We start from the raw sequence: 50,784 nt of genomic DNA, 5'->3' as shown, positions 1-50,784 counted from the left end.
AAAAAATAATTCACGTATAAAAAGTACAAACCTTGATCGAAAATATCAACACATCAACAAAAACAATAAATAATTAATTAAAAAACAATAAAAATGATAAATTGAATTATTATTTTTAATACATTTGCAAAAACACTAAAGGTTACACCATGTAATAAGTCTATATATTTATGGTTGTACCCATTAATTAAAAAAACATATAAAGATGAAAAAATTAATTCTATCTATTGGAATTGCCTTTTTGGCATTTTCAACACACACAAACGCACAAGTTGGTATCGGAACATCTAACCCAGCCTCCACACTGGATATTTCTGCAAAAAACAGTACAGGTACATCAACCAATGTAGACGGACTCTTGATCCCTCGTGTAGACAGGCAAAGAGCGCAAAGCATGGCTTCAGTACCAACATCTACTTTAATCTATATTAATAATATTGCAACGGGTACACAAACTGGCACTGCTGTTAACATAGACACAATCGGATATTATTATTATAATGGATCTGCCTGGGTTAAACTTAATCCTCCTGCTCCGACTATAAACAATATTTATAATGCAGATGGTACCCTTACAGCGAACAGAACTGTAACACAGGGGAACAATACACTCGCTTTTAAAGCCAGCTCAGTGAATGCATTTTCTGTAAATAATGCATTTTCCGTAGATGCAGCAAATAACAGAGTAGGAATTGGAACTACAACACCACAATCTGTATTCTTTGTTCAAAACACAGCAGGAAGTGTTATTAATACCATTGTTGCCGGTTTAGAGAATTGTGGAGGTCCATGTGGCCAGGGAACCTCTAGAAACTTAGTTCTATATAATGCTAATACAACCAATACTGACAATTTCTCATCTATTGATTTTGTTCCAAGTGGAAATTCAAACAATCCATCAGGAGCATCAATCACTGGCACAGATAGGGATCTGAATAATCATTATTCAGGATTGAACTTTTATACCCGAAATTCTGCTGACTACGCTCCTAGGCTTACTATTAAATCTTCAGGAAAAGTCGGAATAGGTACAACAAGTCCTACCGGCAAACTTACCGTATCCGGAAGTGGAGGAAATTCGACGCCTATTTTATCGTTAGTTAATACCAATGTATCGGGAAATCCTGTTTTAAACATCTATCCCGGCTATACTTCAAACGGGAGCATCATTACAGAAGGAAATCAGTATGCCGTTGTGTTTGATCAAGACCCAGGTACCTCAACAAGCGGATCAACCCAATCCTTATATGATTTTCATGGCCAAATCAGATCTGTTTCTTCAAGCAATTTATCAGATCGTAGACTAAAAGAAAATATTGAAGACTTAAACCAATATGGCCTTGCTCAGGTATTGAAGATACAACCTAGAAAGTACATCCTTAAAGAATATGGCACACCGGATATTGGTGTAATTGCCCAAGAATTAAAAACCATCGTTCCGGAATTGGTATCCGGTGATGAAAGTAAAGGACTTCTTTCGGTAGATTATTCTAAAATTTCCTTAGTAGTTGTGAATGCTATAAAAGAGCAACAAAATCAAATAAAAGAACTCCAGAATGAAATTAAGCTTTTAAAAGCTACTTTATATGCCAATGTAAAAAAATAATTATTTATAAAAATACTGGAAAGCTTATTATCAAAGCCATTCTCTAAATTTAAATTCATATAATAAGCCAGCTGTAGCGCTGGCTTTATTTATCTTTATAACATGAAAAATTTATTTCAAAACCTTTTCAGTTTCCAAACTTCTGTTCAATAATAACTCAAAAGCCTCTCCCATTTCATCTGATGCTCTGGTAATGGCATTTTCAAGCATATTTCGAATCTGTTTTTCGGTAACACCAGCTTCCGTCCAGCTTTTTCCTGAAGTATGAGAATTTAGAATAAATGGCATGATTCTATCAATAGCACATGCAAAAACTGCATCAGGTGTTTTTTCGTCTTCGAATTCAAGCCATAGATTAAAAAATTCTGTACGCAAAGGTTCATCAAGAATTCCAAATATTTTCTGAGCTGATACTTTTTCCCTCTCAAACTTTCCAACCATTGCTTTCTCATCAAAAAGAAAGGTATCTCCTGCTTCGATTTCCACCAGATCATGAATGGAAAGCATTCTGATTACCCTCAACAAATCAATGTCAGCACGGTTTTTAGCATAAGGATAAAGAATTTGTGCCAAAATAATAATTTGCCAGGAATGCTCTGCGGTATTTTCTCTTCTGGTATCATCGGCATTATAATTTCTTCTTTGCACATTTTTCAGGGCATCCACTGCCAGAATAAAATCGATCTCTTTCTGTATCTTCATCTTACTTTTCTTTATTATATTGTTCTTTTGGGTATTTCTTTATTTTGGTAGACCATCTATTATTGATCTTTTCCTCTATCATTACTTTTACTTCATTCTCAGCCGTAAAATCCTCTTGCTTTTCATAAACTTTGTCCAATTCTTGATTAGCAATTACTTTATATCCTGTTGTATAAAGTATACAGCATCCTGATTTTCCATGAGTAACCAATCGTTTATGCTCAGAATCGATTTCAAAAAGGTCCAGAAAATTGGACGCAAGATCTGTAAGTTCTTTACTTTTTACAAATCCCATTTTAGTATTGTTGAAAAGATATACATCATAAGAAGCACCACTGTAATTTCCATTATTTCCGTTTCTTATAGCAATATCTTCCAATCCGTCAAAATTAAAGTCACCAAAGATGGCCGGGCTCTGTTCCCTGGTTACCTGAAACATTTGCCCCGGTTTAGGTTTCTGCCCCTTATCAAAATAAAAAATCAGATTTCCGGAAGTAAAAGTTTGAACTCTAGTATTTTTATTATCAAACAACTCCACAGTCCCTTTGTCTTTACATTGATCATCAAAACAATTCTCAACACTAATAATGATATCATAATTTTTTGATGCATCCTTAACTTCAAACTGATGTTGTGCGAAACTTAAAGGTCCAAATAATAATGTAAAAACAGATAGGTATTTGTAGTAATTCAAAATTTTCATGGTAATAGTGATGGGTTCAAATTGTTTATAAAAGTCCCAAACAAAAATACGAATCATAACATTGATCTCAAAATATAAGTGATAAGTAATGATTAATGTTGTTTTAAATATATAATCGCGAAAACTGAATGTCCAAAAAATTGAAACTGGATGTCAAAAAAAATCATTTAAGGTGTATTTTTCTTTCAATTGCTCCTGCAATATAATGCATTTTATCATTTAAACACTGTTTAAATACTCTTTAAAAAATCTTTCTCAATAACCATACGGTTATCCGTAATTAAAATAAAAACCTTTATCGTACCTATGCATAACAATTTTGTAGGCAGTCATTTAACATAAAAAAATAAATCCCAAATCATTTGATTTATTTTATATTTTTAAAAGAGTTTTTAAAACAATAATTAACATTAAAAACATTTTATTATGAAAAAAGTTATTTTATTAGCAGCCTTCGGGGTTACAAGTATTTTGAGTGCTACTGAAGTTAATTCAAAAAGCGATACAAAATCAAAGTATTATCCCGTTACTATTACTTCAAGTTGTGGTTACACTCAAACTTTCGAAGTAGGCCCAACTGACAGTATTGACTGTGTAGTTGTAGAGTCTAATCAGATGGAAGAAGAATGTGCAGCACCATTTACAAATCCAATTTTAGCAGGAATGCCTTAACAATTTAAACTTCAAAATGCGTAGATACTTTTCACTCTTATTGATACTATATTCTTTTTTTGTATTCTCTCAAAAAAAAGAGAAATCTTTTTCTGAACTTGAAGTACAATATGAATATTCGTTTATTAGAGATACAACCGATATAGATCCCACTCATAGACTAAAAGAACTTATGATTTTAGATCTAAATTCTAATTCTTCTATTTATTTCAGTCAACAATATAAAGCTGTTAGAGATATATTTAATCAAGCTGCAATTGATTCACAGAATAGTATTGTTAATATCAAAATGGCGGATTTACCTAAGTATAAAATAGGATACTCAGTATATAAAACAGGTTCAAAAATATATGTGACGGCTGCAATAAATAAGGATTTCTTTACATTTGAAAATGAATATCTAAATTGGGAAATTAATTATCCTGAGGTTAAAACTATTCTTGGATATAAGTGTAATAAAGCCACTACTAAATTTAATAATAGAGTTTATACAGCATGGTATACAAAAGAAATTCCAATATCTGAAGGACCTTATAGATTTAAAGGGTTAACAGGTCTTATATTGGAGATCAATGATAAAAAGAATTTTCAAACTTTCAAAGCTATAGGAATCGAAAAAAAACAAATCGAGATAAAACCCTTGCAGAAGGGTATTCCTGTCACGAGAGAGCAATATTTAAAAAAGAAAGAAGAATTTAAAAGTAATCCGTATCCTGAAAGGAAAAATATCTCACAAGAAGTAAGAAATCAAATGATTGAAGCCTTTAAAAAAGACAACAATTCGATCGAAAACTAAAAGAAGCACCTAAAAAGGTGCTTCTTTACTTTATACATCCAACGAAAATCGCATATAATTTTAACGACATCTAATAAAATCAAGTACCATACTTTTAGGAGTATGTAAAAATACTTCCATCTGAGTTAATTGAGGACAGATTATAGCTTGGATTAATTGGGATAGTATAGCCCATATTAAAAGTACAAATGCTATATAAAACAGAATTGTCTTAACTTTTTTCATAGAGCAAAATTATAAATCATATTACTTTTCAGTCTCTTCCTTCAACAAATTTTTAATCTAAAATGTTATTAGACGCCTTACTGGATGAATAAAGTATTTTACAAAATCGCTTTCAGAGCTGATTTCTTCCATGTTTTCAAAGATGCTTACTACTTCAATATAAATCATAATATAAAGCATCAGATCACCAAATAACCAGCTTATTTGTTTTCCAAATGTGGCATTACTATCATATACATAAGGATGTTTAAATAGTATTTAAATTAGGTTTAAATGGTAGTAAAATGGTAGCAAATGACATTCAGTTTCACAACTTACTAAAGTGACATTTTGGGTAAAATCCTTTTATTTATCGGCTTTTTTTGGCTTTTTTAGTGTTGTTTAGTTTTAGACATTCAGTATTAAGCCCTATATCAACACTAATAATGATATCATAATTTTTTGATGCATCCTTAACTTCAAACTGATGTTGTGCGAAACTTAAAGGTCCAAATAATAGTGTAAAAACAGATAGGTATTTGCAGTAATTCAAAATTTTCATGGTAATGGTGGTGAGTTCAAATTGTTTATAAAAGTCCCAAACAAAAATACGAATCATAACACTGATCTCAAAATATAAGTGATAAGTAATGATTAATGTTGTTTTAAACACCATTCAATCTCTCCATTTTTTTCAAATTTTTGACCTGAAATGTATTTTTTTTTAGATTTTTAATTTAAAATTCATTTTCAATAAAATTTAGATAAAAATTATATAATTGATTATCAATATATTAAATGTTTTATTTTAAAAATTTCACTACTTTGTATTGCATAATACCATTTTAATTATATATCTTTGTAATGTAAAATTAGAATAGGCTCAACTAGCTAGGGGCATTTTTCTAAAAAATAGTACTTATAACTAATTAACAAAACTTATCAAAGATGAATACTGAAAATACCAAAGCGCAAATGCGAAAAGGAATTCTGGAATTCTGTATTTTAAGTCTCATCAATCATCGCGAAATGTATGTTTCCGACCTTATCGATGAACTAAAAAAAGGAAAACTGGATGTAGTGGAAGGCACCCTCTACCCTCTTCTTACTCGACTTAAAAATGGAGAGTTTCTCTCTTACAGATGGGAAGAATCTACCGGGGGACCACCCAGAAAATATTATCAGATCACAGAAAAAGGAAAACTTTTCCTGGATGAACTTCAAAATACTTGGAACGAGCTAACAGCCTCAGTAAACCAAATCACTCAACAATATTAAAAAACAAAGCTATGAACAAGACACTCTCAATAGGACTCGCAGGTTTTTCTTTTACAATAGAAGAACACGCATATATAAAGCTCAGCGATTACCTGAACGCACTAAGAAGTTCATTGGATGCTTCTGAAGCGGATGAAGTAATGCATGACATAGAAATAAGAATGGTGGAGATCTTCAGAGATTCTCTCGGAAAACGCGAAGTGATCAACGATACAGATGTAGAAAAAGTAATCGCACAGATTGGAACTCCTGAGAAAATTGAAGAACAGGAAGAAGCTTATTTTTCAGAAAAAAATACAAGTAAAAATACCAATACAAACGGAAATTATACAGACAAAAAACAATTATTCCGCGACCCTGAAAAACAAAAAATTGCAGGTGTTTGTGCAGGTTTAGCTCATTATGTAGGAATGGATATTACCGCTATGAGAATTATCTGGGTAGTTGTTTTCTTAGTGATGATTCCTGCAGCAGGAAGCGCATTAGTAATTCTACTGCTTTATCTGATCCTTTGGCTGGTACTCCCAAAAGCACAAACCGCTTCAGATTTCCTGAAGATGCAGGGAAAGCCTATGAACTTCGACAATCTTAAGAATGAGTCTAATAAATTGGTACAGTTTGCCAACGAATCTACTCAGAGAGTCGGAGAAATCTACAACGAAAACAAACCTTACATCAATAATGCAGGAAGCGGAATCTGGAATGTTTTCAAATATATTATAGGAGGATTATCAGTATTAATGGCTGTATTGAGTATTATAGGAGTATTTGTACTATTTGGCCTTTTCGGAATGGATACAGATTTCCCAGGAGCTAATCAGATCAGATTCTATATGGATGATAATGGTCTGGACAAAGTTCTGGCAGCCATCATGATTATAGGAAGTTTAATTCCTGCTATCCTTTTCAGCTTATTAAGTATTAAAATATTCTCTCCAAAAACAAAACTGAGAAATCTTGGATGGGTAGTGGGTGGATTATTTCTGCTGCTTATCGGATTAGGAGTTTACTTTGGAATAAGTATGGCTAAAAAGAATCTGATCTATAAAGGAAGTAAAGAAGATATAGAAAATGTATCCATCAATACTAATTCAGACACAGTTTATGTGGATGTGAAGCAAATAACAATTCCACAAAACTTTAAGGCTTACGATGATGATATCTATTCTGATAAAAGATTTGTATATGAAGAAGATTATATCTCAGTAGATGTAACCAGAAAGGCAGATGTGAAAACTCCTTACCTGATCATCAAAAAAGAAGGAAACGGATACAACTTCCCTATCCAGCTTACTGTTCCTGTAGAGGTTGTAAACAATAAAGTAATACTTCCAAACTATTTTAAATATCCTTATGAACACCGATTCAGAGATTACAGAGTAGATTATGAACTGGTAGTACCTCAAAATACAGTGGTGATCCCATTAAAGAAAACAGGAATCAGCTTCGATGGAGATTTAAATGGTGACGGTATTGATGACAATGATCAGGATGATGATAACCATGATGCCATCAGAATTGAAAAAAATAAAATTACCGTAAATGGATCAAGCATTCAGTACAATTCTGATGATAAAGACAGTATCATTATCAACGGTAAAAAGGTTCCTAATAACCAGGCTAAGAAAGTAATTGATTCTGTGGCTGACAACATCAAGAAAATAAATAAAGATGTAGACATCAAAATCAAAGACGGAAAAAACGAAATATCCATACAAACTAAATAATTAACTTCAGAGAGTGGTAGAAGGTGTGAGTGGAAGGCAACCGTTTGAAACTCACACCCTTCTTCTCTCAGAAAAGTGAAAAAAATTATATTATTTAGTTCGCTATGTAAAAAAAAAGTTTTAATTTCGTAGCACATAAAAAAACATAATAACCAATCAACCAAAAACACTATTGTTATGATCCAATTTGCCCTAGAATTTGTAATGAAAATCGTAGATTTAATTAACGGTTTGTTTTAAGAGCGATAATATTTCAATATATTTGTAAAAGTATAACCAGATTGGTTATACTTTTTGTTTTTAATTCAAGAATTTATGAAAAAGCTGATAGGCAAATTAATGTTAAAGTTGTTAGGATGGAAAGTCGTTCTGCAAGGTGATGTCAATACTCTGAACAGATGTATCCTTGTAGTGGCACCACATACCCATAATATGGAATACATTCTAGGAAACTTTGCTTATTGGTCTTTACAAAAACCATTAAAAATCATTATTAAAGACGCTCATACTAAAGCTTGGTATGGAGGCATTGTAAAAGGATTAGGTGGTATTGGTATTGATAGAAGCCAGAAAAATGACCTGGTAAATTTCGTTGCCAATCAATTTTCAAAAGAAGACTTTAGCCTTGTTATTACTCCCGAAGGTACAAGAAGCTGGGTTCCTAAATGGAGAAAAGGCTTTTACCATATGGCTTTGGCCGCAAAAGTTCCAATTGTATTAGCAGCAGGTGATTTCAAAAGAAATATTGTTTACTTGGGGTATACAATTCCTTACGAAAGAATAGCTTCGGTTCCTTTTGCTGAAATTATGCAGGAGATTCAGGATTATTATGTAAAAAATGATATTGTTCCTAAAGTTCCGGCTAACTGGAACCCTAATATTATGGGAACAGGAGAATAATAAAAAATAATCCCCAATCATCATTTATCAATCATCTCTTATCTATTATAAAAATGAAAGGTCAAACAAAAGAAGAAATATTAGCATTTATCAATAACTGGGGTGATGTAACCCTCGCTAAAACCCTTGAGATAAAATTTATCGATATTGATCTCGAAAACGAAACCCTTACCGCTACCATGCCGGTATTACCAAGAACACATCAACCTTTTGGAATCATGCACGGCGGTGCTAGCTGTGTGTTGGCAGAAACCTTGGGTTCAAGCCTGTCTAATATTTTTATTGACGGCGAAAAATACTATGGTGTAGGAACCAATATCAATTCAAACCATTTAAGAAGTAAAAAAGACGGGATCGTAACCGCTACCGCACGTTTTATCAGAAAAGGAAAAACAATGCATGTTTCTGAGATTGAGATTCGAGATGAAAAAGGCATCCTTATCAATCATACCACGATGACAAATAACATTATCAATAGATAATAAAACAGTAAAATATAAATCCAAGGCTCAAAAATTGAGCCTTTTCATTTTTATAGATTTAATTCCGGCCATTCGTTCAAAATTTATTTTAAAAAAGACATTGTAAATTTTGACATTTTTAAGACTAGTCATACCTTTGCCGGAAGGAAAATCAACGTGGGAATTTCCTATACTATTTCCGAGCGGTGATTTTCAAAATCCATCCACAGCTAATGATTTACTTCAAACTTCCTTATAACGAACAATTATATTCCACAGACCAAAATCAAAACATAGAGTCCGTAAGTTTTTATTCTTTTGATAACCAACAACAGATTAATTTTACAGGGAGTATTTTGGAAACATCAGAACAAAATCTACAAATAGATTTGATGAACATGGATCTTCTGAAAGATGAAAGCCATTTCAGTGTGGAAACAAAGAATGAATATGTTTCTACTCTTCATCATGTTATTGAAGTAATCAAGGAAAATAATCTACCTAAACTGGTTTATTCCAGAAGGAAAATTTTCAAAGATTTTAATAAAATTGATCTCAAAGAAAGTTTCAATAATGTATGTTCAACTTATCCGAATGCCTTCAGGTATATTTTTAATGACGGTCAGAATGCCTGGATGGGAGCTTTTTCGGAAGTATTGGGAAAGTTTAATAAATCTACCCATGAATTTGAAACCATGGCCTTAGCCGGGACTCTTCCGGTATCTGAAGAATGGTCGGAAAAAGAAATTGAAGAACAAAAACCTGTTACCACTTATATTCAGGATATTCTTAAGAATTATTCGGATACTGTACAACAATCGGAAACCTATGATCACGTTTCCGGGAATATCAAGCACCTGCGTACTGATTTTAAAACCAATATAGAACCGGAAATGCTGGATAGATTAATTCAGGACCTGCACCCCACTCCGGCAGTTTGTGGCATTCCTAAAGATTTCTGTAAAGAAAATATCCAGAGATATGAAAAATATCCTCGTGAATTGTATGCCGGTTATATTAAAGTTGAAACTCAGGAAAGCATTTTGTATTTCGTCAATCTGAGATGTGCCAGACTTTATAAAGATTCTGTTCATGTTTTTGTAGGAGGTGGCATTACTGCTCAAAGTACCCCTGAAAAAGAATGGATAGAAACAGAGCTGAAATCTGAAGCTATTTTGAAGAATCTGGTAATATCAAATTAATTTGAGTCTTTACTTTTTAATTATTTTGTTTAAAGTGCCTTTACCAGTTTTTAATAAAGCAAATAACATAAAAATCTACTTATCAAACAAAAAACCTCTTTCACAATATGAAAGAGGTTTTTTGTGTATGTAAATATTCAATTATTTATTGTTGCTTTACACCGATTCTGCTCCAAGCATCCATTACAAAAAGCAGGATAAGACCAATGACTCCCGCAGCTGCTGAAAATACAAATTTCAGATTATCTTCATCTGATAAGATATCTTTCTGCTGCCAGTCTATAGCATAAAGATTGATAGCTGTAAATGCAATGAACAGTATTAAAAATACTTTATAAAACTTCTTCATAATTTTTAAAAATTAACATAATTCAGCACCAATTGGGCAAAATTTGCGGTGAATAATTTAATTGAAATTGCCAAAAGGATAATACCGAAAACTTTTTGGAGAATCATCAAAGTAGCATCTCCTATTTTTCGCTCCAACCATTTTGCAGATTTCAGCACCAAATATACGAAAATTGTATTAAGAATAATTCCACAAATAATATTAATATCGTGGAATTCAGCTCTAAGAGATAAAGCAGTTGTTAAAGTTCCGGCACCTGCAACCAGCGGAAATGCGATGGGTACAATAGATGCGGCTTTTGCTTCTGTCGTTTTATTGATTTCAATTCCCAGAATCATTTCTAAAGCAATGACAAAAATCACAAAAGCTCCGGCAATCGCGAAAGAGTTAACATCTACTCCAATCAGCTTTAGGATTTTATTTCCTACGAATAAAAAAACAATCATGATTCCTCCCGCAGTGATTGCCGCTTTACCAGCTTCAATCTGTCCAAACTTCTGTTGAAGGCTTACTATAACAGGAACTGAGCCGATGATGTCGATAACGGCAAAAAGAACCATAAAACTGGTAACAATCTCTTTAAAAGAGAAACCATCAAAAATTTCCATCTCTTTGTAATTAAAAATTTCGCAAAAATATGAAAATAAACTGACTATTTGCTAATTTGTGAATATAAATTAACAATTGCTTTCAAAAGTTCGTCTAAACCTTCAGAAGATTTCACAGGTGCATATTTCTCTATTTGTATTTTCTGCTGCAATGTACCATATTCTTCTGCAACAGAAGAACCTTTGTAACGATCAAGAAAAGCTTTAAATTCCGTAGTAGAGCCTTGAGAATACTCATTCCTTACATCCTGATCCATCTCTTCCAAGGTTGCAAAAAACTTTTCATACTCACCGTTATCTTTCAGATTTTCAAGGTAACTGAAATAATCATCAATATCCGTTTTCAGCATTTTTCGAAGTTCTTTTTCCGTTTCTGCCACAGAACCTAATGATTTAGACGGTACAGTTTCCCTAACTAATGTTCGCTTTTTTTGCCAAGTCTTAAATATCAGATATGCAACAAATAAGGCTAAAAGAATAGCAATATTAATGAGAAGAATATTCCAATGGAATTTACTTTTTTCTTTTACTTTAAAGGAAGTTGTCTTTAAAACCGGTGTATTTACCGTTTCCAAAAGATTATTGGTATACTCGTTCACTTTTTCAACCGTAGAGCGTGATTCCATAGCATCCTCATGGGAAAGAGCATCCACCGACAGCATCTTCTGGCCAAGGTCCGTATATTCGCTCTTTTCAGGGTTAAAAAATGCAAACTTTTCTGTTTTTATAGAAATAACTCCCGTTTTCTTAGGAATCACAACATAGTTAGCCAAAATTTCTCCCTTCATCCCTGTAGTTCCCGGTGAAACTCTGGATGTAATTTTAGGAGCAAAAACTTCATAATCCGGAGATGATGCAATTTTTGGAAGTTCCATATCCGGCAGGTTTCCTTCCCCGGATACCTTGACAATAACATTCAGTGGTTTTTGTGTCTCAGCATTTTCTTTGGCAGGACTGTAAACACTTACTTTAAAGTTTCCAACGGCATTTTTGAAGCAATTAGGAGCTCCTTCCGGAAGCTTTTTAACGTTTAATTTTATTTTATTGGAAACAATTTTACTTTTATTTGAGTAAGAACTAACAGACGCTGATACTGATGGAACCTCAACATAGCCTGCTTCGTTCGGAAACACCATAAACATCGCCAAAACCTGAGATGCCATATTACCATATCCCGACGGATCTATTTCAGACTTATTAAAATTAATCGCATGTACATTGATATTATCCTGTTGTGGGAGACGAATATTTTTCACCTTCCTAAGATTATCCATGTTTCTGGAGTATACTTTTAGAACGGCAATAGTCGGCTGATCCTGATAAACCTCCTTATCCTCAATCTCCATATTCAGATAGATCTCATTAGAGGTATTTCCGGCCAAAGATTTTTTCTCAATAACATCTCTAACAGATACGTCGAAAGGTTCCGTTTTATAAATTTTATTATTAACGGTAACCAATACGGAACCAATCTTTATTTTCCCTTTTTTCTTTGGTTCAAGGGCAATTCTGGATATTTTCTGAATGATCTGAGTATTGGTTGCAGGATCTATAAAAGTATTGGTAAAAGATCCACTTCCTATAATATTGAATTTCGAAAGGTCCGGTAATTGAAATTTTGTTTGTTGTTCAAGATCACTTCCGTTAAGTTCCAGAACAATCGTAAGATTTACAATATCCTTACCACCATATTCGGATTTATCAGCATCCATAGAAAGATTTACCTGTCCGTAAGAAATTACGGAGGCCAATGTAAGAAATATGTAAATCAATTTGTACTGCATCACCAATCTTTCTCGTTGCTTTCAGGCATCGAATAAGAATTTTTGTTTAAAATCCTTCTGGCGGTTTCTTTTTCTTTTTCGTTTATTTTATCTAAGATTGCATTTTCAAGATTCTTAGGCATCTTGCCTTCATTATTTGGGTTTTGCTGAGGGTTATTACCCTGGTCACTTTTTCCTTCATTCTGCTGGCCATTTCCCTGATTCTGCTTCTGGTCTTTTTTGTCACCTTTCTGATCTTCACTTTTGTTCTGATCATTTCCGCCACCTCCTTTTCCTGAATTATTTTGCTGGTTTTTCTGTTGTTTTTCTTTTTCTTTCAGTTTGGCAATCTCGTAATTCTTTCGGGTTACTTCACTGTATGGATCTTGTTTCAGAGCCTTTTTATAAAAATCTGCCGCTTTTTCCGGCTGATTCATCTGCATATAGGTATTCCCTAAATTATGAAGTGCTGCTGCTTTATCAGGAAGTGTTTGTGAAAGTTGTTGGGCTTTTTCAAACTCAGCTTTAGCCTCTTCATATTTTTTACTTTTATACAACGCATTCCCAAGGTTGTAATGAGCAGTAAAATCTTTGTCATTTGATTTTGCTGCTTCCATGTATTTTGAGGATGCTCCATCATAATCTTTACCGTCAAATTTTTGATTGCCTTCATGAACTAAAGTTCTATAGTTTTCCTGCCCAAACAAAATGCCTGAGAAAGAGAAAGCAACAATAAACGACAAAAATCCGATTTTAGTATTCATCACTTGCAAAATTATTCCTTTATATGTTAATAAACAGAGTTTTATTTGTTAAAATTGGGTTAAAGTGCCAGGTTGAAATACTGATCAACAATAAGAAAACTTACACATTAAAATCTCTTTTGGGATTAAAAATATAAATTAAAAAGAAAAATAAGATAGAAACAGCTAGAAAATATTGATAATAATGATTCGCATTCTGAGATTTCACCAGTGTTTCAGAGCCTGAAGAATGCTTATTCACAGCATCCATAATCCTATCAGGAGCCTCATTAATGTTATTTCCGTCAATGTATGTTCCACCTGTAGATTCAGCCATTTTCTTTAGTGCCTCAGTCTGCCTTTTTGAAATGACCGTTCCTCCATTTACATCTGTTTTATACCCCATTAACTGGCCGAAAACATATTCCGGAACCGGGGCTCCCTCGTCCGAACCGATTCCTACAGAGGTAATCGTAATTCCTTCTTTATTGGCAAGTCGTATTGCTGCATTATCATTACCTTCATTATCTTCACCATCACTTAGCAATATTATCTTTCTTGATCCTTTGCTTACATTTTTAAACTTTTCAACGGCAGCTTGCATTCCTTTCAAAAAATCAGTCCCTTGAATCTGCATTGAATTGGTTTCAATACCACTCACATACGTTTCTGCCGAATTATAATCTGTTGTCAAAGGCATGATTGATGTCGCTTGCCCCGCAAAAATTACAATTCCAACTTTATCATTTGTCATTTTCTGCATAATGTTCACCATCAGGTTTTTCGCTTCCGTAAGGCGACTTGGATCAATATCTTCTGCATTCATGGAATTGGAAACGTCAAGCATAAAAATTACATTGTTTAGCTTTTGATGACTTTTCACCTCTTCGGAACCATTTAAGAGATCAATAATGGAGAAGATCAGGAATAAGGTTCCCAATAAATATAATGCAGGGAAAAATTTTGTAAATCCTACCCTATTTTCAAATAAATTTTCATGAAACTGGCTGTCTGCAAAAATTTCTCTTTTTTGTTTTTTCCATTTTAAAAACCGAATCAAAAAAGAAGCTAACAGCGGCAGAAGCAACAGTAAAAATAAATACCAATAATTTCCTAAAGACCAACTCATCAGCTTAAAATTTTATAAAACACCCATCTTAATAATGCATCCAAAACCAACATTCCTAAAGCGATCCAAAGGAAAATTTTGAAATACTCCTCATAATTGTAAAGCTTAGAAACCTTTACATCTGATTTTTCCAACTGATTGATTTCATCATAGATTTCTTCAAGACTGCTGTTTGAAGTAGCCCGAAAATACTTTCCACCTGTTGTCTGTGCTATTTCTCTCAATGTATTTTCATCAATCGTAACTTCCGTTTCCGTAAAAATTAAATCTCCGAAAATATCTTGTGAAGTAGGCATAAGAGCATATCCATTGGTTCCTATTCCTATTGAATATACTTTGATATTATTATTTTTAGCAAGCTCTGCAGCAATCTGTGGTGGAATAGCATTTTGAATATTGCTCACCCCATCCGTCATCAGAATTATCACTTTACTTTTCGCCTTGCTTTTAATCAAATGGTTCACTGCAACAGAGAGTCCTTCTCCAATAGCAGTTCCCGGTTCAAGACCTTCAGAATTCAAGTGTTTAATTTCGTCGATAACAACCTGATGATCTGAAGTCACCGGCACCTTAGTAAACGCTTCCGCAGCATAAGCTACCACTCCAATTCTATCATTAGGACGTTTCTGAACAAATTTCACAGCAATATCCTTCAATGCGGTAATACGATCCGGGCTCAGGTCCTTTGCCAACATACTTAATGATACATCTATCGACAGCATAATATCCACTCCTTTTGTATCATCTCTATCCTGAGAGATTGTAAAGGTTCTCGGACGGGCCATCGCTATAATCAGAGCGGAAAGAATAATGTATTTTGATATTTTTAATAAAAAAAGTACCGCATGAATTCCACCGCTATTCTCCATATTTTTAACGGTAGGAACTTTTACTCCTTTTCTTTTTTGTTTCCTTACATCTTTAATAAAAAGCGGAATAAACAATAGGAAAAGCAATAAAAACCACGGACTGTAAAACTCAAAATTAAACATCCTTTCTTAAGTTTTCGAATTCTAAATCTTTTGATGATTTTTTGACAAACTCCCTTATATCTGCAAAATCTTTTTCCATAGTTTCCTGGTCCGGGAAGGTTTTGGCAAATTTTACCAAATCCCCTCTCAGGAATACATCTTCCACCACTTTCTCATTATCCTGAGAAATAGTATTATTTTTTTTCATAACGTCTATAAGGTCGTCAGTAAGAAGTACGTCAGCCGGAAGATGATATTGCTTGGTAATAAAGTTTCTGGAAATATCAATCAACTCAACATAAAATGAGCGGAAATTACCTTCCTCAATATATTTTTTCTTTTTAAGAGTGTCTAATTCTTTCAATGTCTGGTTAGTAGCTACCATAGGAGAACTTTTAGCTTTTCTGCCCCACTTTACAATCATAATAATAGCAATAATCAGTGCTATCGCAGCTATCGCGGCCAGAATATAAAATTTGTAAAGTTCCCAATAATCTTTAGCACCCAGTTTCACCTGCTTATTCTTCATGATATCATTAATCTGATCAGCTTTTTGAGCAGTATTAATGACATCAATTTCATAAGGAATTGTTTTAAGCATCTTACCTCCTACTTTAAATTCTAATTCCGGAATCGTAAACTTTCCTTCTTCAAAGACGGCGAATTCAATCTTTCTTTCATACGAATTGGTATTCTGTCCGATACTGTCTTTTGTTTCTTCAAAGTGAAAAGGAAGCAGTTCGTTTTTAGGAGCAGAGATTACCTGCTGATTGTTAAGATTATCAATCTTTACAACCAGGTGATTTACCTCACCTAAAGCAATGGTTTTCTTCTCTACGTTAGATGATAATATCTGTGAAAAAGCATTTGCACAGATAAGAAAAGATAATATTAAAAGTACTTTTTTCAATTTTTAAATAATAAGGCTAAAGCCTGATGTTTTTTATTTAGGAGCTAGGTCCGATGTTATTTCTTTTGAAAATAATTATATAATAATTTTGAATAATCCGAGCCGGTATTAATATTCATAAAACTGGCCGAACTATTTGTAAAATCTTCTTCTAACGCTCTTAGTTTTTGTTTCTGAGCTTCAGCAAAGGTATATCTCCATCTTGCACTGGATGTATTAGCCCAAATTTGTTTTCCTGTTTCTGCATCATATAATAAGGTATACCCTACATCAGGAATTTCATTATCTTTTTCATCATAGATTCTCATTCCCAACAACTGATGCTTTTTTGAAGCCACTCTCAGCATTTTGGAATCATATTCGTCTTCAAAATCTGAGAACAGAAATACCAAAGATTTTCTTTTAAAGATCCCCATCATATATTCCAGCGCTTTATCTATTTTTGATTCTGCCGGAACATAATCAGCCGTTATGATATTACTGATGATCGAAAGAATATGCTTTCTTCCTTTTTGAGGAGGAATTACTTTATATACTTTATCTGCAAATAAGATCAGCCCTACTTTGTCATTATTTCCCGCTGCAGAAAAGCCAAGACTGGCTGCAATCTCAGCAACGTATTCTCTCTTTAGCTGAGTCTTCGTTCCATAATCCATTGAAGCGGAAATATCCACCACGAGCATCATCGTCAACTCTCTTTCCTCTTCCATGACCTTCACAAAAGGTTCACGGAAACGTGCTGTTTTATTCCAATCAATTCTCCTGATTTCGTCTCCAAACTGATACGGACGAACTTCTGAAAAAGTCATTCCCTGCCCTTTAAAAGCACTGTGATATTGCCCCATCAAAGCAGCTTCCGTCTTTTTTCTGGTACGGATTTCAATCTGCTTTACTTTTTTTACAATATCTTTTATTTGCATAGATGGATTTCTGGTTTAAGGTTCAATATTTAAGGTTAAGGTTCCAATTGAAAAATTAATCCTTGAATTCAATGGAAATATTCAACCATTCATCATCAAACTTTGGACTGTATTTTTTATAAAAATTAATCGCCGGTTCATTCCAGTTCAGAGCCTGCCATACTATTCCGCTATAGTCATTTGATTTTCCATATTCCAATGTTGCTTCAAATAATTTCTTACCGATCTGCTTCCCTCTCATTCTTTCCGTCACCACCAGATCTTCAAGATACAACCTTTTTCCTTTCCAAGTAGAATACCTATCATAATACAACGAAATCCCTACGATCTCGCCATTGATTTCAGCAACAAAAGCTCCCCAAACCGGTGATTTCCCAAAACCATCTTCAATAAACTGATCTAACGTTAAAGTTACTTCATGGAGCGCTTTTTCGTATTCCGCAAGTTCTTTAATTAATTCCAGCATGGAAGCACAGTCCGTCTGAACTGCCTTTCTTATAATAACATCACTCATTATGGCGCCTGGATTTTTGCTAAAATTCTATTAATGATTTCTTCTGTTGAAATTTCTTCAGCCTCCGCTTCAAATGTTAAACCCATTCTGTGTCTCAACACATCTTTTGCTAATGCCTTTACATCTTCAGGAATTACAAAAGCTCTTCCCTTTAAGAATGCATATGCTCTTGAGGCGATAGCCAGGTTAATAGAAGCCCTTGGAGATGCTCCGAAACCAATATAATTTTTAAGCTCGGAAAGCCCGTAATTTTCAGGATAACGGGTAGCAAACACCATATCCAGAATATATTTTTCAATCTTTTCATCCAGATAAATCTGGTTAATCAATTCTTTAGCGTCTATAATGTCCTGAAGGGAAATTACCGGATTAACAGTCGGTTGATGTGAAGTAGAAACCATTCTCATCACTTGTCTTTCATCTTCAAAAGACGGATAATCGATGGTACATTTTAACATGAAACGATCACTCTGTGCTTCAGGCAATAAATAAGTTCCTTCCTGGTCGATCGGGTTTTGTGTAGCCAATACCAAAAACGGTTTTGGTAACTTCATGGTTTCATCTCCGATCGTCACTTGCTTTTCCTGCATTACTTCCAGAAGAGCCGACTGCACTTTCGCCGGTGCACGGTTGATCTCATCGGCAAGAACGAAGTTGGCAAATACCGGACCTTTTTTTATAGAAAAATCGTTGTCTTTAATGTTATAAATCATTGTCCCCACCACATCCGCAGGAAGCAAATCCGGCGTAAACTGAATTCTTGAAAACTCACCATGAACAGCATCCGCCAAAGTTTTTATAGCTAAAGTTTTGGCTAATCCCGGTACTCCTTCAAGAAGTACGTGACCATTTCCTAAAAGACCTATCAAAAGGCGGTCTATCATGTATTCCTGCCCAATAATAACTTTGTTGATTTCCTGTCTTAGAAGAGAAAATAAGTAGTTTTTTTCTTTTACTTTTTCCGTTAATTGACGAATATCCTCTGCTTGATGTATATCTGACATAGCTTGATTTAAAATAAGTGGTAAATTTCTGATAAATACTTGCATTAATCAACACAATGAATGCCATTTTTGAGTTAAAGTTTGTTAAATATTCCAGGATTAACAAGACTTTAAGGGTTATACACTCTGAGTTTCTGATACATAAATATCCTCAAACTTACCTAAACATCTAGTTTCCACCTTACTGATTTCACCTTATATCATAAAAAATGTGATGATACATCCTATCACCACATTCTAACGTCTTTAATGTATTAATTTATGAACAATCTTATATTTTTTTAACTAAAATAGTAAATGTATCTTCCGGTTTATCAGTGATTTCAAAATAACCCACATTAATATAATATTCGGTTGATGCCTCTGTTTGAACATCAATATATTCCTGTTCAAGAGGTCCTGCATCATCTACTGTCCCTACGCATACCAGATTCGTACAACTCCCTTTATACACTCCAATCTGAGGATCAAATAAACCATCTGTAGCTATGGCGCCTACAATAATTCTGAACTTACTTCCATCCCCTGTAAACTTAAACCATACCCCATCGTTCATTCCAGGAGAACAGATCGACACAGAACCTGCATTATTGGTAGCAGATACTGCGTCAGCCTGTGTGTATTGATAAGGAAAAGCTGAAATCTGTAGAGCTCCGGAACACGCATCATTAACCGGAATCGGAGGAATTGTTTTAAAAGGAACATTCACACATTCCTGAGACTCTCCATTAGCAGAAACCGCACTTACTTTTACATAGTAGTTAGAGCTCCGATTAAGAGCTGTTGACAAAGAATAGTTATTACCCGTCACAACCTGCCCATTAATAATATCAGTCCCCCCGGCACTTGTTCCTAATGAAATTTTATAGGATGTAGCACCAGTACTTGAATCCCACTTGAAATCAGGAGTTAAAACAACTTTTTGAAAATTGTAAGACGGATAATTAACAAAAGGACAAGCAGCCGTCTGTCTTGGTGTTAATCCCGAAATCGTCATTGCAGGCTTATACTTTGCGAGTATTCCTGCAGGAGGAGACACGGGATCAACTACAGTACGGTCTCCTCTATAATAAAGCGTGGAATTTTCAGGGTAGGAATAGACACGAAAAACATTATCAAAATTATTAATATCAATACTGGGAGAATTTTCTTTTACAGCAACAACAAGATTCCCTATATTATCATAGGCAAATTGATTTTGAAAATTAACAACAACCTTACCTGCATTATTACTCACAGTCCCTGAATAAACCTGGGTCAACTGGGAAGCTGGAACCCAGTCTGTTCCTGATGTGAATGCTGTCTTTGGAGTATGCCCCACATAAACAGTCCAATCTTTAGAATCATTAATAGTCGCTGATGGATCCAAATAAAATATAAGTCCTGTAATATTTCCGGCAGTTGTATTTATTTCTTGTTTAGGATAAATCTGCTGAACATAAGAATAAGAAAAAAAACTACTTACAGGAGCACTTCCTACATTCGTACTCCCAATATTCAGATTGATTTGAGCATCAAAAATCGACACAAACAACACTAAAAGCAAAAGTAAAACTCTTTTCATAATTAATAAAATTAATAGCTTAATTGATGCTAATTTAATAATAAAAATTAAATTTAAATGAGGAAAATAAAATATTACATTAAATCAATTATTATAATTAAAAATAAATCAAATGCTTTATTTTTATATTTATTTTTTAAATATTTATCAATTAAACAATTAAAATAATGAGAATTAAACAACAAAAACACACAACATAATACATATTTTAATATATTTACAACAAATACCAAGTGATATGCATAAAAGAATATTTTTTTTAAGTTTACTTTTTGCCGGTCTTATTAAATCGCAGACAACAATGTCAAATGTAATTTCACAGGCAATTTATTATCGCATGTATTCAGCAACAGTATCAGATCCTGTTCCTCCAGGCTTAATCAGGTTAGGAAATACGAGATATGCACGAAAACTCACGGATGCAGAACTGGATTCTTTTAAGACAAGAATTGCCATGAGAGTAACCATTGGCGCCCGATGTGATGACTACGATCGTCTGGGGGGAGTATTCATCGCCTTAGTACCTAAAGGACAGACTACTTACAATGCCAATGATTCCAATGTTAAAAGAATCGAAGTGGCAAGATTTATTACCCCGTTTATGAATAAAAACCGAAATCCTAACGAAGTTCCTTACACTTACAATCTGAGCAACCTGTATAGTCTATTTCATGATACCACATTACGTAATACTTATGACATATATGCAGAGTTATCTGTTGAGGGGAACTCAGACAGTGCCAATTCGAAAATTACAGGATGCGCTGACAGAATAGATGTTTTTGATGGGACTCTTACTTTTTTTTCTGACCAGATAGGAACACCAGATAGCTCAAATTTAATGATTCCTCTACTATCATTTAATACTCTAAATAATTATAACAGTACAGATGTTACAGGTCAAACCGTAAGAATTACCAATTTCAATCTACTAACTCCAGTCACCGGTGCCAGATTTTTTGTAATATCTACCCCACATGGTGCAGCTGATGGTGGAGAAGAGTATATAAGAAGACAAAACTATACTTATATAGATGATGTACAAATGCTTACATATACCCCAGGAGGGATTTCGTGTGAACCTTTCAGAGTATATAATACAATGGGGAATGGTATCTATGGAGTCCTACCTAAGAGCGAAGCAAACTGGACTTCATGGAACAACTGGTGTCCGGGAAATTCAGTCCCGATCAGGGAGTTTACAATGGCTAATCTGACGGCAGGAAATCATACATTAAAACACACTATACCAACCGCTGTTTTCAACGGTGGCGATGGCCAGGTATATTTATCTGTTTATATGCAGGGAAAAAGCAATTCTGCTTTAAATGTTAATGATGTTAAAACGACGGATGTTAACATATACCCTAACCCTACTTCCGACTTTGTCAACATCAGATCAAAAGAAGGCGTTGCCTCAATGACTCTCTTCGGCATAGATGGAAGAAAATTGACTGAAAGTTTTGGAGAAAATAAAATAGATCTTTCCCCATACAGCCCTGGTGTTTATCTTCTCAATATAGTATTAAAAGGAGGAATCTCTTTTAAACATAAAATTATAAAAAAATAAAACTTACTCAATAAACTTCATATAAATTAAATTTAAAATCCAAACTCCTGCAGAATATTTCTACAGGAGGATTTTATTTCTATTACTCTTTATTTTTCTGATGAATAAAAATCCAAAACGCTTTCAGGATTGGTTATTCCAATAAAAATTCACTCAAAAAGAAAAAGGCAAATAATATATTTTTCTGACATTTAAAAACCTTTACTTGAATCCATTCATCAAAAAATTGTCATTTCCAGTTTATTAAACTATTTTTGGTGATTAAAATTTCCGCAAAATGAATTATCATTTTCAAGCACACAGACAAGTAAGAAAAAACCTATTAGATATCCTTCAGAACACTTCCCACGAGGATTTGTTACTGATTCCGGACGGGTTCAACAACAATATATACTGGAATATTGCCCATACTGTTGCCACGCAACAACTTTTGCATTATTACCTTAGCGGAAATCCTTTCAGGATTGATAAATACTGGATTGAGACATACAAAAAAGGAACCTTACCCAATCTGAACGTACAAAAATCAGAAGTGGAAGATTTGGAATTTTTACTCACTGAAACTTCAAAGATTCTAATGAAAGATTATGATAGTGACTTCTTTTCAGACTACACACCTTATACCACAAGTTTTGGAATGGATTTGAAAAGCATTCAGGATGCCATTATTTTCAATAACATGCACGAATGTTTGCATTATGGTTATGCCATGGCACAAAAAAGAGCCATTTTAGGAGAAAAATATTAAATGTTCAAGGTTTAAAGTTTAAGGTTTAAGGTTATGGGAACAATTCAGCGATTTGAGGATTTAGAGATCTGGAAGTTATCCCGAGAACTGTGTAATGAAGTTTATCAAATCATTGAATCTACCAACTTAAAAACTAATTTTAAACTTTGCAATCAGATTGACAGTTCTTCAGGCTCAGTTATGGATAATATAGCTGAGGCTTTGAGAGGAACGGAAATAAAGAATTTATTCAATTTCTTTCCATTGCAAAAAGCTTCCTGTGGAGAAACAAGATCACAATTATATAGAGTTTTTGACAGAAAGTTTATTTCTCAGGAAAAATTTGAGAAACTCATAGAGCAAACAGAAACATTAAGTAAAAAGATTAATTCTTTTATAAAACATTTAAACACAACAGATTTAAAAGGGACAAAATACAAACGTTAAGCTTTAAACTTTAAACCTTGAACGTTAAACTTTGAACCTTAAACATAAAATTTTAAACAACTCAATGAAAGACGATTTTATTTTCGGGCTGCGTCCCGTGATTGAAGCAATTGAAGCGGGAAAAACGATTGACAAGATCTTTGTGCAAAACGCACTTCAAGGTCCTATTTATGCTGAACTGAAAGCGATTTTAGCTAAAAATAAAATCCGTCCCAATTATGTTCCGGTTGAAAAACTGAACCGATTTACAAGAAAAAACCACCAGGGAGTGGTTGCTTTTATTTCGGATGTTCCGTTTCATAAAGTGGAGGATATTGTTCCACAATTATTTGAAGAAGGAAAAACACCTTTTTTATTGATTCTGGACAGACTTACCGATGTAAGAAACTTTGGTGCCATCTGTAGAACAGCAGAATGCGTAGGTATTGATGCCGTGATCATTCCGGAAAAAGGAGCAGCACCAATCAATTCCGATGCGATCAAAACGTCTGCCGGAGCACTTTATAATATTAAAATTTGTAAAGAAAACAACCTTGCGCACACCGTTGACTTCCTGCAACAAAGCGGAATTTCCGTATATGCAGCCAGTGAAAAAGCACAAAAGTTAATTTATGATGTGAACTTCACTGAACCATGCGCCATCGTTATGGGAAATGAAGAAACCGGAATTTCTAAAGAAGTATTACATCATTCGGATGAAAAGATCAAACTTCCTATTGAAGGAAAGACTCAATCATTGAATGTTTCTGTTGCATGCGGGGCGATTTTGTATGAAGCCGTTAGACAGAAAATGACTGTAATACCCAATTCTTAACTAGACAATAAATTTTATGAAGATCTTCATCAAGCAAAATTCAATGGGCAGTGGAAACCCAATTTGGTATGAATTCTGCACGGCTAATGACTTGTTATAATAAAGAAGACCATTAGAAAGTTGAATATTTTAGCATAATATTGAAGAAGATATATAAAAAATAGTAGTAAAAAATTAAAAACATTAGAAAATGAAAAACATAGCAGCATTAGCGCTAATCTCATCTATAGCCCTTGTATCTTGTAAAAAAGAAACAGCAAAAGTTACAAAAGTAGATCCTAAAACCGGAAAAACAGTTACCGTAGAAGTTCCTGCGGACTCTGTGGCCAAAGTTGCTGAAAACCCTGCCATCAGAGATTCTGCCGGGATCGTAAAACAAACGTTTAAACTTGAAAAAGGAAAAACATACCCTCTTACCACTTATCAGAGAGATGTAAAGACAATGACAGATCCTCAAGGGAAATCTATTACAGCAACCAGCGAATCTACAGATGAAATGAATTTCACAGTAAATGATATCAAAGGAAATGTTTATGATATGACTCTTAATCTTGTGGCTAAAAGAAGTTCTCAATCTGCACAAGGGAAAACAGTAGTCGTAGATACCAAACTGCCTCTTCCGAAAGAAGATGAGCTTAAAATGATCTGGAATGTCAACAGAGCACTTACCGGAAACAAACTTAATATGAAGATGGATACCAACGGTAATGTAATTTCCATCACCGGATTTGACGCCGTTTACACTAAAGTTTCCACAGCTGTAGGAACTCTGATCAAGGACGCCAATGAAAAAGCAAGCGTTGTAGCAAGCCTTAAAGAATCTTTCAATGAAAAAGTATTGAAAGATCAATTCAATAAAAACTTAACAATTATTCCTAAAAAAGGAGTGAAAGTAGGTGAAAAATGGACGACTTCTGAAAATGCTGAACCAAGCGGAAGTGTGAAAGTAACTTCAAATTATGTATTAAAAAGTTTAGGAAACGGAACTGCAGAAATTGCTGTAACCGGAGGAATTCCTAAGAAAACAGAAAAGAAATCTCAAGGACCTATCACTCATAGCTTAAGCAGCGAACTTGTTCAGAACGGAACCATTAAGTTTGATGAAAGCACAGGGTGGATTACTAACCAGAATATCAACGTAAAAACTACGCAGATCGAAAGCATTTCAGACGGAAAACAATCTCAGTCTATGAAAAGCGTTTCCAATTCATCTGTAATGGTGAATCCTTCTGCAAAATAATAAAAGCTTAAAAGTGTAAGGAGCAGAGTTAAACTTTGAACCTTGCACTTTCAACCTTAAATCAATTTATTATGAAGTACATTCTTGAGTTAATACTCACTGCGATTATTCTATTCTTTGTCTGGAATATTCTGAAAAGGATTTTCTTCAAGACATTTTACAGTTATCGATTCAACAACAATAACGATAATCAAAATAATAGACAGCAGGACTTACACAACTCGAACAAGAATAACAAACAGAGCCTTAATTGGGATGCGGAAACCGTAGACTATGAAGAGGTGAAAGAGAGTAATGACAAAAGGTAAAAATTCCAAGAAATAAAAGATAATAACCAGCATGGCCAAAAATAAAAACTTAATTTATATTGCAATTTCATTAGTTGTATTTATAGTTTTAGCATTTTTATATTCCACCCCTGTATTTACAGGAAAACAGCTTTTCCAACATGATATTGTACAATACAGAGGAGGTGCAAAAGAACTGCTCGACTATAGAGCCAATACCGGCAATGAAACCTATTGGAGTGACTCCATGTTTGGAGGAATGCCAACCTACCAGATGGGTAGCCAGTTTAAAGGCGATATCATCAAAAAAATCGACAGCAATCTAAATTTCCTGCCAAGACCGGTTAATTATCTCTTCCTGCTTTTTGCAGGTTTTTTCCTTTTGGGAATGGTAGTGGTCAGAAATTGGAAGTATGCGCTATTAGGGGCAACTTTCTTTGGACTGTCAACCTATTTTTATATCATTATTGCCGCCGGACATAATGGAAAAGTCAATACTATTGAATATTTCGCTCCGCTTTTAGCAGGAATTTTGTTGGTTTATATCAGGAAACAATACATCTGGGGATTTATTGTAACCACCCTGTTTATGGGACTTCAGGTTGCAGCAAACCACCCACAGATGACCTATTACCTGTTTTTAGCATTAGGATTTTTATTCCTATCCGAATTAATAAGAGCAATCCAGAAGAAAACACCAATGAAGCACTTCCTGATTTCTTCAGGAATCATTGCAGCTTCATGTATTATTGGAGTTGGAATGAATTCTCAAAGGATCATGGCCAATTCCGAATACATCAAAGAAACAGTTCGTGGAAAACAAATCTTAACGAATGACAGCCATACTTCAGGAAAATCCGGAATGGATAAAGAAAGTATGTTGATGTGGAGTTATGGAAGATTGGAAACACTCAACCTATTTATTCCAAGATTAATGGGTGGCGGTAGCCAGGAACCGGAAAGTAAAGAAATGATGAGCAAAGTTCAGGAACTTGTTCAGGAAAATGTAGGTTCCCAAGCTGAAATGGACAGAATTTCTAAAGGATTTAATGCCATGACTTACTGGGGAGATCAACCGGGCACATCAGGACCTGCTTATCAGGGAGCCATCGTATGTTTCCTTGCTGTATTAGGATTTTTCTTTGCATGGAAAAAATATCGTTATTGGATTTTAGGTGCTTCCATCCTTACCATTTTACTGGCGTGGGGAAGTAACTTTATGCCATTATCCGATGTATTTATCGATTACGTTCCATTTTACAATAAATTCAGGGCACCTTCTTCTATCTTAGTAGTAATAGAATTATTATTCCCTCTGATTGCTATTCTGGGACTATACAGATTCTTCGTCGATGAAAAATTAACAGAAGAATATAAACAGAAAATTCTTCTTTATGTAAGTGGTGGAACACTTGGATTATTATTAATTCTTTTGGTTTTCGGAAAATCATTATTAGGCTTTTCCACAGGAAATGAAAAGACCTATTTTCCTCCTTTCCTACTCGATTATCTGGTAGATGAAAGGTATAAACTATTTAGAATAGATGCTATCAAAGCGTTTATGTATGTTGCTATTACTGCAGCAGCTTTATATTTAAGTTTAAAGAAAAAATTAAGTCAGAATATCGCTCTTATCATCATTGGAGTAGTAAGTTTATTCGATTTATGGACTGTTAACAGACGTTATCTGAATGATGATAATTATGTTGACAAAATCTTTGCTGAAAATCCTTTCCAGACAGAAAGTTCAGATTTATTAGCTGAAAAGGTTCAGGCCAACCCTGCCTTATCTTCCGTTTTATCGGATGTGAATGTCAATAAAACACTAGAAACCATTGCTGAAAAAGACAAAACTCACTATAGAATTTTCAATAATATTTTGGGAACTTTCAGTGAAACCAATACGTCTTATTTTAAATCATCAATTGGAGGATATCATGCTGTAAAACTGAGAAGATACGATGATGTCATCAATGAATATTTCCAGGTAATGGATTCAGTAAGGGTTCCTAACATCCTTAATCTTTTAAATGCGAAATATTGGGTAGTTGGTGGTCCTGAACAACCTCAGGCCATACCCAATCCAAAAGCAAATGGAAATGCGTGGTTTGTAAGTGACTTGAAATTTGTCAATACTCCTAACGAAGAAATTAAATCCATAGGAATTATTAACAACAAAACAACGGCTGTTATTGCTTCATCAGACAAATCTTATTTTGATAATAAACCTGTTCAGGCAGATTCTACAGCATTTATTAATTTAACAAAGTATCAGCCTAACGAATTGGAGTTTAAATCTCAGTCAAAAACCCCTCAATTAGCAGTCTTCTCTGAAATTTATTATCCTCATGGCTGGAAGGTATTGGTGGACGAAAAAGAGGTACCATACATCAAAGCAGATTATCTACTTCGAGCGGTACACGTGCCGGCAGGAGCTCACCATATCAGAATGATTTTTGAACCGGAAGTTATTGAAAAAGGAAAATGGATTTCACTTTTATGCTTCGGATTATTCATTGTACTTGCTGCATTTGGAATTTACTGGATGAATAAGAACAAGAAAAAAGAATTACCTCAGGTAGTTTAAAGTTCAAGGTTTAAAGTTTAAGGTTTAAGGTTTAAGGTTTAATGAAACAACAAACTTTAGTACTATTGTGATATGTCATTCTGAGTCAAATGCAACGCAACGAAGAATCTCAAAAATCAAAATGAAAACACTAGGAACTCATAACTATTACGTTTATATTCTGACTAACAAAACAAAGACAGTATTATACACAGGAGTGATGATTTGAAAAAATAGATTATATTGGCATCAAAACCCGGAAGCTATTGAAAAAAGTTTCACATCAAAATATAAATGTTTTTATTTAATTTTATTTTGAACATTTTGATAATATTGAAATTGCAATAGCCCGAGAAAAACAAATAAAGGGTTGGACTCGAAAAAAGAAAGAAAATTTAATTACAGAATTCAACTTTGATTGGAGACTTCTGAATGAAGAGATAGAATGAGATTCTTCACTTCGCTTCGTTCAGAATGACAAAGATTGATTTAATCAAAAAATGGAACAAAAGAAAATACTTATTATCACCTATTACTGGCCTCCTGCGGGAGGCCCTGGTGTTCAAAGGTGGCTGAAGTTTGCCAAATACCTGCCTGATTTTGGCTGGAAACCTGTGGTTTACACTCCTGAAAATCCCAGCTATCCTTTACTGGATGAAAGCTTAATGAAAGACGTTCCTGAAAATATTGAAATCGTCAGAACAAAGATCTGGGAACCCTATCAACTTGCCGAAAAATTGAATAAAAGCAATAAAAAATTTAAGGCCGGACAATTTGATGTAGGAAAAAACCAAAGCTGGAAATCGAAGCTTTCCATTTGGGTAAGAGGAAATTTTTTCATTCCCGATGCAAGAGTTTTTTGGGTAAAACCCTCTATTCAATTTTTAGAAAAATATCTGAAAGAAAATAAAATAGATACCATAGTAACTTCCGGACCACCCCACTCTTTACACCTAATTGGTCTGGGATTAAAAAACAAATTTCCCCAATTAAAATGGATAGCCGATTTTCGTGATCCATGGACGGAAATATCTTATTATAAACATTTAAAGCTAACAAAAGGTTCTGATAAAAAACATCACCAGCTTGAAAGCGCTGTTTTTAAGAATGCGGACATTACGCTGGCTACAAGCTACACCGACGCAGAAAACTTTCGTAAAGCTGGAGCCAATGCAGTTTGTATTACCAATGGATTTGATGAAACAGATGCTTCTCTTCCTATCAACGCAACAGATAATAAGAGTACAACGTTTACCTTAAGCTATATCGGAGTACTAGAGCAGCTTAGAAATCCGGAAAATCTATGGAAAGCATTAGATGAACTGGTTCAGGAAAACACTGATTTTGCAGCCAGTTTTAAATTAAAATTTGTTGGAAGAATTGACGACAAAATCCTTCACTCTCTTGAAAATTCGAGCTTGAAAAATCATATTTTAAACTTGGGATATTTGTCACATAGCAAAGCTGTTGAGGAAATGCAGAATTCTGATATGCTGCTCATCACCAACTTTCCTAATGAATCTTCACGGGGAATTATTCCGGGAAAAATATTTGAATATCTTTCAACCGGAAAACAAATTCTTTCTTTTGGTCCGAATAAAGCCGATGTTGCTAAAATTCTGGACGAAACCGCAGCAGGAAAACATTTTAGCTACAATGATTCCGATACCGTTAAAAAATTCATTCTGGAAAAGTTTGATCTTTGGAAAAATGGGAATCTTATTGAGAACACTCAGCGCATAGAACAATTCTCAAGAAAAAATCTAACCCAACAACTTGCCCAGATTTTGTAATAAGGGAGACCGGAAGCAGGGAGTTTTTTATAATCCAAAGTAGAAGTCAGATTAAAGGTGCTGCTACTTCAATAAAAACTACAAGTAACTTCAAGCTTCCCGCTTCCCTTCTTTATTCTATATCGTCCACTGGTCATTCACAACAGCCACCAGATAATATTTTCCCTGGAAGTCTTCAAATACAAAACGAAGAGTTTTCCAATCCATCTCTCCATTTTTCTCTGTTCCTTTGATATAGTTTTCCGTGAAATCGTCTTTAGAATAGATTTCTTTTAAATTATTTAAAGAATTGCCACCACCAAGAAATTGATTGGGTGAGTACTGTGAAGCCGTAAAATCTTTAGAAAAAACCCATTTTCCCAAATAATCATTGATTGTCGCTTTATAGGCGTCTCCAGAACCATCATGCGCACCCCACGTAAATAATGTTTTTGTAGGCTGATACTTTTCAAAATCGGCTTTGGAAAACTGTTTATCTGATTTTGGATCAACAAAAGCATACATTGAAAAGCGAACTCCTTTTTCAGGATGAATAAAGGAAGCAAAAGTTTTATAATCCTTATTTTTTAAGGTTTGTAAAACCTCATCATTTGCTTTCTTCAAAGACGCTTCTTTATTTGTTATAGTCTCAGATGTGCTTGTACTGTCCGGTTTTACCTGAGCAGTAGAATCTATAACATTAGGAACGGGTTTTTCAGCATTTTTCTTACAAGCCACAATCAGGATTAAAACGAACAATGGAATAAGTAATTTCTTCATTTTTAATATTTTAATGTATAAAAGCACCAAAACTGATGCCAGAGCAGTAGTAAGAAGTCTGGGAGTAAGGGAGTGAAAGAGTTTGAGAGTTTGAGAGTCTAGTAAATTATAATTAACCTGAATTCGGGATAAGAATTTTCTATTTTAATCAGGCTGGAAGCTGGGAGCTGGAAGAAGTAAGTTATTCAGGTTATAAAGAACAGTTTTTCCCATATTTTCATCTTTTTTAAACAATGATGATATTAAATTTATGGTAACCATCTATAGATAATGGGACTGAAAATAACTTCCAGCCTCCCTCTTCCAGCTTCCAATAATCTAAATCATAATTTCCTTAACCCGAACTCAGATTAATTAGTTATTTACGTTTTGTTTAAAATCAATTTTCAGAACCTCCAGCTTCCTGCCTTTTAAACTTAACTTCCTCAACTAAAACCCATATCATTTAATAATTTCTATCTCTTATCTGTATGTCTAAAATCTAATCTCTCACTTCTCTACAAATCGTATCTTTGTTCTATGGAAATTTTGGATATTCTCATTATAGGAGCGGGTCCTATCGGTTTAAATTGCGCTATCGAAGCTCAAAAAAATAATCTGAATTATTTAATCGTTGAAAAGGGTACTATTGTCAATTCATTGTACAATTATCCTTTATATATGAGATTCTTTTCAACCGCTGAAAAGCTTGAGATTGATGAAATTCCTTTTATTTCAACCGCCCCAAAGCCTGGCAGACAGGAAGCTTTAGAATATTATCAGGGAATTGCCCGGCAAAAAGATTTAAACATCCATCTCTATGAAAAAGTACTGAATGTTTCTAAAAACAATGATGTATTTGAGGTTGAGACAACACAATCTAAATACACCGCTAAAAACGTAATCATAGCCACCGGATTTTATGATATCCCTAACCTTATGGAAGTTCCGGGTGAAAACCTTCCAAAAGTTAAACATTACTATACAGAGCCCTACCCTTACACCAGACAAAAAATCGTTGTAGTAGGTTCAAGTAATTCTGCAGTAGATGCAGCACTGGAAACCTACAGAAAAGGAGCGGAAGTCACCATGATTATCCGTCATTCGGAAATTTCAAAAAGTGTTAAATACTGGGTAAAACCGGATATAGACAATAGAATTGCAGAAGGAAGCATTATTGCCCATTTTAATTCCGAAATTCTTGAAGTTACAGAGAATACGGTTATTTTTAAGGATGAGAACAATCAAACACACGAAATTGAAAATGATTTTGTTCTGGCTATGACAGGTTATCTGCCCGATTTTGATTTTCTCAGAAATTCAGGAATCGAGTTGAATGGTGATTGCTTACATCCTTTTTACAACCTGGAAACGATGGAAACCAATATTTCCAATTTATATCTTGCCGGTGTGGTTTGTGGCGGAAAAGACACTCACCTTTGGTTTATTGAAAACTCAAGAATTCATGCAACAATCATTATTAATAACATTCTCTCCAAATAGAAAAATTGATTCATATAAAACCCCAATTGAATATTTTCCAATTGGGGTTTTTATTTATTTCAGTAAAAGGATATTGATTTATACCAAGTCTTCTTCAACCTTATCCTTTAGCATCCATGGCACAACAAAATAAAAAGCAATTGCAATAGCCAATGCTAAGACTCCTGTTCCGATCCATAAAGTATTAAATCCAAACTTTTCTGCGATTAATGTTCCAATATAAGGGGTAATGATAAATGCAATTGAAAAAGACATTCCATTTAATCCCATATAAGCTCCCTTATTATGTTTTCCCGAGCGCAATGCGGTGATGGTAGACATAAAAGGTAATGTCCAGATTTCTCCTATACAAAGCAATGTCATCGAAATAAGAAGTGCCACCATACTGTAATCAAAAGCCAGCATTGCATAAGAAAATCCGCATAAGAAAGTTCCGATTAACATGGTAAAAGCCAATGTAAAATACTTTTCGGCCAACTGTACAAATCCCATTTCAAGGAGTACAATCAGGAAACCGCTATATCCTAGAATATATCCGATGTTTTGCTGACTTAGATGGGCCGTATCTTTATAGAAGATCGTTAATGTACTGAACAATTGGAAAAAGCAAATAGAAAACAACATACAAAATAAACTATAAACTAAAAATTTACCATCCCGATAAGGAGAGTTTTCTTTTTTTACAGCTATAGCTTCTTTTACTTTTTTCGCTTTTTGTCTGGCCAATTTCGCACGTCCTTTAAAGAACCATATATACATCAGTCCGGCCAATAAAGCCGCCAAAGCATTACTGAAAAATAAAAATTCATAAGAAATAGCTGACAATATTCCGCCTAACGCAGGACCTATTGAAAAACCCAGATTAACTGCCATCCTATTTAAAGAAAAAGCCCGGGTAATATTTTCAGGTCTGGCATACTTCGTAATCGCCACGGAATTCGCGGGGCGAAATGTTTCACTAACGATACTTTGAATTAAAATAATACTTGCCAATCCCACTTCTGTTTTAAAAAGTGGAATTAAACAAAATAAAGGAACACTCAACAATAAACTTAAGCTCTGAACCCTATATTCCCCGATTTTATCGGTAATCATTCCTCCAAACCATGAACCAATCACCGAACCTATCCCGAAAAAGCTTAATACAATTCCGGAATTTTCAATGCTAAAATGTAAATGATCTGTCATATAAACTCCCAAAAAAGGAAGCACCATAGAACCTGCCCTGTTGATTAGCATTACCAACGCCAGCATCCAACTCTCCTGCGAGAGTCCTTTAAACGAATTTGTGTATAGTTGTATTAATTTCATTTTAATATGATGAATAAAAAAACAGGACTTAAAAAAATAAGCCCTGTTTCATTTATAATTTGGTATATAAATAAATTTTTACTCTGGCTTATAAGAGTCTTTTAATGTCACCGTACGATTGAACACCAAATTAGTATCCGTAGAATCCTGATCCTTCGTAAAGTATCCAATTCTCTGGAATTGAAGAGGTTCACCCACAGCAACGTCTTGTAAAGCAGGCTCAGCAAATCCCTGGATCGTATTAACAGATTCAGGATTGATGAAATTTAAGAAGTCTACATCTTTCTCAGCATCCGGCTGTTCAACAGTAAACAGTTTTTCATAAATTCTCACTTCGACCGGAATCGCATGTTTTGCAGATACCCAGTGTAAGGTTCCTTTTACTTTTCTTAAACTCTCTTCCGTTCCGCTTCCCGATTTACTCTTTTCATCATAAGTAGCATAGATGGTAGTGATCTCACCATTCTCATCTTTTTCTACTCTTTCTGCCTTGATGATATAAGCGGATTTTAAACGCACTTCTCCACCTAATTTCAATCTGAAGAATTTATTGTTAGCTTCCTCCTTGAAGTCTTCACGTTCGATATATAATTCTCTTGAGAAAGGAATTTCTCTGGTACCTGCATTTTCCTGTTCAGGATTATTTTCAGTTTCCAACCATTCTTCCTTGTCTTCAGGATAGTTTTCAATCACTAGTTTTACAGGATCCACAACCGTCATCACACGTTTAGCGACTTTATTAAGGTCTTCACGTACACAGAAATCAAGCAATTGGATTTCAATTAGATTTTCTCTTTTCGCAACCCCTACTTTTTCAATAAAGTTTCTGATGGCAGTTGGAGTAAATCCTTTTCTTCTCATTCCTGAAATCGTAGGCATCCTAGGATCATCCCATCCGGTCACTACTCCTTCAGCAACAAGTCTTTGAAGCTTTCTCTTAGAAGTGATCATATAAGAAACATTCATCCTGGCAAATTCTCTTTGCTTGTTCTTAACCTTACCTTCTTCATATACCTGATCCAAATACCAGTTATACAAAGGTCTGTGGTTTTCAAATTCCAATGAACATAATGAGTGTGATATTTGTTCCAGATAATCAGATTCACCATGTGCCCAGTCATACATCGGATAGATTTTCCATGCAGTACCTGTTCTGTGGTGAGGTCTTTTCAGAATTCTATACATAACAGGGTCACGCATATTCATGTTGGGTGAAACCATATCGATTTTTGCACGAAGTGACATTGTTCCTTCCTCAAACTCACCGTTTTTCATTCTTTCGAATAAATCCAATGATTCCTCAACGGGACGATTTCTATAAGGTGATTCTACTCCTGGTTCTGTAGGATTTTTTCTCTGCTCAGTAATAACTTCAGAAGGTTGCTCATCTACGTAAGCTTTTCCTTCTTTAATCAGTTGTACTGCCCAATCGTAAAGCTGCTGGAAGTAATCGGATGCATACAAAACTTTATCCCATTTAAAACCTAACCATTCAACGTCTTTCATGATAGAATCTACGAATTCCTGTTCTTCTTTTTCAGGATTCGTATCGTCGAAACGAAGGTTTACTGGAGCATTATACTTTTCGCCCAAACCAAAATTGATGCAGATCGCTTTTGTGTGCCCTACATGCAGGTATCCATTGGGTTCAGGGGGAAAACGGAAACGGATTTGATCTTTTTTCAAACCGTTTGCCAAATCATCTTCTATAATTTGCTCAATAAAATTGAGTGATTTTTTTTCTTCTTCCATTAAATTAGCTTTTATTTTTAGCAAAAAAAGTTGCACAAAGTTACGGAAAAATAAGTGTTTATGAAAGTGATAATTTAAAAGCTTATTGATTGCTAATTCAACATTTTTCTTTAATTTAGAGGAAAACTAAAAACCACTGTAACAAATTAAAAATCATGGCTGTTTATATACTAAGCAATCGGAAGATCGTGCGTTATAAAGGAGAAAGGGTCGATTCTTTTTCCAACGACGAATATTCAATCCCTAATTTCAGGATTGCTAAATGTAATTTTGACAATTTTAAAGAGCCCACCGCTCAGGATAAAAGACAGAAAGATTACACCAACAGGAATATTTTAGATTACAAACTTTTTTCTGAACCGGAAAAACCGGGCTATGAAGATGTCTTTGAAGTCCTGCTTAGTGAGAAGGGAATAAAAAAATCCTCTTTAACAGCCAATAATCTTGGTGGTACTCAAAAGATGTTTTATGAACTGTACAAAAACATGTCCTCTACCAAGGACAGAAGTGATGTATTGATCTTTATCCATGGATATGTGTATACTTTTGATGATGAATTAAAAGCCATTATTGATCTCAAAAAAATATTTATTGATAATCCGGCTTCTCCTATAGAACATATTTTGTTTGTAAGCTGGCCGACTTCCAGCAGTATTGTTCCCCTCACTTATTTTGATGATAAAGCGTCAAGCATCAATTCAGGAACCTCTTTATTACGATTGTTCTATTTTTATACTCAGTTTTTAAAAGATATTTTTTCAAACCGTGATCTTATTCCCTGCAATCAAAGAATTCATATCATGGCACATTCTATGGGAAACAGAGTTCTTCAAAGTATGTTATACAGTCTCAAAAGAGAAAATATCCTAAGAGTAATTGATCAGGTAATCCTGCTCAATGCAGATGTCAGCTATAAAGTATTTGAAGATTCTGAAGACTCATTTAATAAACTTCCTCTTCTTGCCAACCGAATTTCCATTTACTTAAACAGGCAGGATCTGATATTGGGAATTTCACAGTTTACCAAAAATATACTTACCCCGAGGTTAGGCAAAAACGGACCTAGCGACATTGATCAGTACAAAGATATTGTTTCTATTATCGACTGCACCTTCGTTAAGGATGACCTTTTGAACAGCTTTAAATTTGAAGTAGGAAATCATTGGGGGTATCTTTCCAGTTCACAGGTTCAGAATGATATTTTCCAAAATCTATATGGTATAGATAGAAATTTAATCACCAATAGAACTAAAAATAACGAAAATATTTTCACAATTATTTCTTAAGAATTAATTAAATAAACATTATAAGATTGAGCTTATGTTAAAGTTCATTCATATATATACTATGGCATAAAGATTGCCAATTCAAAAATAAGGGAATTACAATTTTTTCATCATGAAACAAATAAAAAAACGATTTTCTTCTATATTAAAATATATTAAGAAAACAATTTTCGTAAAAGACGTGATTTAACTGAAAAAAACAATTATTAAAAACAGATTATCCGATCCTATCATTACTATCTCATTTAAAACAAAGCGGCCTTCTATAAAATTCCTACAAAATATATTTTAGGAACTTTTGTCTATGTACCTGCATTTTTATTGTATTCCACCAGTTACCAGATCTAAAAATAGGTATGGTAAAACTATTTCATGTAAAAATTAAATGGTTATTTTGGATCAGGTGCAAAATTTGGGGGCTAGATAAAAAATTAGTTAATCTGAAGAAAAAAATGAATTACCTTTTTACTCCTCTAAGCTTTATATTGAAATTTAATTTCAACGCAAAGACAATATTCAATTCATTATTGATAAGGGAGCTAAGAAAGCGACAGACGTCGCTGATGAAGCGATGTAGATATGCGTACGCTTAGAAAGAATCAATACAATTGATTCAGCCTTTACTTCCTAAAATACAACACCGGATAATAGAAATCCTTTGCGTGAAATTTTTAAATTAAACAGATCTAAATATTCTAAGCCTCACAACTTTTGCTCTTGTTCCGTTATTTTTTTGATTTGCAATTCTAGTTTGTAGACTAGCCAAAAATAAATCAATGATATACAAAAAACCTGTAAAATTTGTTACTTTTTTTACATTCTGATACTTGTACCTCATAAAGAATAATATAAATATTTAAATAAAAACACTTATATTTATTAAAGTATGTGGTTTTATTTATAAATTCATCATAAAATTTCAAAAGAACTATTGTATTACCAAAAGAATATTTTGAAAGTTTATAAAATATTCAAAATATCAGCAATAAATTTGGTCAATAAAAGTTATAGAAATAAGAAGCTTAAAATACATTCAAAAAACACACAGAAAACCTAATGATTGTTTAAAATATTCCGGAATAAAGGAATATTTAACGATAGCTTGAAGTAATAATTTTTACACTTGGATACATTGCGTTAAGAAATATGCAACAAATACGCAATATAAAAACAAACAAGAGCTTATCTATAAAGGTTAATTTTGCCAGGGTTAATTTTGAAATCGCATTTTATTGTTTTGTTAGAAATTTAAAATGTTTACCATTTAAAATGTTAGCATATAAATTTATGACTAGATAGGGATATAAATAATCATATCAATTAAAATAGATAAATCAAATATTATGAACAAGACTGTTATTAATACTTATATTCCATCAGGTTTATCTTTATTTTATTTGCCTTTATTTTTATTAACCTTAATCCTGTTTTTTCTTTATAAGCAGGACGCATTAAGCGTTAATGAATATATTCATGTTCAGGAACAATGGTTCTTTTTTCTGAATTCAAAACTGTCTCAATACCCCGATTTACAATACAATCTAACCCAGCTGGGCGATGCTCTTGTCCTGTTACCTTTTCTATCTATCTTTGTGATATATACTCCAAAAATCTGGCAGTCAATATTGTCAGCATCGCTTGTTTCGGCATTACTTTGCAATCTTTTGAAAAAATTATTTACCGTTCCCCGACCTGCTGCTGTATTTGACAACGAAAGCTTTGTTATTATAGGAAAAACATTATCCGGGCATACGAGTTTACCATCCGGACATTCTATAACTATTTTTACAACATTTACCGTTTTAATGTTTACATTTATGCCCAAAAAACTGAAATATAAAATTATTTGGTGTACTTCAATAATGATGATAGGTTTGTTTATTGCAATCACAAGAGTCGGTGTAGGCGCTCACTACCCTCTTGATGTTATTATTGGAAGCATCATTGGTTATATTTCCGGACTTTCAGGCATTCTTATCACTCAAAAATATAGAGTATGGCAATGGATCAATTATAAAAGGTACTACCCTATTTTTATAGTGGCGTTTAGTATTTGTATTATTATTTTGATCAACAAAATACTCAATGAAAACCTGATCATATTTTATTTATCATTAATCAGTTTAATCATTTCATTATATACAATCACCTACACCTATGTTAAAAAATAGTTTGAAATTATCGAGTTTCGCTTTGTTTATGAGCTTTCTCAATTTCTTATTCTTTCATTTTCCATTTTTTACCTTTGTTTTCAGTAAGGTTGATTATACAAGTTTCAATGGCATTCTTCTTATTACAAGTTTGATTATTTTAATGCTGGTTGCTAATGCCTTTGCTTTTTATCTTATCTTTTTCCTTTCCCGTATTGTGGGAAAAGTTTTACTGGTATTAACATTTATCATTAGTGCACTAGCCGTTTATTTTATTAATACCTATAGTGTCATCATCGATGAGAGTATGATTGGCAATATATTTAATACCAACTATGAGGAATCCAGCAGCTTCTTTTCTTTCAAATTAATTCTGTATGTAATATTTCTTGGCATACTTCCGAGCGTTTTTATCATCAAAGTCAAAATTATCAATGATTCTTTAAAAAAATTTTTAATCACATCTTCATTAACTTTATTATTCATGTTGGTTGTTGTATTTGCTAATGCTAGTAACTGGTTATGGATTGATAAAAACTCAAAAACATTGGGGGGACTTGCTATGCCTTGGTCATATTCTGTCAATACATCTCTTTTTTACATTCACGAATACAAAAAAAATGAGAAAGAAATTTTATTACCCAACGCTACCATAAAAGACAACGAGAAATCAGTAGTAGTATTGGTGATAGGTGAATCTGCAAGAAGTCAAAACTTTTCTTTGTATGGATATGGAAAAAACACCAATCCTTTACTTTCCAAAGAACAAAACTTACACAGCTTCAAAGCTACATCTTGTGCAACATACACCACTGCCGGTGTAAAATGCATTTTAGAACATACAGATACTGATCAATTGTACGAAATTTTACCCAATTACTTATACAGAAATAATGTAGAGGTTATCTGGAGAACAACCAACTGGGGAGAACCTCCGGTCCACATTAAGAATTATCAGACTAAAGAAAATCTACAATCAAATTGTAAAGGTGAAGATTGTAATTATGACGGCGTCCTCTTAAATGGATTAAAGGAACAAATATTGGCCAGCAAAAAAAACAAAATATTAATCGTTTTACACACCAGCACCAGCCATGGTCCTACTTACAGTAAAAAATATCCTTCGCGATTTGAAACTTTTAAACCTGTTTGTAATAGCGTTGAGTTAGGCAATTGTTCACAACAAGAACTCATCAATGCTTATGACAATACTATTGTTTATACGGATTACCTTTTGTATAATGTGATTGAAGACTTAAAACAATTAAAAGACTATAAAAGTACCATGCTTTTTGTATCGGATCACGGTGAATCTTTGGGAGAGAAAAACCTGTACATGCATGGAATGCCTATGAGTATTGCCCCTAAGGAACAATATGAAATTCCTTTTATCGTTTGGGTTTCTGATGGTTCCAAACAACTCAAACCGAATAACAATTTATCTCAGAACCATGTCTTCCACAGTGTGTTGAACTTTCTTGGAGTACAAAGTCCTGTTTATAAAGAAGAGATGAACATATTCAAATAACATCGGCTTAGAATAAATATTTTTGGTATAAGCAGATTGGAAGCCTGGGGATGTACAAACCATAAAGAATAACTATTCATCTTCTTCAAAGTAAAATTAATTATGTTGTTGACTGTAAGTAATGATAACCGAAAGGAACTTCTAGCTTCCCTCTTCCAACTTCCAGCCTTAGTACCTATTTTCTTTCTTACCCTGAACACATATTAATTTTTAATTTATGTCTTGAACCAAAGCAACTCATTTCTGAGCTCTAAACTGGATTCAAAATTATTCACAAATAAGGCTCCGGTACCTAGCCCTTGAGGCATCGGATTTTTTTTCGTAAAGGTGTATTGAGCAATAGCATTCAGACCAATATTACTTTCCAGTGCAGAAGTAATCCACCAGCCTATATTCTGTTCTTCAGCTAAGGAAATCCATTCGTCTGAACCTGAAAATCCGCCTACTAACGCAGGTTTTAAAATAATATATTGTGGTCTGATGGTATTGAGTAGTTTTTTCTTTTCTTCCGAATCAACAATACCGATTAATTCTTCATCCAATGCTATCGGCGTTGGTGTTTGAGCACATAATTCCGCCATATCAGCCCAGCTTCCTGCTTTGATAGGCTGTTCAATAGAATGAATATCCAAATCTGCCAGCTGTTGCAAAACCACAACTGCCTCTTCTTTACTAAATCCTCCATTGGCATCAACACGCAATTCTAATTGATCTTTAGAGAATTTTTCTCTTAGTTTTTGTAGAATAACATGTTCTTCTTTCCAATTAACACCGATTTTTAATTTAATACAATGAAAACCTTTTTCCAGCTTATCCTGAATTTGTTCTTCCATATACCCAACATCTCCCATCCAAATCAGACCGTTGATGGTAATGGCAGATTTCCCTTCAGTAAATTCACCCGGAAAATATACGTTATTTCCATATTTTAAGTTCAAAACAGCCTGCTCATACCCAAACCAAATAGAAGGAAAGTCTTTCAATTCTTGTTTTAAATAAACAGGATCCTGTGTAATGTTGCTACAAAGCCACTTGAGTTTATCTTCATAATCGGGTCTGTCATCAAAGCTCAGTCCTCTGAAAATGGCACATTCTCCTACTCCTTTTCGGCCTTCCTCTGAAATTTCCAGAATGAAGGTTTCTTTATCAAGCAAAACGCCGCGAGATGTTCCACTCGGGCGTTTAAATTGTAATAAGTATTTAAAATACGATGCTTTCATTTATTTTACGCTATCAATACGCATAAATTCTTCTGCTTTTTCTACCATATCAACACTTCCACAGAAGAATGGAATTCTCTGGTGAAGTTCTGTAGGCTCAACTTCCAAAATTCTTCTGAATCCGTCTGTCGCTTTTCCTCCGGCTTGTTCTGCAAGGAATGCCATAGGATTACATTCGTATAGCAATCTCAATTTACCGTTCGGTGCCTGAGAATAAGAAGGATAAATATAGATTCCTCCTTTTAACATATTTCTATGGAAATCCGCTACCAGGGAACCGATATATCGGGAAGTATAAGGACGATCTCCTTCTTCCATCTGGCAATACTTCAGGTAGTTTTTCACTCCTTGAGGGAACTTAATATAATTTCCTTCGTTAATCGAATAGATTTTACCTGTTTTTGGGAAAGTCATGTTAGGATGAGAAAGATAATAAGTTCCTAAAGAAGGATCCAATGTAAACCCGTTCACTCCATTTCCTGTCGTGTAAACGATCATGGTAGAAGAACCGTAGATGACATATCCCGCTGCGATCTGATTCACTCCTTTTTGTAAGAAATCTTCAAGCTTTACAGGAGTTCCCGGTTCTGTAACTCTTCTGTAAATAGAGAAAATGGTTCCTACGGAAACATTGACATCAATATTCGAAGAGCCATCCAAAGGATCGATCAACACTACATATTTACTTAAATGACCGTTTTCTCCACATTTAATATCGATGAAATCATCATTTTCCTCAGAAGCAATACCACAAACAACCTCTCTTTGAGATAAAGCAGTAATAAAAATTTCGTTTGCAATGACATCTAATTTCTGCTGTTCTTCACCTTGAACATTCTGGTTTCCTGCAGCTCCTGTAATATCTACAATTCCGGCTTTATTTACTTCTCTATTAACCACTTTCGAAGCCAATCTTATTGCACTTAGAAGACGAGAAAATTCACCTGTTGAATATTGAAAATCGTCCTGCTTATCGATAAGAAATTCTCCTAAAGTCTGTAATGGTTGATCTGACATTATTTTACTTTTTATGTTTTCCCAAATTTCGGAAAATTTATCACATTAAGAAAATTTAATTACAAAAGAGATTAAATACTGTAAATCAATACAATACAAACAACATCAAACTTAATATTAAATATACATCCATGATTCTCTTTCCCAATTCGTTATCCCGGATCAATGAAAAATTCCGATTATCTATTGTAATGTTGAAATTCAAATGGAAAACTGTATAAAATAAATCTATTATCTGGTACAGTTTCCAAATCTTATTTTAAGTTTTGTCTAAAACCCGTCTCTATTGAATACCTAAATAGTATACATGCTAATTTATTATCTGATCCGCCAAAAAAAATAAATATCAAAAAAAGTATGAAATAAATAAGATTCTTTATACTTCTTAATCCTCTCTAACCCTGCATTCAAACGTTATCAAATCTTACGTTCAGAGTGATTTTAATGAAATCTTAATTCTATCATGTTGCCAGCCTATTTCATATCTCGCTGTAAATTTATAATTTTGACGTCCGTAAAAAACTCATGTAATTTTTTATCTAACAATTTTATTTTTAACAATTTAATGAAAATTTTCAAGTTTGGGGGAGCGTCTGTAAAAGACGCCGACAGTGTGAAAAATGTGTCCATGGTTCTAAAAAGCCAAGGATTTGCCAAATGCTTGCTGGTGATTTCAGCAATGGGCAAGACGACAAATGAGTTGGAAAAAGTTGTAGAACTTTATTTCAAGAAGGATAACTATCAAACTGAGATTGAAAAGATAAAACGAAAACACATTGAGATTGCGGATGGGTTATTTCCAGAAAATCATGCGGTTTTTGCTGAAATCAATCTCTTTTTTGACGATATTGATTCTTTTTTAAGAAGAAATAAATCTCCTAATTATAACTTCGTGTATGATCAGGTAGTGAGTTGCGGGGAAATGATTTCAACAAAAATTGTAAGTGAATATCTGAATGAAATCCAGTTTACCAATCAATGGCTGGATGCCAGAGATTATGTAAAAACGGACAATTCATACAGAGAAGGCGTTGTAGATTGGGGGAAAACTGAGGAATTCATTTCTAATTTAAATCCTGAGATTTGCTATGTTACCCAAGGTTTCATCGGTTCGGATGATAACAATTTCACGGTAACGCTAGGAAGAGAAGGTTCAGATTATTCTGCAGCTATTTTTGCATATTGCCTAGATGCTGAGGCTATGACAATCTGGAAAGATGTACCCGGAGTAATGACCGGAGATCCGAGAAAATTCAATGATGTATCTCTTCTTTCGAATATTTCTTATGAAGAGGCTATTGAAATGGCTTACTACGGAGCAAGTGTCATTCACCCAAAAACATTACAACCACTACAACAAAAAAACATTCCTTTTTATGTAAAATCTTTCGTAGATCCTACTAAAGAAGGAACTAAAGTAGGCGCTTCAGACAAGAATCAACAGGAAGAATCTTATATTTTAAAAGAAAATCAGGCTTTATTAAAGATCTCTACGAGAGATTTCTCTTTCATAGCGGAGGATCACATGAGCTTAATTTTCAGATATTTATCTAAATATAAAATCAAAGTTTCCCTGATGCAGAATTCTGCCATTTCATTGGCATTATGTCTGGAGGATAAATTTAATCATATTGAAGAACTCAACGAAGAGCTTCAAAAAATTTTTAAAACCGAAGCAATTAAAAATGTATCTTTATTCACAGTAAGAAATGCGAAGATGGATCACATTGATAGATTTTACCAGGAAAAAAATGTATTATTGGAACAAATTTCCAAGAATACTCTTCAAATGGTAACACAATAATATTAATTGCGACTAAACACACATGAGTTTAATTTCGAAAAACGATCTGATCAAAGCTTCCGGCTTAAGTAAAATTGGGTTTCTAAAGAACCCGGTAGCATCTGCTGTGATGAGCATTGCTAAAATAAATGAAGTAAATAAATTATACGATAAATTAAAAGATAAGGAAGGCAAAGACTTTTTCGACTCATTTGTAAGAGAAAGAAATCTCAGCTATGTCGCTTTTGAAGAAGATTTAGCAAAGATTCCTAAAACAGGACCATTTATTTTGGTTTCCAATCACCCGCTGGGTGCTATTGATGGAATTCTGATGTGTAAAATCCTTACGGAGGTTCGTCCGGATTTCAAGGTAATGGGAAATTTCCTTTTGGATAAAATCCAGCCTATGGCACCGTATGTTATCGCTGTAAATCCTTTTGAAAACAGAAAAGAAGCTTACAGCAGCTCTTCAGGAATGCGTGAGACCCTCAAGCATTTACAAAACGGAGGCTGTGTAGGTATTTTCCCGGCAGGAGAAGTTTCCAACAAAAACAATCCTTATGGTGAAATCTTAGATAAAGAATGGGAAAAAACGGCACTTAAGCTGATCAGAATGGCTAAAGTACCGGTAGTTCCTATGTATTTCCATGCTAAAAACAGCCGTTTATTTTACCAGGTTGCCAAACTACATCCAAATTTGCAAACTTTAATGCTTCCTGCAGAAATGATGAATGATAGAGAAAAACCTATCAGAATCAGAATCGGGAGACCCATCACTGTAAAGGCAATGGATGAAATGGAAACCATTGAAGAATTGGGAGAGTTTCTGAAGCGTAAGGTTTATATGATGAAATCTTATTATGAAAAAAGAAAATCTCTTGCCCAAAGCATCAATCTTCAAAACCTAACGGTAAAATTTCCTTTATTAAAAGAAGAAAATATCGTTCAGAACATTATTGATGAAACGCCTGTAGAAGACATTATTAAAGATGTTGATAAGCTGAGAGGAACAGATAAAATGTTGTTCAGTAACGGGAATTACGAAATCTACTTTACAACTTACGAAGAAATCCCTTCTATTATGAGGGAAATCGGGCGCCAGAGAGAACTTACTTTCCGTGCGGTAGGCGAAGGTAGCAATCTTCCGTTTGACCTGGATGAATATGATAAGCATTACCACCACCTTTTCCTTTGGGATAACGGTGAGAAGAAACTGGCAGGAGCCTATAGAATGGCACTGGGCAGAGAGGTAATGAAGAAATATGGTGTGAAAGGTTTTTACACAAGCTCTTTATTCGAGTTTGAGCAGGACATTCATCCTTTCTTTAAAAAGGTGATTGAAATGGGCCGTGCTTATATCTGTCAGGAATATCAACAGAAACCTCTTCCACTCTTCTTATTATGGAGAGGAATTGTACATGTTTGCCTGAGAAATCCTGATCATAAATTCTTAATGGGTGGAGTAAGTATTTCCAATAAATTTTCAGAATTCTCCAAGTCTCTGATGATTGAATTTATGCGTTCCAATTATTTTGATTCTGCAGTGGCTCAATATATCACTCCGAGAAATGAATATAAGGTAAAACTTCGTGATCGAGACAAAAGTCTTTTCTTTGAGGAAATGGAGTCCGATCTTAACAAACTGGATAAGATCATTGATGACCTGGAACCAGAATTAAGACTTCCTGTTCTGATTAAAAAATACATCAAGCAAAACGCAAAAGTGATTGCTTTCAACGTGGATCCTAACTTTAATGATGCGATTGACGGATTAATGTATATAAGAATTAGCGATCTTCCCGAAAGCACGATTAAACCGGTACTTGAGGAAATGAGTGAGCAAATCAGAAAAGAGCAGGAAAATAATCAAACTGATAATCAGTAGGTTTTTATCTTTATATGAAAAAAGCACGATGAATACTTGCTTTGTATACTAAAACTTACTACTTTTGCATCACTTTAAAACAACGAAGTAACAAACAAAAATATAATGGTTTCTTAGCTCAGTTGGTAGAGCAATGGATTGAAAATCCATGTGTCCCTGGTTCGATTCCTGGAGAAACCACTTGAAAACCTCTGATTCATCAGAGGTTTTTTTGTTTTTGACTATGACTGCAAAAGTTTTAGCACCTGACGTCTATTTTGTGTGAGACAAAAGGGGATCAGTCTCAAAAGTTGTGGGCAACATAGAAATGCATGGATATAAATTTAAAATTATTTTTTTATTTATACTTTTTAAAATAACTTCAGAAAAAAGAACAAAAAATTTGCATGGTATTACAAAATATTATACTTTTGCACCACTTTAAAAACAACGAAGTAACAAACAAAAACATAATGGTTTCTTAGCTCAGTTGGTAGAGCAATGGATTGAAAATCCATGTGTCCCTGGTTCGATTCCTGGAGAAACCACTTGAAAGCCTCTGATTTTTCAGAGGTTTTTTTGTTTTTATATACAACTTCCCTCCCCCCTAGTGTTTTCAAGGACGACTCAAAATCCGATCCTAAGATATCATACATTTTCACACAACCTATTTTTTTAGGATCAGTCCCAAAAGTTGTGGACTAAGCAAAATTTTGGTTAATCTAAAGAGGAAAAATGTTCTATCTTTCACGCCTCTAAGCTTTATATTGAAATTTAATTTCAACGCAAAGACAAGATTTAATTATTATTGATAAATGAGCTAAGAAACCGATAAAGATCGCTGATGAAGCAATTTATATATGTGTAGACTTAGAAAGACTCAATAAAGTTGACTCAGCCTTTGCTTCCTAACAATACAACACCATATAACAGAGATCCTTTTAAATTTAAAAATTAACAGATCTAAATATTCCAATCTTTCCAACTTTTATGCTTGATTCTAAAGTTAGTCCTCCCAAAGCCATATCATTTATTATTTTTTTGATAATAAACCAAAACAATTTAATTATTCGACTCAATAAACAACTATCAATATTAATCAAATATAAAATAATTATTATTTTTTTAACATACAACAATTAAAATCAAAATTATTCTCATACCTTTGAATTAAAATAAACAACCAAAATTCTCAAAATATGAAAAATTTATCTTTATGTTCCAGCAAAATGCAAAAAGCATTATGGGCAACCTTATTCGTTTTTACGCATATCTTTACCTATGCACAACTAGAGAAGACTTATCCCAACAGTGAAACCCACGTGGCAACCGGAGGCTGTGTACTCTGTAATGTAGTAGACTCTGAAAAAAGTATAGGAAGTAATGAAAATGATTATGCCACCTTAAGGATACCAATAGGTATAAATGCCAGAATTATACAGACTTTTAATTTCCAGAATCTGGTTCCCGGTTTTCGAAAGCTAACCATCGGTATAGAAACTCCAAACGTATCAATAAAAGAACAAGCGAAAAGAGATATTTATATCGAAACATTTAACGGAAACACTACAAACAATGACTACAAAAAAATAGACCTCAACATGCTGAAGCCCGGTCCCGATCCCAACAAAGGTACTATTGAATTTACAACCACCAAACCCTTTACCAAAATAGAGCTTTCCATTCACAGCGGTCTTGTTGGGCTGGGAGAAGACCTCCGAATATACTATGTTCACCATCTTCCATCCCGATTCACAACATGTGGTAATCCTCCTCTTGACCCTGCCTATTATTTTCCATTCGATGGGAATAGTAAAATTGACATCATAAGAGGAACTAGCTTAACACCTCCATATGTCAATAATTTATTATTCTCAAATGGAGTTTGTGGAAAAGCATTAGGAGATACCAATACCCCTCTTTACGCTGGCGATATTCCTTTAAATCCTTATGCTACAATCTCCTTCTGGGCAAAAGCCACAACAAATAACTCGGAAATTTTATTTTTAACTAATCTGTTTGGAGAAAGACACTTTAAAATACAAAATGAACCTGAATTCAGACATTATACAATCAAAATTAATCCCGAATCTGCAAGTTTATACCGCGATGGGAAATTTGTACCTGGAAAAGGTATAATAATAAATGGCAATCAGTTAGCCATTATTTTAAGCATGATAAATGCTAGTATAGATGAACTCATTATTTACCATAGGGAACTCAGTGATACTGAGATCTTAGCACTAGCACAGTCTTACAATACCTCACTCAACAAATCGATTGATACTAATACTCTCCAAACTGAAACTATAAACGAAATATTCACCATATCCCCTAACCCTACCACAGGACAGATAGCAATAGAGAGTAACTTCCCTATGGAAGGCTCAGAGATCTTTATCAGTAATACTTCCGGTAAAGAAGTATATCGTTCAAAGTTTACTTCCAAAACTTTTGATCTGCCGACAACATTACCGGGAGGTGTTTATATGCTAACCCTGCAAACAAGGGATAAAAAAGTCTATACCCGTAAGGTTATTTTAACAAGATAAAAACAAAAAATATAATTAAAAACAAAGCAGGCCTAAAAGCCTGTTTTTTTATGCCGATACAATCAAAATGAAGTCGGATATCATTAGCTATTCAGCCAGTTCAGACAGTCCGTAATCTGCGTTTTACTGATAAAAATTTCTGAGCTTACTTCCGGTTCGGGAGAAAGTTTCAGTTCTACTTTTTGGCTTGAATGTTTGATGATCTCTGTAATCGCGTCTTTATTGATGATAAACTTACGGTTCACTTTAAAGAAAACCTGGGGATTGAGTTTCTGGATAATATCCTTAATGGTATCATCAAAAATATAAGTTTGATTATCCTTTGTAGTAAGGAAAAGATATTTTCCGGAAGCAAAGAAATAAGCTGTATTTTGTTCGTCTACAGATCTCAGCTTATTGCCTTCTCTCACCATGAAACGTTTCATCATTTCAGGATCTTCACCCTGACGTAAGGTAGAAATGGATTTCAACAAAGGTTCGGGATCAAAATTATTCCTGATGGAAACAAATTTCTGTAATGCCTGATGGAGATCTTCTTCTTCAAAAGGTTTCAGGACATAATCTATCGTAAAATGTTTGAAAACCCGCATCGCATACTCATCAAATGCAGTAATGAAAATAATGGGTGTAAAAAGCTCTACCTGCTCAAAAATTTCAAGGCTCATCCCGTCGCCAAGATGAATATCCATAAAAATAAGATCGGCGGAGTTATTTTCAAAGAAATCTATTGCCTTTTTTTTGGAACGAAGAACCACTATTTCCGTAACAGGAATGATGTTTTGTTTATCTAAAAGGTCTTTCAGATAATTAACAGCCAGCAGCTCATCTTCTATAATGGCAATTTTCATACTGCAAAAGTACAAAAAAACCGCTAGAACGGTTAAATTCTAGCGGTTTCAGGGGTTGTTAATATGAAGTGTTCTATAAATTAGGATTATTTTTTCTTGCACTTTGCGGATATGCTATTGTATATCTTGGATCATTTTGTTCAAGAATATATTCTTTTCCACCAACTGTATGAACGATCTTCTTCTGATTTGCTCTTCTCAGATCAAACCAACGGTGACCTTCCACTGCAAATTCTCTAAACCTTTCATCCAGAAGAAAATTCATGAAATCTGAGGTATTCATTGGAGCAATTGCGCTTTGAACAGACGTGTATCCTTCCGGAATATATCTGTTTTTTAAAACTTTTAACAGAGTTTCTTTAGCCTCATCAAGTCTGTTCAGTTTCAGTAATGCTTCAGATTTTATAAAATACATTTCTGCTGTTCTGAAGGTTACTCTAAAGTCTGAATCTCCTTTTTTAATCACATTGTAACGATCAGGTGCTTTTTCAAAATAAAGTCCGAATCTCTTATCTGTTGTTTTATTATATGATGAGATAAGCTCTGGAGCAGCATAGGATAAATTATTCTTCACAGAACCATTGAAGGCATTATCCAAAGCCATGATTGATTCTACTGAAGCATAGTGGTGCGGAGCTACATTGGTTGTGTTTAAATTACTTAAACCATCATTGATAGAAAGCACCTGCTGTGAATAATCCAAAGCTTTATTCCAATCTCCCTGATACAATGCAATTCTTGCCTGTAAAGCTTTTAAAGAAATTTTGGAAAACCTGTAATTACTTCCTGTTGGCTGCTGTTGTTCCTGCATCATTCCTTCTGCTTTTGCAATATCAGAATGGATCTGATCATACACTTGCTGTACGGTAGAAGGCTTCAATACCGCCTCCACATCAATTTCTAAACTGATGGGTACTCCTTTGTCTGTAGATGCTGTAGCAGGGTTGTATTGCTTACCATATAAATTAACAAGATCAAAATATGAATAGGCACGCAATGCATATGCTTCACCCAATATTTGTTGTTTCTCAGGAGACTCAGCCATTGTCTTACTCCCTTCAT

Annotated in this window: 43 protein-coding genes and 2 tRNA genes (1 of these 45 cut by a window edge); 25 read left to right on the top strand and 20 right to left on the bottom strand. The window is 34.0% G+C overall.

Translation table 11 applies throughout. The features are described from left to right. Positions 1-205 precede the first annotated feature (205 nt). The gene (locus tag CW752_RS11270) at positions 206-1,606 is read left to right on the top strand and encodes a tail fiber domain-containing protein (RefSeq protein ID WP_101239809.1); all 1,401 of its coding nucleotides are present in this window, start codon (positions 206-208) and stop codon (positions 1,604-1,606) included. A 111-nt stretch (positions 1,607-1,717) separates the two neighbouring features. Here CW752_RS11270 and CW752_RS11265 read toward each other — a convergent pair whose 3' ends face one another. Continuing rightward, entirely contained in the window at positions 1,718-2,308 is a 591-nt protein-coding gene (locus CW752_RS11265) for an HD domain-containing protein (protein WP_101239808.1), read from the bottom strand. Between the two features lies 1 nt (position 2,309). Further along, a complete protein-coding gene (locus tag CW752_RS11260; protein ID WP_101239807.1) occupies positions 2,310-3,068 on the bottom strand; it encodes an XAC2610-related protein in 759 nt (252 codons plus the stop codon). Positions 3,069-3,437: 369 nt separating this feature from the next. Here CW752_RS11260 and CW752_RS11255 point away from each other — a divergent pair, with 369 nt between their 5' ends. From CW752_RS11255 to CW752_RS11220, 7 genes are all read left to right on the top strand, one after another. After that, positions 3,438-3,683, top strand: coding sequence for a hypothetical protein (locus CW752_RS11255; protein WP_101239806.1), 246 nt, complete (start codon positions 3,438-3,440; stop codon positions 3,681-3,683). Positions 3,684-3,699: 16 nt separating this feature from the next. Beyond that, positions 3,700-4,479 carry a GLPGLI family protein gene (locus tag CW752_RS11250; RefSeq protein WP_101239805.1) on the top strand — a complete coding sequence of 260 codons (780 nt, stop codon included), beginning with the start codon at positions 3,700-3,702 and terminating at the stop codon, positions 4,477-4,479. A gap of 1,152 nt (positions 4,480-5,631) precedes the next feature. Beyond that, positions 5,632-5,961 carry a PadR family transcriptional regulator gene (locus tag CW752_RS11240; RefSeq protein WP_101239803.1) on the top strand — a complete coding sequence of 110 codons (330 nt, stop codon included), beginning with the start codon at positions 5,632-5,634 and terminating at the stop codon, positions 5,959-5,961. An 11-nt stretch (positions 5,962-5,972) separates the two neighbouring features. After that, on the top strand, positions 5,973-7,688 hold the full coding sequence (locus tag CW752_RS11235) for a PspC domain-containing protein (protein ID WP_101239802.1): 1,716 nt from the start codon (positions 5,973-5,975) through the stop codon (positions 7,686-7,688). 315 nt (positions 7,689-8,003) lie between these two features. Then, positions 8,004-8,588 carry a 1-acyl-sn-glycerol-3-phosphate acyltransferase gene (locus tag CW752_RS11230; protein WP_101239801.1) on the top strand — a complete coding sequence of 195 codons (585 nt, stop codon included), beginning with the start codon at positions 8,004-8,006 and terminating at the stop codon, positions 8,586-8,588. A 53-nt stretch (positions 8,589-8,641) separates the two neighbouring features. Then, on the top strand, positions 8,642-9,070 hold the full coding sequence (locus tag CW752_RS11225; RefSeq protein ID WP_079242705.1) for a PaaI family thioesterase: 429 nt from the start codon (positions 8,642-8,644) through the stop codon (positions 9,068-9,070). 212 nt (positions 9,071-9,282) lie between these two features. Continuing rightward, positions 9,283-10,251 carry a chorismate-binding protein gene (locus CW752_RS11220; protein ID WP_101239800.1) on the top strand — a complete coding sequence of 323 codons (969 nt, stop codon included), beginning with the start codon at positions 9,283-9,285 and terminating at the stop codon, positions 10,249-10,251. 145 nt (positions 10,252-10,396) lie between these two features. Here CW752_RS11220 and CW752_RS11215 read toward each other — a convergent pair whose 3' ends face one another. The 11 genes from CW752_RS11215 to CW752_RS11165 all read right to left on the bottom strand — a co-directional run bounded on the left by CW752_RS11215 (position 10,397) and on the right by CW752_RS11165 (position 20,726). Beyond that, positions 10,397-10,600, bottom strand: a complete 204-nt coding sequence (locus CW752_RS11215) for a hypothetical protein (protein WP_101239799.1) — start codon at positions 10,598-10,600, stop codon at positions 10,397-10,399. A gap of 5 nt (positions 10,601-10,605) precedes the next feature. Beyond that, on the bottom strand, positions 10,606-11,208 hold the full coding sequence (locus CW752_RS11210) for a MarC family protein (protein WP_101239798.1): 603 nt from the start codon (positions 11,206-11,208) through the stop codon (positions 10,606-10,608). A gap of 44 nt (positions 11,209-11,252) precedes the next feature. Next, the gene (locus CW752_RS11205; RefSeq protein ID WP_101239797.1) at positions 11,253-12,992 is read right to left on the bottom strand and encodes a BatD family protein; all 1,740 of its coding nucleotides are present in this window, start codon (positions 12,990-12,992) and stop codon (positions 11,253-11,255) included. After that, positions 12,992-13,735, bottom strand: a complete 744-nt coding sequence (locus tag CW752_RS11200) for a tetratricopeptide repeat protein (protein ID WP_101239796.1) — start codon at positions 13,733-13,735, stop codon at positions 12,992-12,994. Before CW752_RS11200 ends, CW752_RS11205 begins: the two co-directional genes overlap by 1 nt. Positions 13,736-13,835: 100 nt before the next feature. After that, complete coding sequence (locus CW752_RS11195; RefSeq protein ID WP_101239795.1) at positions 13,836-14,843, bottom strand: vWA domain-containing protein; 1,008 nt, start codon at positions 14,841-14,843, stop codon at positions 13,836-13,838. Continuing rightward, positions 14,843-15,835, bottom strand: coding sequence for a VWA domain-containing protein (locus tag CW752_RS11190; RefSeq protein ID WP_101239794.1), 993 nt, complete (start codon positions 15,833-15,835; stop codon positions 14,843-14,845). The genes CW752_RS11195 and CW752_RS11190 overlap by 1 nt, the downstream gene beginning before the upstream one ends. After that, the gene (locus CW752_RS11185) at positions 15,828-16,724 is read right to left on the bottom strand and encodes a BatD family protein (protein ID WP_101239793.1); all 897 of its coding nucleotides are present in this window, start codon (positions 16,722-16,724) and stop codon (positions 15,828-15,830) included. Before CW752_RS11185 ends, CW752_RS11190 begins: the two co-directional genes overlap by 8 nt. Positions 16,725-16,780: 56 nt before the next feature. After that, positions 16,781-17,644: a DUF58 domain-containing protein gene (locus CW752_RS11180; RefSeq protein ID WP_101239792.1), complete on the bottom strand. Its 864-nt coding sequence runs from the start codon at positions 17,642-17,644 to the stop codon at positions 16,781-16,783. A 55-nt stretch (positions 17,645-17,699) separates the two neighbouring features. Then, positions 17,700-18,158, bottom strand: coding sequence for a GNAT family N-acetyltransferase (locus CW752_RS11175; protein ID WP_101239791.1), 459 nt, complete (start codon positions 18,156-18,158; stop codon positions 17,700-17,702). Then, positions 18,158-19,162: an AAA family ATPase gene (locus tag CW752_RS11170; RefSeq protein ID WP_101239813.1), complete on the bottom strand. Its 1,005-nt coding sequence runs from the start codon at positions 19,160-19,162 to the stop codon at positions 18,158-18,160. Before CW752_RS11170 ends, CW752_RS11175 begins: the two co-directional genes overlap by 1 nt. Before the next feature lie 271 nt (positions 19,163-19,433). Next, positions 19,434-20,726: a hypothetical protein gene (locus CW752_RS11165; RefSeq protein ID WP_101239790.1), complete on the bottom strand. Its 1,293-nt coding sequence runs from the start codon at positions 20,724-20,726 to the stop codon at positions 19,434-19,436. A gap of 301 nt (positions 20,727-21,027) precedes the next feature. Between CW752_RS11165 and CW752_RS11160 the strand changes: the two genes are divergently transcribed. The 8 genes from CW752_RS11160 to CW752_RS11120 all read left to right on the top strand — a co-directional run bounded on the left by CW752_RS11160 (position 21,028) and on the right by CW752_RS11120 (position 30,170). Further along, the gene (locus tag CW752_RS11160) at positions 21,028-22,296 is read left to right on the top strand and encodes a peptide-N-glycosidase F-related protein (RefSeq protein WP_185117617.1); all 1,269 of its coding nucleotides are present in this window, start codon (positions 21,028-21,030) and stop codon (positions 22,294-22,296) included. Positions 22,297-22,573: 277 nt separating this feature from the next. Next, complete coding sequence (locus CW752_RS11155) at positions 22,574-23,044, top strand: DinB family protein (RefSeq protein WP_101239788.1); 471 nt, start codon at positions 22,574-22,576, stop codon at positions 23,042-23,044. A gap of 33 nt (positions 23,045-23,077) precedes the next feature. Continuing rightward, positions 23,078-23,470, top strand: coding sequence for a four helix bundle protein (locus CW752_RS11150; protein WP_101239787.1), 393 nt, complete (start codon positions 23,078-23,080; stop codon positions 23,468-23,470). A 64-nt stretch (positions 23,471-23,534) separates the two neighbouring features. Then, positions 23,535-24,284, top strand: a complete 750-nt coding sequence (gene rlmB / locus CW752_RS11145) for a 23S rRNA (guanosine(2251)-2'-O)-methyltransferase RlmB (protein WP_101239786.1) — start codon at positions 23,535-23,537, stop codon at positions 24,282-24,284. A 190-nt stretch (positions 24,285-24,474) separates the two neighbouring features. Continuing rightward, the gene (locus CW752_RS11140) at positions 24,475-25,524 is read left to right on the top strand and encodes a DUF6263 family protein (protein ID WP_101239785.1); all 1,050 of its coding nucleotides are present in this window, start codon (positions 24,475-24,477) and stop codon (positions 25,522-25,524) included. Positions 25,525-25,595: 71 nt separating this feature from the next. Further along, positions 25,596-25,832: a hypothetical protein gene (locus CW752_RS11135; RefSeq protein ID WP_185117616.1), complete on the top strand. Its 237-nt coding sequence runs from the start codon at positions 25,596-25,598 to the stop codon at positions 25,830-25,832. Positions 25,833-25,863: 31 nt separating this feature from the next. Continuing rightward, on the top strand, positions 25,864-28,398 hold the full coding sequence (locus tag CW752_RS11130; RefSeq protein ID WP_101239784.1) for a YfhO family protein: 2,535 nt from the start codon (positions 25,864-25,866) through the stop codon (positions 28,396-28,398). Positions 28,399-28,877: 479 nt separating this feature from the next. Next, the gene (locus CW752_RS11120; protein ID WP_101239783.1) at positions 28,878-30,170 is read left to right on the top strand and encodes a glycosyl transferase family 1; all 1,293 of its coding nucleotides are present in this window, start codon (positions 28,878-28,880) and stop codon (positions 30,168-30,170) included. A gap of 117 nt (positions 30,171-30,287) precedes the next feature. On the opposite strand, the gene CW752_RS11115 is transcribed toward CW752_RS11120, so the two are convergent. After that, entirely contained in the window at positions 30,288-30,929 is a 642-nt protein-coding gene (locus CW752_RS11115) for a hypothetical protein (RefSeq protein WP_101239782.1), read from the bottom strand. 519 nt (positions 30,930-31,448) lie between these two features. Here CW752_RS11115 and CW752_RS11110 point away from each other — a divergent pair. Then, positions 31,449-32,411 carry a YpdA family putative bacillithiol disulfide reductase gene (locus CW752_RS11110; protein WP_101239781.1) on the top strand — a complete coding sequence of 321 codons (963 nt, stop codon included), beginning with the start codon at positions 31,449-31,451 and terminating at the stop codon, positions 32,409-32,411. 78 nt (positions 32,412-32,489) lie between these two features. Here CW752_RS11110 and CW752_RS11105 read toward each other — a convergent pair whose 3' ends face one another. Continuing rightward, a complete protein-coding gene (locus CW752_RS11105) occupies positions 32,490-33,722 on the bottom strand; it encodes an MFS transporter (RefSeq protein WP_101239780.1) in 1,233 nt (410 codons plus the stop codon). 78 nt (positions 33,723-33,800) lie between these two features. Next, positions 33,801-35,474: a glutamine--tRNA ligase/YqeY domain fusion protein gene (locus CW752_RS11100; protein WP_101239779.1), complete on the bottom strand. Its 1,674-nt coding sequence runs from the start codon at positions 35,472-35,474 to the stop codon at positions 33,801-33,803. Positions 35,475-35,629: 155 nt separating this feature from the next. On the opposite strand from CW752_RS11100, the gene CW752_RS11095 reads away from it, so the two are divergent. From CW752_RS11095 to eptA, 3 genes are all read left to right on the top strand, one after another. After that, positions 35,630-36,760, top strand: coding sequence for an alpha/beta hydrolase (locus CW752_RS11095; RefSeq protein WP_101239778.1), 1,131 nt, complete (start codon positions 35,630-35,632; stop codon positions 36,758-36,760). A gap of 1,343 nt (positions 36,761-38,103) precedes the next feature. After that, positions 38,104-38,931 carry a phosphatase PAP2 family protein gene (locus CW752_RS11085; RefSeq protein ID WP_101239776.1) on the top strand — a complete coding sequence of 276 codons (828 nt, stop codon included), beginning with the start codon at positions 38,104-38,106 and terminating at the stop codon, positions 38,929-38,931. Next, positions 38,918-40,438, top strand: coding sequence for a phosphoethanolamine--lipid A transferase EptA (gene eptA, locus CW752_RS11080; protein WP_101239775.1), 1,521 nt, complete (start codon positions 38,918-38,920; stop codon positions 40,436-40,438). Before CW752_RS11085 ends, eptA begins: the two co-directional genes overlap by 14 nt. A gap of 215 nt (positions 40,439-40,653) precedes the next feature. On the opposite strand, the gene CW752_RS11075 is transcribed toward eptA, so the two are convergent. Continuing rightward, a complete protein-coding gene (locus CW752_RS11075; RefSeq protein ID WP_101239774.1) occupies positions 40,654-41,658 on the bottom strand; it encodes an o-succinylbenzoate synthase in 1,005 nt (334 codons plus the stop codon). Then, on the bottom strand, positions 41,659-42,675 hold the full coding sequence (gene fbp / locus CW752_RS11070; protein ID WP_101239773.1) for a class 1 fructose-bisphosphatase: 1,017 nt from the start codon (positions 42,673-42,675) through the stop codon (positions 41,659-41,661). Between the two features lie 565 nt (positions 42,676-43,240). On the opposite strand from fbp, the gene CW752_RS11065 reads away from it, so the two are divergent. The 5 genes from CW752_RS11065 to CW752_RS11045 all read left to right on the top strand — a co-directional run bounded on the left by CW752_RS11065 (position 43,241) and on the right by CW752_RS11045 (position 48,874). Continuing rightward, the gene (locus CW752_RS11065) at positions 43,241-44,479 is read left to right on the top strand and encodes an aspartate kinase (protein ID WP_101239772.1); all 1,239 of its coding nucleotides are present in this window, start codon (positions 43,241-43,243) and stop codon (positions 44,477-44,479) included. Positions 44,480-44,501: 22 nt separating this feature from the next. Then, the gene (locus CW752_RS11060; RefSeq protein ID WP_101239771.1) at positions 44,502-46,343 is read left to right on the top strand and encodes a lysophospholipid acyltransferase family protein; all 1,842 of its coding nucleotides are present in this window, start codon (positions 44,502-44,504) and stop codon (positions 46,341-46,343) included. 107 nt (positions 46,344-46,450) lie between these two features. Next, positions 46,451-46,523 (top strand) — tRNA-Phe (locus tag CW752_RS11055). A gap of 274 nt (positions 46,524-46,797) precedes the next feature. Beyond that, a tRNA-Phe gene (locus CW752_RS11050) sits at positions 46,798-46,870 on the top strand. 651 nt (positions 46,871-47,521) lie between these two features. Next, positions 47,522-48,874, top strand: coding sequence for a T9SS type A sorting domain-containing protein (locus CW752_RS11045; protein WP_101239770.1), 1,353 nt, complete (start codon positions 47,522-47,524; stop codon positions 48,872-48,874). An 83-nt stretch (positions 48,875-48,957) separates the two neighbouring features. On the opposite strand, the gene CW752_RS11040 is transcribed toward CW752_RS11045, so the two are convergent. Together CW752_RS11040 and CW752_RS11035 are read right to left on the bottom strand one after the other, a co-directional pair. Beyond that, positions 48,958-49,722, bottom strand: a complete 765-nt coding sequence (locus CW752_RS11040) for a LytR/AlgR family response regulator transcription factor (RefSeq protein ID WP_101239769.1) — start codon at positions 49,720-49,722, stop codon at positions 48,958-48,960. A 73-nt stretch (positions 49,723-49,795) separates the two neighbouring features. Beyond that, positions 49,796-50,784: the 3' portion of a RagB/SusD family nutrient uptake outer membrane protein gene (locus CW752_RS11035; RefSeq protein WP_101239768.1), read on the bottom strand. Its footprint extends 334 nt past the window's final position; 989 of the gene's 1,323 nt are visible here — the last part of the coding sequence; the start codon falls outside the window, past its right edge; it ends in the stop codon at positions 49,796-49,798.

The sequence above is a fragment of the Chryseobacterium sp. PMSZPI genome (assembly GCF_002835665.1).
Classification (GTDB): domain Bacteria; phylum Bacteroidota; class Bacteroidia; order Flavobacteriales; family Weeksellaceae; genus Chryseobacterium.
The sequence above is the reverse complement of the archived record's forward strand: the minus strand, read 5'-3'. Positions and strand labels throughout refer to the sequence as shown.

Coding starts and splice junctions, on each gene's coding strand:
- CW752_RS11270 (WP_101239809.1), top strand. CDS start 206: ATGAAAAAATTAATTCTATCTATTGGAATTGCCTTTTTGGCATTTTCA.
- CW752_RS11265 (WP_101239808.1), bottom strand. CDS start 2,308: ATGAAGATACAGAAAGAGATCGATTTTATTCTGGCAGTGGATGCCCTG.
- CW752_RS11260 (WP_101239807.1), bottom strand. CDS start 3,068: ATGATTCGTATTTTTGTTTGGGACTTTTATAAACAATTTGAACCCATC.
- CW752_RS11255 (WP_101239806.1), top strand. CDS start 3,438: ATGAAAAAAGTTATTTTATTAGCAGCCTTCGGGGTTACAAGTATTTTG.
- CW752_RS11250 (WP_101239805.1), top strand. CDS start 3,700: ATGCGTAGATACTTTTCACTCTTATTGATACTATATTCTTTTTTTGTA.
- CW752_RS11240 (WP_101239803.1), top strand. CDS start 5,632: ATGAATACTGAAAATACCAAAGCGCAAATGCGAAAAGGAATTCTGGAA.
- CW752_RS11235 (WP_101239802.1), top strand. CDS start 5,973: ATGAACAAGACACTCTCAATAGGACTCGCAGGTTTTTCTTTTACAATA.
- CW752_RS11230 (WP_101239801.1), top strand. CDS start 8,004: ATGAAAAAGCTGATAGGCAAATTAATGTTAAAGTTGTTAGGATGGAAA.
- CW752_RS11225 (WP_079242705.1), top strand. CDS start 8,642: ATGAAAGGTCAAACAAAAGAAGAAATATTAGCATTTATCAATAACTGG.
- CW752_RS11220 (WP_101239800.1), top strand. CDS start 9,283: ATGATTTACTTCAAACTTCCTTATAACGAACAATTATATTCCACAGAC.
- CW752_RS11215 (WP_101239799.1), bottom strand. CDS start 10,600: ATGAAGAAGTTTTATAAAGTATTTTTAATACTGTTCATTGCATTTACA.
- CW752_RS11210 (WP_101239798.1), bottom strand. CDS start 11,208: ATGGAAATTTTTGATGGTTTCTCTTTTAAAGAGATTGTTACCAGTTTT.
- CW752_RS11205 (WP_101239797.1), bottom strand. CDS start 12,992: ATGCAGTACAAATTGATTTACATATTTCTTACATTGGCCTCCGTAATT.
- CW752_RS11200 (WP_101239796.1), bottom strand. CDS start 13,735: ATGAATACTAAAATCGGATTTTTGTCGTTTATTGTTGCTTTCTCTTTC.
- CW752_RS11195 (WP_101239795.1), bottom strand. CDS start 14,843: ATGAGTTGGTCTTTAGGAAATTATTGGTATTTATTTTTACTGTTGCTT.
- CW752_RS11190 (WP_101239794.1), bottom strand. CDS start 15,835: ATGTTTAATTTTGAGTTTTACAGTCCGTGGTTTTTATTGCTTTTCCTA.
- CW752_RS11180 (WP_101239792.1), bottom strand. CDS start 17,644: ATGCAAATAAAAGATATTGTAAAAAAAGTAAAGCAGATTGAAATCCGT.
- CW752_RS11175 (WP_101239791.1), bottom strand. CDS start 18,158: ATGAGTGATGTTATTATAAGAAAGGCAGTTCAGACGGACTGTGCTTCC.
- CW752_RS11170 (WP_101239813.1), bottom strand. CDS start 19,162: ATGTCAGATATACATCAAGCAGAGGATATTCGTCAATTAACGGAAAAA.
- CW752_RS11165 (WP_101239790.1), bottom strand. CDS start 20,726: ATGAAAAGAGTTTTACTTTTGCTTTTAGTGTTGTTTGTGTCGATTTTT.
- CW752_RS11160 (WP_185117617.1), top strand. CDS start 21,028: ATGTCAAATGTAATTTCACAGGCAATTTATTATCGCATGTATTCAGCA.
- CW752_RS11155 (WP_101239788.1), top strand. CDS start 22,574: ATGAATTATCATTTTCAAGCACACAGACAAGTAAGAAAAAACCTATTA.
- CW752_RS11150 (WP_101239787.1), top strand. CDS start 23,078: ATGGGAACAATTCAGCGATTTGAGGATTTAGAGATCTGGAAGTTATCC.
- rlmB (WP_101239786.1), top strand. CDS start 23,535: ATGAAAGACGATTTTATTTTCGGGCTGCGTCCCGTGATTGAAGCAATT.
- CW752_RS11140 (WP_101239785.1), top strand. CDS start 24,475: ATGAAAAACATAGCAGCATTAGCGCTAATCTCATCTATAGCCCTTGTA.
- CW752_RS11135 (WP_185117616.1), top strand. CDS start 25,596: ATGAAGTACATTCTTGAGTTAATACTCACTGCGATTATTCTATTCTTT.
- CW752_RS11130 (WP_101239784.1), top strand. CDS start 25,864: ATGGCCAAAAATAAAAACTTAATTTATATTGCAATTTCATTAGTTGTA.
- CW752_RS11120 (WP_101239783.1), top strand. CDS start 28,878: ATGGAACAAAAGAAAATACTTATTATCACCTATTACTGGCCTCCTGCG.
- CW752_RS11115 (WP_101239782.1), bottom strand. CDS start 30,929: ATGAAGAAATTACTTATTCCATTGTTCGTTTTAATCCTGATTGTGGCT.
- CW752_RS11110 (WP_101239781.1), top strand. CDS start 31,449: ATGGAAATTTTGGATATTCTCATTATAGGAGCGGGTCCTATCGGTTTA.
- CW752_RS11105 (WP_101239780.1), bottom strand. CDS start 33,722: ATGAAATTAATACAACTATACACAAATTCGTTTAAAGGACTCTCGCAG.
- CW752_RS11100 (WP_101239779.1), bottom strand. CDS start 35,474: ATGGAAGAAGAAAAAAAATCACTCAATTTTATTGAGCAAATTATAGAA.
- CW752_RS11095 (WP_101239778.1), top strand. CDS start 35,630: ATGGCTGTTTATATACTAAGCAATCGGAAGATCGTGCGTTATAAAGGA.
- CW752_RS11085 (WP_101239776.1), top strand. CDS start 38,104: ATGAACAAGACTGTTATTAATACTTATATTCCATCAGGTTTATCTTTA.
- eptA (WP_101239775.1), top strand. CDS start 38,918: ATGTTAAAAAATAGTTTGAAATTATCGAGTTTCGCTTTGTTTATGAGC.
- CW752_RS11075 (WP_101239774.1), bottom strand. CDS start 41,658: ATGAAAGCATCGTATTTTAAATACTTATTACAATTTAAACGCCCGAGT.
- fbp (WP_101239773.1), bottom strand. CDS start 42,675: ATGTCAGATCAACCATTACAGACTTTAGGAGAATTTCTTATCGATAAG.
- CW752_RS11065 (WP_101239772.1), top strand. CDS start 43,241: ATGAAAATTTTCAAGTTTGGGGGAGCGTCTGTAAAAGACGCCGACAGT.
- CW752_RS11060 (WP_101239771.1), top strand. CDS start 44,502: ATGAGTTTAATTTCGAAAAACGATCTGATCAAAGCTTCCGGCTTAAGT.
- CW752_RS11045 (WP_101239770.1), top strand. CDS start 47,522: ATGAAAAATTTATCTTTATGTTCCAGCAAAATGCAAAAAGCATTATGG.
- CW752_RS11040 (WP_101239769.1), bottom strand. CDS start 49,722: ATGAAAATTGCCATTATAGAAGATGAGCTGCTGGCTGTTAATTATCTG.